At 68.9% G+C, this 52,510-nt stretch carries 49 protein-coding genes; 27 read left to right on the top strand and 22 right to left on the bottom strand.

Annotated features, from left to right (window positions below):
* The 4 genes from DK254_RS30170 to DK254_RS30155 all read right to left on the bottom strand — a co-directional run.
* On the bottom strand, positions 1 to 313 hold a 313-nt coding region (locus DK254_RS30170), incomplete at its 3' end, for a YceK/YidQ family lipoprotein (RefSeq protein ID WP_371921203.1).
* Between the two features lie 16 nt (positions 314 to 329).
* Positions 330 to 959 carry a flavin prenyltransferase UbiX gene (gene ubiX, locus DK254_RS30165; protein ID WP_109936773.1) on the bottom strand — a complete coding sequence of 210 codons (630 nt, stop codon included), beginning with the start codon at positions 957 to 959 and terminating at the stop codon, positions 330 to 332.
* A gap of 1 nt (position 960) precedes the next feature.
* A complete protein-coding gene (gene mpl / locus DK254_RS30160) occupies positions 961 to 2,313 on the bottom strand; it encodes a UDP-N-acetylmuramate:L-alanyl-gamma-D-glutamyl-meso-diaminopimelate ligase (RefSeq protein ID WP_109936772.1) in 1,353 nt (450 codons plus the stop codon).
* A 264-nt stretch (positions 2,314 to 2,577) separates the two neighbouring features.
* A complete protein-coding gene (locus DK254_RS30155; RefSeq protein ID WP_109936771.1) occupies positions 2,578 to 4,488 on the bottom strand; it encodes a sigma-54-dependent Fis family transcriptional regulator in 1,911 nt (636 codons plus the stop codon).
* A 304-nt stretch (positions 4,489 to 4,792) separates the two neighbouring features.
* Between DK254_RS30155 and DK254_RS30150 the strand changes: the two genes are divergently transcribed.
* On the top strand, positions 4,793 to 6,313 hold the full coding sequence (locus DK254_RS30150) for an aldehyde dehydrogenase family protein (RefSeq protein WP_109936770.1): 1,521 nt from the start codon (positions 4,793 to 4,795) through the stop codon (positions 6,311 to 6,313).
* A gap of 53 nt (positions 6,314 to 6,366) precedes the next feature.
* On the opposite strand, the gene DK254_RS30145 is transcribed toward DK254_RS30150, so the two are convergent.
* The 3 genes from DK254_RS30145 to DK254_RS30135 all read right to left on the bottom strand — a co-directional run bounded on the left by DK254_RS30145 (position 6,367) and on the right by DK254_RS30135 (position 8,517).
* Entirely contained in the window at positions 6,367 to 6,603 is a 237-nt protein-coding gene (locus tag DK254_RS30145; RefSeq protein ID WP_109936769.1) for an MYXO-CTERM sorting domain-containing protein, read from the bottom strand.
* Positions 6,603 to 7,088: a hypothetical protein gene (locus DK254_RS30140; protein WP_109936768.1), complete on the bottom strand. Its 486-nt coding sequence runs from the start codon at positions 7,086 to 7,088 to the stop codon at positions 6,603 to 6,605. The genes DK254_RS30145 and DK254_RS30140 overlap by 1 nt, the downstream gene beginning before the upstream one ends.
* A gap of 379 nt (positions 7,089 to 7,467) precedes the next feature.
* Complete coding sequence (locus tag DK254_RS30135) at positions 7,468 to 8,517, bottom strand: AraC family transcriptional regulator (protein WP_109936767.1); 1,050 nt, start codon at positions 8,515 to 8,517, stop codon at positions 7,468 to 7,470.
* Between the two features lie 280 nt (positions 8,518 to 8,797).
* Between DK254_RS30135 and eat the strand changes: the two genes are divergently transcribed.
* The 5 genes from eat to DK254_RS30110 all read left to right on the top strand — a co-directional run bounded on the left by eat (position 8,798) and on the right by DK254_RS30110 (position 14,165).
* A complete protein-coding gene (gene eat / locus DK254_RS30130; protein ID WP_109936766.1) occupies positions 8,798 to 10,162 on the top strand; it encodes an ethanolamine permease in 1,365 nt (454 codons plus the stop codon).
* A gap of 52 nt (positions 10,163 to 10,214) precedes the next feature.
* The gene (locus DK254_RS30125; protein ID WP_109936765.1) at positions 10,215 to 11,609 is read left to right on the top strand and encodes an ethanolamine ammonia-lyase subunit EutB; all 1,395 of its coding nucleotides are present in this window, start codon (positions 10,215 to 10,217) and stop codon (positions 11,607 to 11,609) included.
* A 10-nt stretch (positions 11,610 to 11,619) separates the two neighbouring features.
* Positions 11,620 to 12,432: an ethanolamine ammonia-lyase subunit EutC gene (gene eutC / locus DK254_RS30120; RefSeq protein ID WP_109936764.1), complete on the top strand. Its 813-nt coding sequence runs from the start codon at positions 11,620 to 11,622 to the stop codon at positions 12,430 to 12,432.
* Between the two features lie 285 nt (positions 12,433 to 12,717).
* The gene (locus DK254_RS30115) at positions 12,718 to 13,182 is read left to right on the top strand and encodes an N-acetyltransferase (RefSeq protein WP_109936763.1); all 465 of its coding nucleotides are present in this window, start codon (positions 12,718 to 12,720) and stop codon (positions 13,180 to 13,182) included.
* A gap of 92 nt (positions 13,183 to 13,274) precedes the next feature.
* Complete coding sequence (locus tag DK254_RS30110; protein WP_109936762.1) at positions 13,275 to 14,165, top strand: ABC transporter substrate-binding protein; 891 nt, start codon at positions 13,275 to 13,277, stop codon at positions 14,163 to 14,165.
* Here the strand turns inward: DK254_RS30110 and DK254_RS30105 are convergent.
* Entirely contained in the window at positions 14,061 to 15,641 is a 1,581-nt protein-coding gene (locus DK254_RS30105; RefSeq protein WP_109936761.1) for a protein kinase, read from the bottom strand. The genes DK254_RS30110 and DK254_RS30105 overlap by 105 nt on opposite strands.
* A gap of 173 nt (positions 15,642 to 15,814) precedes the next feature.
* On the opposite strand from DK254_RS30105, the gene DK254_RS30100 reads away from it, so the two are divergent.
* The 3 genes from DK254_RS30100 to ppa all read left to right on the top strand — a co-directional run bounded on the left by DK254_RS30100 (position 15,815) and on the right by ppa (position 17,913).
* Complete coding sequence (locus tag DK254_RS30100; protein WP_089389693.1) at positions 15,815 to 16,474, top strand: DedA family protein; 660 nt, start codon at positions 15,815 to 15,817, stop codon at positions 16,472 to 16,474.
* Between the two features lie 7 nt (positions 16,475 to 16,481).
* On the top strand, positions 16,482 to 17,300 hold the full coding sequence (locus tag DK254_RS30095; RefSeq protein WP_109936760.1) for a zinc-dependent peptidase: 819 nt from the start codon (positions 16,482 to 16,484) through the stop codon (positions 17,298 to 17,300).
* 82 nt (positions 17,301 to 17,382) lie between these two features.
* Positions 17,383 to 17,913 carry an inorganic diphosphatase gene (gene ppa / locus DK254_RS30090; protein ID WP_009615962.1) on the top strand — a complete coding sequence of 177 codons (531 nt, stop codon included), beginning with the start codon at positions 17,383 to 17,385 and terminating at the stop codon, positions 17,911 to 17,913.
* Positions 17,914 to 18,159: 246 nt separating this feature from the next.
* Here ppa and DK254_RS30085 read toward each other — a convergent pair whose 3' ends face one another.
* Entirely contained in the window at positions 18,160 to 18,720 is a 561-nt protein-coding gene (locus DK254_RS30085) for a hypothetical protein (RefSeq protein WP_256595988.1), read from the bottom strand.
* Between the two features lie 261 nt (positions 18,721 to 18,981).
* Between DK254_RS30085 and DK254_RS30080 the strand changes: the two genes are divergently transcribed.
* From DK254_RS30080 to DK254_RS30070, 3 genes are read left to right on the top strand one after another with little or no spacing between them, the layout of a single operon-like run.
* A complete protein-coding gene (locus DK254_RS30080) occupies positions 18,982 to 19,293 on the top strand; it encodes a helix-turn-helix transcriptional regulator (protein WP_089389696.1) in 312 nt (103 codons plus the stop codon).
* A gap of 48 nt (positions 19,294 to 19,341) precedes the next feature.
* Positions 19,342 to 20,544, top strand: a complete 1,203-nt coding sequence (locus tag DK254_RS30075; RefSeq protein ID WP_109936759.1) for an MFS transporter — start codon at positions 19,342 to 19,344, stop codon at positions 20,542 to 20,544.
* A complete protein-coding gene (locus DK254_RS30070) occupies positions 20,541 to 21,590 on the top strand; it encodes an alkene reductase (RefSeq protein ID WP_109936758.1) in 1,050 nt (349 codons plus the stop codon). The genes DK254_RS30075 and DK254_RS30070 overlap by 4 nt, the downstream gene beginning before the upstream one ends.
* Positions 21,591 to 21,967: 377 nt before the next feature.
* On the opposite strand, the gene DK254_RS30065 is transcribed toward DK254_RS30070, so the two are convergent.
* Positions 21,968 to 22,807, bottom strand: coding sequence for an ATPase (locus DK254_RS30065; protein WP_109936757.1), 840 nt, complete (start codon positions 22,805 to 22,807; stop codon positions 21,968 to 21,970).
* A gap of 263 nt (positions 22,808 to 23,070) precedes the next feature.
* Here DK254_RS30065 and DK254_RS30060 point away from each other — a divergent pair, with 263 nt between their 5' ends.
* Positions 23,071 to 23,340 carry a hypothetical protein gene (locus tag DK254_RS30060; RefSeq protein ID WP_244160886.1) on the top strand — a complete coding sequence of 90 codons (270 nt, stop codon included), beginning with the start codon at positions 23,071 to 23,073 and terminating at the stop codon, positions 23,338 to 23,340.
* A gap of 90 nt (positions 23,341 to 23,430) precedes the next feature.
* Here DK254_RS30060 and DK254_RS30055 read toward each other — a convergent pair whose 3' ends face one another.
* Positions 23,431 to 24,420 (bottom strand): NAD(P)-dependent oxidoreductase, encoded by a 990-nt coding sequence (locus DK254_RS30055; protein WP_109936756.1) that lies wholly within the window; start codon positions 24,418 to 24,420, stop codon positions 23,431 to 23,433.
* Positions 24,421 to 24,599: 179 nt separating this feature from the next.
* Here DK254_RS30055 and DK254_RS30050 point away from each other — a divergent pair, with 179 nt between their 5' ends.
* Positions 24,600 to 25,652, top strand: coding sequence for a trans-acting enoyl reductase family protein (locus tag DK254_RS30050; protein ID WP_109936755.1), 1,053 nt, complete (start codon positions 24,600 to 24,602; stop codon positions 25,650 to 25,652).
* On the opposite strand, the gene DK254_RS30045 is transcribed toward DK254_RS30050, so the two are convergent.
* Positions 25,639 to 26,538 (bottom strand): LysR family transcriptional regulator ArgP, encoded by a 900-nt coding sequence (locus DK254_RS30045; RefSeq protein ID WP_109936754.1) that lies wholly within the window; start codon positions 26,536 to 26,538, stop codon positions 25,639 to 25,641. The two genes, DK254_RS30050 and DK254_RS30045, sit on opposite strands and share 14 nt — an antisense overlap.
* 163 nt (positions 26,539 to 26,701) lie before the next feature.
* Here DK254_RS30045 and DK254_RS30040 point away from each other — a divergent pair, with 163 nt between their 5' ends.
* The 9 genes from DK254_RS30040 (at position 26,702) to DK254_RS30000 (ending at position 40,301) form a co-directional block, all read left to right on the top strand.
* Positions 26,702 to 27,304, top strand: a complete 603-nt coding sequence (locus tag DK254_RS30040; RefSeq protein ID WP_109936753.1) for a LysE/ArgO family amino acid transporter — start codon at positions 26,702 to 26,704, stop codon at positions 27,302 to 27,304.
* Between the two features lie 311 nt (positions 27,305 to 27,615).
* Positions 27,616 to 28,197, top strand: coding sequence for a superoxide dismutase [Fe] (gene sodB, locus DK254_RS30035; protein ID WP_043314054.1), 582 nt, complete (start codon positions 27,616 to 27,618; stop codon positions 28,195 to 28,197).
* 193 nt (positions 28,198 to 28,390) lie between these two features.
* Complete coding sequence (locus tag DK254_RS30030) at positions 28,391 to 30,463, top strand: bifunctional diguanylate cyclase/phosphodiesterase (RefSeq protein ID WP_109936752.1); 2,073 nt, start codon at positions 28,391 to 28,393, stop codon at positions 30,461 to 30,463.
* A 134-nt stretch (positions 30,464 to 30,597) separates the two neighbouring features.
* The gene (locus tag DK254_RS30025; protein WP_109936751.1) at positions 30,598 to 31,932 is read left to right on the top strand and encodes an imelysin family protein; all 1,335 of its coding nucleotides are present in this window, start codon (positions 30,598 to 30,600) and stop codon (positions 31,930 to 31,932) included.
* Positions 31,933 to 32,109: 177 nt separating this feature from the next.
* Positions 32,110 to 33,528 (top strand): di-heme oxidoredictase family protein, encoded by a 1,419-nt coding sequence (locus DK254_RS30020; protein WP_109936750.1) that lies wholly within the window; start codon positions 32,110 to 32,112, stop codon positions 33,526 to 33,528.
* A 10-nt stretch (positions 33,529 to 33,538) separates the two neighbouring features.
* Positions 33,539 to 34,600 carry an imelysin family protein gene (locus tag DK254_RS30015; protein WP_109936749.1) on the top strand — a complete coding sequence of 354 codons (1,062 nt, stop codon included), beginning with the start codon at positions 33,539 to 33,541 and terminating at the stop codon, positions 34,598 to 34,600.
* An 87-nt stretch (positions 34,601 to 34,687) separates the two neighbouring features.
* Complete coding sequence (locus tag DK254_RS30010) at positions 34,688 to 35,785, top strand: DUF1513 domain-containing protein (RefSeq protein ID WP_109937350.1); 1,098 nt, start codon at positions 34,688 to 34,690, stop codon at positions 35,783 to 35,785.
* A gap of 261 nt (positions 35,786 to 36,046) precedes the next feature.
* Positions 36,047 to 37,159 (top strand): efflux RND transporter periplasmic adaptor subunit, encoded by a 1,113-nt coding sequence (locus DK254_RS30005; RefSeq protein ID WP_109936748.1) that lies wholly within the window; start codon positions 36,047 to 36,049, stop codon positions 37,157 to 37,159.
* Positions 37,160 to 37,247: 88 nt separating this feature from the next.
* Positions 37,248 to 40,301 (top strand): multidrug efflux RND transporter permease subunit, encoded by a 3,054-nt coding sequence (locus tag DK254_RS30000; RefSeq protein WP_109936747.1) that lies wholly within the window; start codon positions 37,248 to 37,250, stop codon positions 40,299 to 40,301.
* 104 nt (positions 40,302 to 40,405) lie between these two features.
* Here the strand turns inward: DK254_RS30000 and DK254_RS29995 are convergent, their stop codons facing one another.
* The 4 genes from DK254_RS29995 to DK254_RS29980 all read right to left on the bottom strand — a co-directional run bounded on the left by DK254_RS29995 (position 40,406) and on the right by DK254_RS29980 (position 43,313).
* Entirely contained in the window at positions 40,406 to 41,776 is a 1,371-nt protein-coding gene (locus DK254_RS29995) for an MFS transporter (protein ID WP_109936746.1), read from the bottom strand.
* Between the two features lie 452 nt (positions 41,777 to 42,228).
* Positions 42,229 to 42,846, bottom strand: coding sequence for an SOS response-associated peptidase (locus DK254_RS29990; protein WP_109936745.1), 618 nt, complete (start codon positions 42,844 to 42,846; stop codon positions 42,229 to 42,231).
* A gap of 18 nt (positions 42,847 to 42,864) precedes the next feature.
* Complete coding sequence (locus DK254_RS29985; RefSeq protein WP_109936744.1) at positions 42,865 to 43,131, bottom strand: DUF2007 domain-containing protein; 267 nt, start codon at positions 43,129 to 43,131, stop codon at positions 42,865 to 42,867.
* Positions 43,131 to 43,313: a CPXCG motif-containing cysteine-rich protein gene (locus DK254_RS29980; protein WP_089389715.1), complete on the bottom strand. Its 183-nt coding sequence runs from the start codon at positions 43,311 to 43,313 to the stop codon at positions 43,131 to 43,133. The genes DK254_RS29985 and DK254_RS29980 overlap by 1 nt, the downstream gene beginning before the upstream one ends.
* A gap of 136 nt (positions 43,314 to 43,449) precedes the next feature.
* Here DK254_RS29980 and DK254_RS29975 point away from each other — a divergent pair, with 136 nt between their 5' ends.
* Positions 43,450 to 44,607 (top strand): 1-acyl-sn-glycerol-3-phosphate acyltransferase, encoded by a 1,158-nt coding sequence (locus DK254_RS29975; RefSeq protein ID WP_109936743.1) that lies wholly within the window; start codon positions 43,450 to 43,452, stop codon positions 44,605 to 44,607.
* Positions 44,608 to 44,667: 60 nt separating this feature from the next.
* Here the strand turns inward: DK254_RS29975 and DK254_RS29970 are convergent, their stop codons facing one another.
* Entirely contained in the window at positions 44,668 to 44,955 is a 288-nt protein-coding gene (locus DK254_RS29970; protein WP_109936742.1) for a hypothetical protein, read from the bottom strand.
* A 271-nt stretch (positions 44,956 to 45,226) separates the two neighbouring features.
* On the opposite strand from DK254_RS29970, the gene DK254_RS29965 reads away from it, so the two are divergent.
* Positions 45,227 to 45,436, top strand: coding sequence for a hypothetical protein (locus DK254_RS29965; protein WP_009615850.1), 210 nt, complete (start codon positions 45,227 to 45,229; stop codon positions 45,434 to 45,436).
* A gap of 64 nt (positions 45,437 to 45,500) precedes the next feature.
* Here DK254_RS29965 and DK254_RS29960 read toward each other — a convergent pair whose 3' ends face one another.
* A complete protein-coding gene (locus tag DK254_RS29960) occupies positions 45,501 to 46,088 on the bottom strand; it encodes a YajG family lipoprotein (protein WP_089389718.1) in 588 nt (195 codons plus the stop codon).
* 513 nt (positions 46,089 to 46,601) lie between these two features.
* Here DK254_RS29960 and mqo point away from each other — a divergent pair.
* Positions 46,602 to 48,086, top strand: a complete 1,485-nt coding sequence (gene mqo, locus DK254_RS29955) for a malate dehydrogenase (quinone) (protein WP_089389719.1) — start codon at positions 46,602 to 46,604, stop codon at positions 48,084 to 48,086.
* 60 nt (positions 48,087 to 48,146) lie between these two features.
* Here the strand turns inward: mqo and DK254_RS29950 are convergent, their stop codons facing one another.
* The 3 genes from DK254_RS29950 to DK254_RS29940 all read right to left on the bottom strand — a co-directional run bounded on the left by DK254_RS29950 (position 48,147) and on the right by DK254_RS29940 (position 49,612).
* Complete coding sequence (locus tag DK254_RS29950) at positions 48,147 to 48,548, bottom strand: VOC family protein (RefSeq protein ID WP_089389720.1); 402 nt, start codon at positions 48,546 to 48,548, stop codon at positions 48,147 to 48,149.
* Positions 48,549 to 48,757: 209 nt separating this feature from the next.
* Positions 48,758 to 49,045, bottom strand: coding sequence for a PA4642 family protein (locus tag DK254_RS29945; protein WP_089389721.1), 288 nt, complete (start codon positions 49,043 to 49,045; stop codon positions 48,758 to 48,760).
* An 81-nt stretch (positions 49,046 to 49,126) separates the two neighbouring features.
* The gene (locus DK254_RS29940) at positions 49,127 to 49,612 is read right to left on the bottom strand and encodes a hypothetical protein (protein ID WP_109936741.1); all 486 of its coding nucleotides are present in this window, start codon (positions 49,610 to 49,612) and stop codon (positions 49,127 to 49,129) included.
* A gap of 143 nt (positions 49,613 to 49,755) precedes the next feature.
* Here DK254_RS29940 and DK254_RS29935 point away from each other — a divergent pair, with 143 nt between their 5' ends.
* A complete protein-coding gene (locus tag DK254_RS29935) occupies positions 49,756 to 50,661 on the top strand; it encodes a LysR family transcriptional regulator (protein ID WP_109936740.1) in 906 nt (301 codons plus the stop codon).
* A gap of 257 nt (positions 50,662 to 50,918) precedes the next feature.
* On the opposite strand, the gene DK254_RS29930 is transcribed toward DK254_RS29935, so the two are convergent.
* A complete protein-coding gene (locus DK254_RS29930; RefSeq protein ID WP_109936739.1) occupies positions 50,919 to 52,343 on the bottom strand; it encodes an aldehyde dehydrogenase family protein in 1,425 nt (474 codons plus the stop codon).
* Positions 52,344 to 52,510: the final 167 nt, after the last annotated feature.

Raw genomic sequence — 52,510 nt, 5'->3', positions numbered from 1 at the left:
GCGTCCGGCTCTTCGCTCTTGCCTGCAGCCTGCCGCCTGTAGCCTGCCGCCCTAGTTCCCCCCCCCATACCTGCAGTCCGATCCCCAGCTCCGCGGCGATCGACAGCGGCAGCAGCACGGTGTCCAGCAACGCGCTGCCCGGCAGGTCCAGGCGTGGGTAGGTTGGCGCCTCGGTGCCGTAGTGGTCCCGGGGACAGCAGCCGCCGTTGATGGAGTACCAGTCCAGCCGGGTGCCGGCGTAGATCAGCGGGGCGCCGGGCTTGTTGGCGTTGAGGGTCTTCACCGTGGCGCAGCCGCCCAGTTGCAGCAGCATCAGGGCGGCGAGGAGCTTATTCGTCACTGACAAGGTGGTGTTCGCCCCAGCGCGGCAGCATGTCCTGGGGGATGCCCAGTTGGTTGAGGATGCGCGCGACCACGAAGTCGACCAGGTCGTCGATGGTCTGCGGCTGGTGGTAGAAACCCGGCGCCGCCGGCAGGATCACCGCGCCCAGGTTGGACAGCTTGAGCATGTTCTCCAGGTGGATGCTGGAGAGCGGCGCCTCGCGCGGCACCAGGATCAGCTGGCGGCGCTCCTTGAGGGCGACGTCGGCGGCACGCTCGATCAGGTTGTTGCAGGCGCCGGTGGCGATCGCCGACAGCGTGCCGGTGGAACACGGCACCACCACCATGGCGCCGGGCGCGCCGGAGCCGGAGGCCACCGGGGCCATCCAGTCCTCCTTGCCGTACACGCGGATCTGCCCGGGGGCGGCACCGGTGTATTCGCTGAGGAAGGCCTGCATCGCCTGGGGCTTGCCCGGCAGGGTCACGTCGGTCTCGGTGGCCACGACCAGTTGCGCGGCCTTGGAGATCAGGAAGTGCACCTCGCGGTCTTCCTGCACCAGGCAGTCGAGCAGGCGCAGGCCGTACTGGGCGCCGGAGGCGCCGGTCATCGCCAGGGTGACGCGTTCGGCTCCCGCCATCTCAGTCCTCCAGGGCCTTGGCCAGCTTGCCGTGCAGGCCGCCGAAGCCGCCGTTGCTCATGATCACCACCTGGGTGCCCGGGGCGGCCACGGCCTTCACCCCGTCGATGATGGCGTCCAGGGAGTCGCACACCTGGGTCGGCACGGTCGAACCGGCCACTGTGGCGGCCAGGTCCCAGCCCAGGTTCGGCGGCGCGTACCAGAACACCCGGTCGGCCTGGGCCACGCTGTCGGCCAGGCCGTCGCGGTGGGCGCCCAGCTTCATGGAGTTGGAACGCGGCTCCACCACGGCGATCACCGGGGCGTCGCCGACGCGCTTGCGCAGGCCGTCGAGGGTGGTGGCGATGGCGGTCGGGTGGTGGGCGAAGTCGTCGTAGAGGGTCACGCCCTTCACTTCGGCGACCTTCTCCATGCGCCGCTTGACGCTCTTGAACGCCGACAGCGCGGCGCAGCCCAGCTCCGGCACCACGCCGACGTGGCGGGCGGCGGCCAGGCAGGCCAGGGCATTGGCGACGTTGTGCTGGCCGGTCAGCTCCCACTCCACGGTGCCCTGCGCGGCGCCGTCGAACAGCACCTCGAAGCGCGAGCCGTCGGCGCTGAGCAGGCGCGCCTGCCACTGGCCGCCCTCGCCGGTGGTCTGCACCGGCGTCCAGCAGCCCATGCCGATCACCCGCTTGAGCGCGGTTTCGTTTTCGGGGTGGATGATCAGGCCCTCGCCGGGGATGGTCCGCACCAGGTGGTGGAACTGCCGCTCGATGGCCGCGAGGTCCGGGAAGATGTCCGCGTGGTCGAATTCCAGGTTGTTCAGGATGGCGGTGCGCGGGCGGTAGTGGACGAACTTCGAGCGCTTGTCGAAGAAGGCGCTGTCGTACTCGTCGGCCTCCACCACGAAGAACGGCGTGCCGCCCAGGCGCGCGGAGACGCCGAAGTTCTGCGGCACGCCGCCGATCAGGAAGCCCGGGCTCATGCCGGCGTGCTCCAGCACCCAGGCCAGCATGCTGCTGGTGGTGGTCTTGCCGTGGGTACCGGCCGCGGCCAGCACCCAGCGCCCCTGCAGCACGTGGTCGGCCAGCCACTGCGGGCCGGAAACGTAGGGCAGGCCCTTGTTCAGCACGTGCTCCACCGCCGGGTTGCCGCGCGACAGGGCGTTGCCGATCACCACCAGGTCCGGCGCCGGCTCCAGGTGGGCGGGCTCGTAGCCCTGCATCAGTTCGATGCCCTGGGCCTGCAGCTGGGTGCTCATGGGCGGGTAGACGTTGGCGTCGGAACCGGTGACGCGGTGCCCCAGTTCCTTGGCCAGCACGGCCAGCGAGCCCATGAAGGTGCCGCAGATGCCGAGGATGTGGATATGCATGCAGACTCCTGCAATCAAGCCTGGGAAGGCGCTTCGAATGGGCGGCAGATTAGCACAGCGCCGGGTGCCGGCGGGGTGGCTGGATGCATCAGACGGCGCCATTCGCCGGGGGTTCCGCGCACGCTGGCGGTAGGCCCGGCGTAGGGCGAATAACCGTTCGCGGTTATCCGCCGACACACCCAACCCTCACCCGCCGCCAGGGTCGAACCCGGAGCCGCCTGGGGCCAAGGTCAAACGGCGTACAGCCGCGAACGGTTGTACGCCCTACGGCACGGAGCGGCTCAGGCCGTGGCGGCGCAACTTGCGGTACAGGGTATTGCGGCTGATGCCCAGTTGCTGCGCGGTGCGGCTCATGTGCCAGCGCTGCGCCTCCAGCACCGCCAGCAGGGCGCCGCGCTCGGCGTCGAGCAGGCTGTCGGTGGGCGCCTCCGCTTCGGATACCGGCTTGGGCTGCGCGGCGCGGCGGATGTCCACCGGCAGGTCGGCCAGGTGCACGCGGCCGCCTTCGCTGAGCGCCACCAGGGTGCGCAGCACGTTGCGCAGCTGGCGCACGTTGCCCGGCCAGGGGTGGCCGAGCAGTGCCTGGCGCACGTCCTCGTCGAGCACGATGGGCCGGCCCCGGGACTCCTCGGCGAGCAGTTGCGCCAGCAACTGCGGCCTGTCCTCGCGCTCGCGCAGGGGCGGCAGTTGCAGCACCAGGCCGTTGAGGCGGTAGTAGAGATCCTCGCGGAAGCTGCCGGCGGCCACCAGTTCATCCAGGTTGCGGTGGGTGGCGCTGATCAGGCGCAGGTCCACCGGTTGCGCCACGCCGTCGCCCAGGGGCACCACCTGGCGCTCTTCCAGCACGCGCAGCAGGCGCGTCTGCAGGGCCAGGGGCATGTCGCCGATCTCGTCGAGGAACAGGGTGCCGCCGTCGGCCTGCAGCAGCTTGCCGCGCATGCCTTCCTTGCGCGCGCCGGTGAAGCTGCCGCCGCGGTAGCCGAACAGCTCGCTCTCGATCAGGCTCTCCGGGATGGCCGCGCAGTTCAGCGCGACGAAGGCCTTGCCGGCGCGCTCGCCGGACTGGTGCACGGCCTTGGCGAAGGCCTCCTTGCCCGAGCCGGTCTCGCCGTGCAGCAGCAGCGGCACGTCGTGGGCGTAGACCTTGAGGGCGCGGCGGAAGTCCGCGGCCAGGCGCTCGTCGCCCAGGCACAGCCCCGGGGCGGCCGGCGCCGGGCGCGCCGCGGGCACCACCAGCGGCCGTGGCTCGCCACGCAATTGGGCATGGAACTGGCGCCCGGCATGGCTGCGCAGCGGCCAGCTGAGGCCGGCCTGGGTGCTGGCGCGGCCGAGCAGGTCGTCCAGGCGGATGTCGAAGCAGTCCTCCACGCAGCGGCCGAGCAGGCCGTCGCGCGGGCGGTCCAGCAGGTTCAGCGCGCCCTGGTTGGCGGCGAGGATGCGCCCGGCGCCGTCGAAGGCCACCAGGCCCTCGCTGAACAACCCGACGTACTCGGCCTGCAGGTGGAAGCGCAGCAGCCACTGGCCCTCGAAGCGGCGCAGGAAGTAGCAGCTCTCGATCATCTTCGCCGAGAGGTTGACCAGCGCCATGGTGTGGAACTGGCTCTGCCGCGACAGGTCGCGGCGCGCCGAGGACACGTCGAGCACCGCCAGCAGTTCGCCGTGGGGGTCGAACACTGGGCTCGCCGAGCAGGTCAGGCCGGTGTGCAGGCTGCGGAAATGTTCGTCGCGGTGGATGGTCAGGGCCTGGCGCTCGACCAGGCAGGTGCCGATGCCGTTGGTGCCCTCGCGGGCCTCGCTCCAGTCGGCGCCCAGCCACAGCCCGGCGTGTTCGAAGGTGGCGCGCTCGGCCTCGTCGCAGACGCGGTTGAGGATCACCCCGCGGGCGTCGGTGAGCAGCACCGCGTGGCCGGCGCCGGCGAGCTGCTGGCGCAGGCTGGTCATCTCGCCGCTGGCGATCTCCAGCACCTGCTGCAGGCCCTCGCGGCGCTCCAGCATACGCCGGTGCTCCAGCACCGTGGGCGGCAGGGTCTGCGCCGGGTCGAGGTGGTATTCCTCCAGGCAGCGCAGCCAGGAACGGGCGATGGACGGATCGGCGGCGGGGCCGCTGGCCGGTTGCTGCCCGCGGGCCACTGTCATGACCTGGCGGGCGTGGCGACTCATGGCGTTCGCACTCATTGTTATGGTTCTCCACGGAAGGGACGGCAGGCAGTCCCGGGGCGACCGTCCCCGCAGCATCGTCCAGTGCGCCGCGCAATGCAATGCCCCGGTGACCTGCCGGTCAGCCGCTGTGCCGGATGCGGTACAAACTGTCACCCCGGCCTGTACCGCCGTTGCCACACCGCCCGTCGGCGGCTGCCCGCCAGCCGACCACCGGCCCAGCAACCACGCGGTTCCCGCTGGCATGGCCCGGCCCTTGCTCTACGCTTGTCAGACCACAAACGCGTCCTCCCCAACAAGCACAAGAGCCAGGAGATCCACCATGCGTTACGCCCAACCCGGTAGCCAAGGTGCTGTCGTTTCCTTCAAGTCCCGCTACGGCAACTACATCGGTGGCGAGTTCGTACCCCCGGTCAATGGCCAGTACTTCGTCAACACCTCGCCGGTGAACGGCCAGCCGATCGCCGAGTTCCCCCGCTCCGACGCCGCCGACATCGACAAGGCCCTGGATGCCGCCCACGCCGCGGCCGACGCCTGGGGCCGCACCTCGGTGCAGGAGCGTTCGAACATCCTGCTGAAGATCGCCGACCGCATCGAACAGAACCTGGAAGTGCTGGCCGTCACCGAAACCTGGGACAACGGCAAGGCCGTGCGCGAGACGCTCAACGCCGACATCCCCCTGGCCGCCGACCACTTCCGCTACTTCGCCGGCTGCATCCGCGCCCAGGAAGGCTCCGCCGCCGAGATCAACGACACCACCGTGGCCTACCACATCCACGAGCCGCTGGGCGTGGTCGGGCAGATCATCCCGTGGAACTTCCCGCTGCTGATGGCCGCCTGGAAGCTGGCCCCGGCCCTGGCCGCCGGCAACTGCGTGGTGCTCAAGCCGGCCGAGCAGACGCCGCTGGGCATCTGCGTGCTGATGGAGATCATCGGCGACCTGCTGCCGCCGGGCGTGCTCAACGTCGTCCAGGGCTTCGGCAAGGAAGCCGGCGAGGCGCTGGCCACCAGCAAGCGCATCGCCAAGATCGCCTTCACCGGCTCCACCCCGGTGGGCTCGCACATCCTCGAGTGCGCGGCGAAGAACATCATCCCGTCCACCGTGGAACTGGGCGGCAAGAGCCCGAACATCTACTTCGAAGACATCATGCAGGCCGAGCCGTCCTTCATCGAGAAGGCCGCCGAGGGCCTGGTGCTGGCCTTCTTCAACCAGGGCGAGGTGTGCACCTGCCCGTCCCGCGCCCTGGTGCAGGAATCCATCTACCCGCAGTTCATGGAAGTGGTGATGAAGAAGGTCAAGGCGATCAAGCGCGGCGACCCGCTGGACACCGACACCATGGTCGGCGCCCAGGCCTCGCAGCAGCAGTTCGACAAGATCCTCTCCTACCTCGACATCGCCCAGAAGGAAGGCGCCGAGGTGCTGACCGGCGGCGCGGTGGAGAAACTCGAAGGCAGCCTGGCCACCGGCTACTACATCCAGCCGACGCTGCTCAAGGGCAACAACAAGATGCGCGTGTTCCAGGAGGAAATCTTCGGCCCGGTGGTGGGCGTCACCACCTTCAAGGACGAAGCCGAGGCCCTGGCCATCGCCAACGACACCGAATACGGCCTGGGCGCCGGCGTCTGGACCCGCGACATCAACCGCGCCTACCGCATGGGCCGCGGCATCAAGGCCGGCCGCGTGTGGACCAACTGCTACCACCTGTACCCGGCGCACGCCGCCTTCGGCGGCTACAAGAAATCCGGAGTGGGCCGCGAGACCCACAAGATGATGCTCGACCACTACCAGCAGACCAAGAACCTGCTGGTCAGCTACGACATCAACCCGCTGGGCTTCTTCTGATCCACCCGGGCTTCCGACTCTCTTCCTGCGCGGCCTTCGGGCCGCGCTTTTTTTCAGGCCTCGGCGCGCCTGCGGCGCAGGAGCAGGGAGCCGCCCAGGGCGATCAGCGCCAGAGCGGGAATGACACTGTCACCGCCATGGGACAGCCCCGTCGGCCACTGGAGAATGACTGCCCAACCGGCCAGGAAGCACCCACCTCCCAACCACCGGCGCAGCGTCCGGCGGTGAACCAAGTGATCGACCGAGACAATCAGGACGAGTGCCACGGCGTACTGGAGCATGTCGCTCATCAGTGGGAAGCCCCCGTCTTGAGCAACATGGACTGGGTAGACCGCTGCGGACCTATGCCACCACTCACTACGGCATCGACGCCGACAATCCGGTCGCCGATATGGTAGGTCGGCAGCCGATCGAACGCGAAACGCCTGCTTGCGGCCCCCATGGCCAATCCTGCGACGGGATGTATGCGCGAGCCGGCTGCCGTGGCGATCCCGGCAACGGCATTGGCGACACTGACTCTCTGGTGGTTCAAGGCGTCGGCCTGCTCCCGGCTCAAAGGTTCGGATACCAGCACGCTAAGCATGCAGAGCCGATCCCTCGCCTGCATGTAGTCGAAAACATCCAAGACAAACTCGGCTATGTCCTGATTCCAACGGAGCGTTCGATCGTAGTTCAACGAACGTAACCGGTTCCGCTCGGCAGCAACCAGTTGAACGATCATCAACGAGAAAACGATGCCATGCGCGTTTTGCGCCTGGCGGCATTCTATCTTCATGGACGGCGACCCGGCAGGTTTGCCCCGTATTCGGCGGCAGGTCGGCCAGATTCGGATTTGCCCTCGATCCGGACTATCGGACAACGGCCTGATTGGTCGCCTGAAAAGTCTCAGTTTCAAGTGTGTAGGGCGCATAACCGTTCGCGGTTATCCGCCGATGTCTCCCGCGCAGGAACCTGTCCGCCATGGATGGGAAATTCGCAGTCAACCTGTAGGAGCGGGCCCTGCCCGCGATTCGCGCGCAGGGCGCGCTCCTACATGGGGATGACGCGGGTGGCGCAGCGTAATCCGCGCCGGAATCTCCGGTTATCGCAGTCAAGGTCCTACTTTGCAGGCGTGCACGGCTTTTCGTAGGAGCGCGCCGGCGCGGCCGGGAAGATCAGGCCTCGTCGCTACGCCACTGCCGCGGGCTCACCCCGAACCAGCGGCGGAAGGCGCGGGAGAAGGCGCTGGTCTCGGAATAGCCCAGCAGCGGCGCCAGTTCGGAGATCGGCCGCTGGCGCTGGCGCAGGTAGTGCACCGCCAGTTCGCGGCGGGTGTTCTCCACCAGTTGGCTGAAGCTCAGCCCGGCCTCGCGCAGGCGCCGTTGCAGGCCGGCGGTGGTCAGTTCCAGGCGCTCGGCGATCAGTTCCAGCACCGGCTCGCCTTCGCTCAGGGCCAGGCGGATCTGGGTGCCGGCGTCTTCCAGCAGGTCCGGCCCACGGCTCTGCTCGCCGAGGCGGCGGATCACGTCCTGCACCAGGAACAGCAGGTTGGCGTCGCGCTCGGGCATCAGCCGGCCCTTGATGTCGGCCTTGGGCACCAGCAGCGAATTGCAGCCGCGCTGGAAGTGCACCGGCGCGCCGAAGACCCGCGCGTGCTCCTGCCAGTCCTCCGGGCGGGCGTGCTCGAAGCCCACCGCGCGCGGCGTCCAGTCCTGGCCCAGGGCGTGGCGCAGCAGGTTCAGCGCCATGCCCATGGTCAATTCGGCATCCTGCCGGCGGTCGAGGATGGCGCCGTGCTGCACCTGGTAGTCGAAGCGGTAGCACTCGCCGCAGTCCACCAGGCGGATCAGCGTGCTGTGCTGGTGGAAGGGGAAGGCCGAGGCGAAGTTGCGCAGGGCGTCCTCCAGGGTTTCCGAGCACAGCCCGACGTAGCCCAGCAGGCCGAGGGCACGGGGCTGGAACTGCTGCCCGTAGCGCAGGCCGAAGTTGTCGCAGCCGGACTGCCGCGCGGCCTCCTCCAGCACCTGGCAGTAGTTGGTCAGGGCCAGGCTCAGCGTGGGGTGGCGCAGGCGTTCGGGGTCGATGCCGGCGCGGCCGAAGACGCGGTCGATGTCGCCGCCCTGGGCAGTGATGAAGCCATCCAGTCCGCTGGCGGCGGCGGACAGCACGCCGAGGTTGCTCGCCGAGGGCATGGCGACTGCGCTGGAGAACAGGGACGGGTTCATGGGCACGCTCGTTATTGATCACTTATTCGACAAAACGACGAAGCAATTACCGTGCCTCGCCTCCAGGGCCCGCCAGCCCCCATCCCCGGGGTGTTTTCCTCGAAGACTTGCGTCATTCCCGTGCAGGCCCCGCGCCATCCTGGGGCGATGGGTAACACCCTGTTGCAAGTTGACCGCAGAGGCCGCACGCCGGGCTCCAGGGTCAAGTCCTGGACGACCTGCGTCGCTACCATCGAAGCCAGGCAACCCATCCACGCCCCCAGGGGCAGAGGAGTCCACAATGAGCGCATCACAACTAAAACCGACGCTGGGAACCTTGCACCTCTGGGGCCTGGCCGTGGGCCTGGTGATTTCCGGCGAATACTTCGGCTGGAGCTACGGCTGGGGCACCGCCGGCACCCTGGGCTTCCTGGTCACCACCCTGATGGTGGCCCTGATGTACACCTGCTTCATCTTCAGCTACACCGAGCTGACCACCGCCATCCCCCATGCCGGCGGGCCCTTCGCCTACAGCCTGCGGGCCTTCGGCAAGACCGGCGCGAGCATCGCCGGCATCGCCACCCTGATCGAGTTCGTCTTCGCCCCGCCGGCCATCGCCATGGCCATCGGCGCCTACCTCAACGTGCAGTTCCCGGCGCTGGACCCGAAATGGGCGGCCACCGGCGCCTACGCCATCTTCATGACGCTGAACATCCTCGGCGTGAGCATCGCCGCCACCTTCGAACTGGTGGTCACCGTGCTGGCCGTGGCCGAGCTGCTGGTGTTCATGGGCGTGGTGGCGCCGGGCTTCAGCTTCAGCAACTTCGTGCTCAACGGCTGGGCCGGCTCCAGTACCTTCAGCAGCGCGGCCATCGGCGGCATCTTCGCGGCGATCCCCTTCGCCATCTGGTTCTTCCTCGCCATCGAGGGCGCGGCCATGGCCGCCGAGGAAGCCAAGGACCCGAAACGCACCATCCCGCGCGCCTACATCGCCGGCATCCTGACCCTGGTGACCCTGGCCATCGGCGTGATGATCTTCGCCGGCGGCGTTGGCGACTGGCGCGCACTGTCGAACATCAACGACCCGCTGCCGCAGGCCATGAAGGCGGTGGTCGGCAACAACTCCACCTGGATGCACATGCTGGTGTGGATCGGCCTGTTCGGCCTGGTGGCCAGCTTCCACGGCATCATCCTCGGCTACTCGCGGCAGTTCTTCGCCCTCGCCCGCGCCGGCTTCCTGCCCGCAGGGCTGGCCAAGCTGTCGCGCTTCCAGACCCCGCACCGGGCCATCCTCGCCGGCGGCGTGGTGGGCATCGCGGCAATCTTCAGCGACAACCTGATCAGCCTGCAGGGCATGACACTGACCGCGGCGATGATCACCATGAGCGTATTCGGCGCCATCGTCATGTACATCATGAGCATGCTCAGCCTGTTCAAGCTGCGCCGCAGCGAGCCGCACCTGGAGCGCAGCTTCCGCGCCCCCGGCTACCCGGTGGTGCCGGGCATCGCCCTGGGCCTGGCGCTGGTCTGCCTGGCGGCCATGCTGTGGTACAACCAGGTGATCGCCATGGTATTCCTGGCGCTGATGCTGGCCGGCTACATCGGCTGCAACCTGGTCATCGCCGCGCGCCGTGGCGTGCCGGCGAGCTTCGCCAGCGAAGGCTGATCCACCCGCGCCGGGCCGCGAGGTCCGGCGCCGTTGAGCACAAGGAGTTCCCATGCCCGGATACGCCCACAGCGTCGGTGGCCAGACCTGGCGCTTCGACAGCCTCAAGGAGCTGATGGCCAAGGCCAGCCCGGCGCGCTCCGGCGACTGCCTGGCGGGCATCGCCGCGGCCAGCGACGCCGAGCGCGTGGCCGCGCAGATGGCCCTGGCCGAGGTGCCGCTCAAGCGCTTCCTCGACGAGGCGCTGGTGCCCTACGAAAGCGACGAGGTCACCCGCCTGATCATCGACGGCCACGACCGCGCCGCCTTCGCCCCGGTCAGCCACCTGACGGTGGGCGACTTCCGCGACTGGCTGCTCGGCGACGCCGCCGACGAAGCCAGCCTGCGCGCCCTGGCGCCGGGGCTGACGCCGGAAATGGCCGCGGCGGTGTCGAAGATCATGCGCGTGCAGGACCTGGTGCTGGTGGCGCAGAAGATCCGCGTGGTCACCCGCTTCCGCAACACCCTGGGCCTGCGCGGCCGGCTGTCCACCCGGCTGCAGCCCAACCACCCCACCGACGACCCCGCCGGCATCGCCGCCAGCGTCCTCGACGGCCTGCTCTACGGCAACGGCGACGCCATGCTCGGGATCAACCCGGCCACCGACAGCCTGCAATCCATCTGCACCCTGCTGGAGATGCTCGACGCCATCATCCAGCGCTACGAGATTCCCACCCAGTCCTGCGTGCTGACCCACGTCACCAGCTCCATCGAGGCGATCAACCGCGGCGCGCCGCTGGACCTGGTGTTCCAGTCCATCGCCGGCACCGAGGCGGCCAACGCCAGCTTCGGCGTGAGCCTGGCGGTGCTGCAGGAAGGCTACGAAGCGGGCCTGTCTCTCAAGCGTGGAACGCTGGGCGACAACCTCATGTACTTCGAGACCGGCCAGGGCAGCGCCCTCTCGGCCAACGCCCACCACGGCGTCGACCAGCAGACCTGCGAGGCCCGCGCCTACGCCGTGGCGCGGCACTTCAAGCCGTTCCTGGTGAACACCGTGGTCGGCTTCATCGGCCCGGAATACCTGTACAACGGCAAGCAGATCATCCGCGCCGGCCTGGAGGACCACTTCTGCGGCAAGCTGCTGGGCGTGCCCATGGGCTGCGACATCTGCTACACCAACCATGCCGAGGCCGACCAGGACGACATGGACATGCTGCTGACGCTGCTGGGCGTGGCCGGCATCAACTTCATCATGGGCATCCCCGGCTCCGACGACGTGATGCTCAACTACCAGACCACCTCCTTCCACGACGCCCTCTACGCCCGCCAGGCCCTGGGCCTGCGTCCGGCGCCGGAGTTCGAGCAGTGGCTGGAGCGGATGCACATCCTGCAACAACGCGAAGGCCGGGTGCGCCTGGCCGAGCAACTGCCGCCGGCGTTCCGCCCGGCCCTGGCGCAACTGAACTGAGGACGCGCGGATGAGCGAAGAGAAGTCCACCGCCACCCCCAACCCCTGGCAGGAACTGCGCCGCCTGACCCCCGCGCGCATCGCCCTGGGCCGCGCCGGCACCAGCCTGCCGACCCGCGCGCAACTGGATTTCCAGTTCGCCCACGCCCAGGCCCGCGACGCCGTGCACCTGCCCTTCGACCACGCCGGCCTGAGCGCCGCCCTGGCCGAACGCGGGCGCGAAAGCCTGCTGCTGCACAGCGCCGCCGCCGACCGCCACACCTACCTGCAGCGCCCGGACCTGGGCCGCCGCCTGGATGAAGACTCGGCAGCGCTGCTGCGCCGGCACACGCAGGCCAACCCGGCGGGCTACGACCTGGCCGTGGTGGTGGCCGACGGCCTCTCCGCCCTGGCCGTGCAGCGCCACGCCCTGCCCTTCCTGGAACGCCTGGAGGAAATGGCCGCGGCCGAGAACTGGAGCCTCTCGCCGGTGGCCCTGGTGCAACAGGGCCGCGTCGCGGTGGCGGACGAGGTCGGCGAACTGCTGAAGGCGAAGATGGTGGTCATCCTCATCGGCGAACGCCCCGGCCTCAGCTCGCCGGACAGCCTCGGCCTGTACTTCACCTGGGCGCCGAAGGTGGGCCTGAACGACGCCTACCGCAACTGCATCTCCAACGTCCGCCTGGAAGGCCTGAGCTATGGCATGGCCGCGCACCGCCTGCTGTACCTGATGCGCGAAGCCTGCCGCCGCCAGCTCTCGGGGGTGAACCTGAAGGACGAGGCGGAACTGCCGACGCTGGAAGGCCAGGGGCCGGGGGCCAACTTCCTGCTGGCCGGGCGCTGAGCCTCCGGGAGAGGGGCTGACTGGAACCGTAGGGCGAATAACCGTTCGCGGTTATCCGCCGCTGGCCCTGCCACCGGCGGGTCCGGCGTGGTCGGTGAGTCCAATCGCGGACGGAGTCCGCTCCTACGTCCGTGCTTCCCTGGAACCCTAAGGCGCCGCTCTCGATCAAACGCTCGCTTGGATTGCGCTTTCAACGATTTCTGGTGCAGCATCCAGGGCAGTGTTGTGCTGGCACAGCACCTGCATCGTGACAGCAGCCCATTCACCGAACGCAGAGATCCGCCCATGCGCATCGTGCAAGCCACCCTCGATCACCTCGACCTGCTCGCCCCGCTGTTCGTCAAGTACCGTGAGTTCTACGGGATGCTGCCCTACCCCGAATCCTCGCGGAAATTCCTGGAAAAGCGCCTGAAGCGCAAGGAGTCGGTGATCTACCTGGCCCTGCCGGACGATGGCGACGACCGCCTGCTGGGCTTCTGCCAGCTCTACCCGAGCTTCTCCTCGCTGTCGCTCAAGCGCGTGTGGATCCTCAACGACATCTACGTCGCCGAGGACGCCCGCCGTCAGTTGGTGGCCGACCACCTGCTGCAGCACGCCCGGCAGATGGCGCGGGAGACCAACGCCGTGCGCATGCGCGTGTCCACCAGCATCAACAACGAGGTGGCACAGAAGGTCTACGAGTCCATCGGCTTCCGCGAGGACACCGAGTTCAAGAACTATATCCTCCCGATCAGCGACGATCTCGTCTAAGCCAGGGGCGCATCACGCTAGCAATAGCGTAAAGCCAGCATTACAGTGAAGCATCGCACGTGCCGCCCGGCGTTCGGCGGCTAAGGGGCTCCATGGGCATTCCCCAGCGTCTACTGCGTCACTTCTCCGTGCTCCTGCTGTTCGGCCTGGGCACCGTCCAGGCCGATACCCTGCGCGTGGCCACCCTCGACTGGGAGCCCTACGTCGGCGCCGACCTGCCCGGCCAGGGCCTGGCCAGCCGCATCCTCGACGAGGCCCTGGCGCTCAACGGCGACCGCGCCGAACGGGTGTTCCTGCCCTGGCAACGGGCCCTCAACGAAACCCGCGAAGGCCGCTACGACGCCCTGATGCCGGCCTACCTGTCGGCCGACCGCAGCCGCGACTTCTACACCTCGATGCCGCTGCTGGATTCGCAGCTGGGCTTCTTCCACCGCCGCGACCACGCCATCGCCTACCGCGCCGGCGACCTGAACAGCCTGCGCCCCTACCGCATCGGCGTGGTGCGCGGCTACGTCAACCAGGCCGACTTCGACAACGCCGACTTCCTCACCAGGGAAGTGGTCAACAACGACTGGCAGAACCTGGAAAAGCTCCTGCGCGGGCGCCTCGACCTGGCGGTGGTGGACCGCTACACCGGCTACCACCTGCTGGCGCGCAATGCCCCGGCGCTGCGCGAACAGCTGGAATTCATCGAGCCGCCGCTGGAGATCAAGCCCCTCTACGTGCTGATTCCCAAGGCCCGCACCGGCGGCGAGGCGCTAGCCGCCAACCTCGACCGCGGCCTGCGCACGCTGCGCCAGAGCGGGCGCCTGCAGCAACTGATCGCCGACGCCCACCTGGAAACGGCCCAGGGCATCCGCGCCGTGGCCGAACACCCGCTAGCCGAGCAGGCACCAGGCGCTGGCGGCCACGACCGCGCCCGCGAAGGCGCCGACAACCGCCCAGCGGCGCCAACCCTGGACTGGCAGGCGAGCCTGCGCTAACCCGGCCTCCAGGGCCTGGACCAGTTCCGACAGCGCTTCGAAGCGGTTCTCCGGCTCCGGCGCCAGGGCCCGCGCCAGGCAGCCATCCCAGCCGGGCGGCACGGCCACCCCGAGGTCCGCCAGGGGTTGATAGCGCACCGCCGCCCCCGCCTCCGGCAGCGCCGGCTCCGGCCAGCGCCCGCTGGCCAGCCAGTAGGCGTAGGCAGCCACCACGAACTGCTCGGCGCGGCTATCCAGGGCGCCGCCCGCGCGCAGTTCCGGCGCCAGCGGCAACACGTCGGCCGGCAGCGCCTGGCGCGGGCAGCCCGGCACTGTCGCGGCCAGCTCCGGCAACAGCAGCAGGTGCCCGCGGTCGTCCACCACGATCTGCCTGGGGGAAATCCACAGCCCCTGCATGCCGCGCCGCTGCAGCGCCCGCAGGGCCTGCACCAGTTGCCGCAGCAGGCCCAGCAGCTCCGCCGGCGCCGGCTTGCGCCAGGCACCGCGCCAATCCGCCAGGCTGCGCCAGCGCCCCGCCGGCAGGGCGAACAGCTGGTAGGCATGCTGGCGCGGCGCGCGGGGCGACAGCACGTCGGGCAGGCTCGCCACCTTGCAGCCACGCAGCGCCCATTCGCGCAGCCAGAACGCCTGGTCGGCGGCCTGTGCAGCTGCCAGCAGCCAGGCCTCGCGGCCGTCCTCGTGGCGCACGCGGAACAGCCGCCCCTCGGGCCCGTAGGGGCAGGCCTCCAGCAGCCGCCAGCCCTCCAGCGCTATCCCCGGCCGCAGCACCGGCGGCGCCGGCCAGCCGGCGGGCACCGGCAGGCCCGGCTGCGCCGCCAGGCGCTCCGGCAGCACCAGCGCGGCGGCTCCCGGTGCCTGCAGGAGCGGCTCCAGCAGCGCCGGCAGCTCGACCTCGGCGGGCCGTCCAAGCCCCTCCAGCAGCGGCCGCCGATCGATCACCTCGAGCAGCGGCTGCGGCGCCATCAGCAAGGCCTCGCCCTCCTGCAGCGGCAGGTTGTGCTGGGTGAGCGGCAGCTCGGCCTGGGCGCCCAGGCTGCCATCCTCGCGGCCGGGCAGGCCCTGCAGCTCACCCGCGCGGTAACGCAGCAGGCCGATGTTTCCACAGCGCAGGAAATGCGCCTGCCCGCCCTGGACCAGCAGCACCCCCGCGGCCAGTTCGGCGCCCGGCCGGCCAGCCCGGGCGCGGCGGAAGTTCAGCATGTTCAGCGACGCCAGCACCTGGCGCACGGCCTGGGCCTCGGACCAGGTTTCGGGGGCGCAGGCGAAATCGGCGAAGAGCGCATCCAGCTGCGCCTCCAGCTCCCGCACCAGATTGGGGCAACCGCGCCCCCAGAGCATCCCCAGCATGAACACCGCCGGCCGCCCCTGGCGCCCGCCCAGCCACTCGGCGCGCACCCGCGCGGCCTGGGCCGGCAGGTCGGGCCCGGCACCAAGGGCGACACCGGGCAGGGGCGAATGGGCGGGATGCAGGGACATGGGGCGAGGTTCCGACAGGGATTTCCCCGGCGGGACTGCAGCCTTCATGCCGACGTGTAATATCCTGCAACCTGTCCTGGGCAGAGGCCCGCGACAAAGCGCCCCCCACTGCAACACGGGGGCGCCTATAATGCCGGGCTCGGCAGTTCACCACGCGGTTTTCAAGGCTCTTCATGGATTTCAACCCGATCGACCTCGTCCTGCACCTCGACACCTATCTCTCGCTGCTGGTCAACAACTACGGAGCCTGGATCTACGCCATCCTGTTCCTGGTGATCTTCTGCGAAACCGGCCTGGTGGTAACGCCCTTCCTCCCCGGCGACTCCCTGCTGTTCATCGCCGGCGCCATCTGCGCCACCGGCGGCATGGACCCGTGGCTGCTCGGCGGCCTGCTGCTGTTCGCGGCCATCAGCGGCGACAGCACCAACTACGTGATCGGCCGCACCCTGGGCAAACGGCTGTTCAGCAACCCGGACTCCAAGGTGTTCCGCCGCGACTACCTGGACCAGACCCACGCCTTCTACGAGCGCCACGGCGGCAAGACCGTGACCCTCGCGCGCTTCCTGCCGATCGTGCGCACCTTCGCGCCCTTCGTCGCCGGCATGGCCTACATGCCCTACCTGCGCTTCCTGTTCTTCAGCGTCGCCGGCAGCATCGCCTGGGTCGGCGGCCTGGTCACCCTGGGCTACTTCTTCGGCAACGTGCCCTTCATCAAGCAGAACCTGTCGGTGATGATCATCGCCATCATCGCCTTCTCCCTGGTGCCCATGCTGATCGGCGTGGTCCGCCACAAGCTGGCGCGCCCCACCAAGCCGCAGGCCTCGGAGCGCTGATACCGCGATGTGGTCGTTCAGCGCCTGGCGCCGCCGGCGCTTCCTCGCCCGCCACCCGCTGGACGCGCAACTGTGGGCCGAGGTGCTGCGGCGCCTGCCGATCCTCGACGGCCTGGGCGAAGAGGAACTGCGCCTGCTCGGCGAGCGGGCGCTGCTGTTCCTGCGCGACAAGCACCTGACCGCCCTGCCCGGCGTCGAGTTGGACGACTTCCGCTGCCTGCTGCTGGCGGCCCAGGCCCAACTGCCGCTGCTGCACCTGCCGGAGCTGAACTGGTACGGCGGCTTCCACGAACTGGTGCTCTACCCGGACGACTTCCTCAGCCCGCAGAAGCACCGCGACCCGGCCGGGGTGATCCACGAGTTCGACGACGAACGCAGCGGCGAGACCTCGCTGCAGGGCCCGGTGGTGCTGGCCTGGCCCGGGGTGGAGAACGGCGGCGGCTGGGACGCCTACAACCTGGTGATCCACGAACTGGCGCACAAGCTGGACATGCTCGACGGCGACGCCAACGGCCTGCCGCCGCTGCACCGCGACATGCGCATCAGCGACTGGTCGGCGGCCATGAAATCGGCCTACGACGAAATGAACCGCAAGCTCGACCGCCATCCCGGCGCGCACACCGCCATCGACCCCTACGCCGCGGAAAACCCGGCGGAATTCTTCGCCGTCACCAGCGAATACTTCTTCACCGCCCCGGACCTGCTGCACCAGGCCTATCCGAAGGTCTACGAGCAACTGGCGCTGTTCTACCGGCAAGATCCGCTTGCGCGCCTGCAGCGGTTGCAGCGCGAGCACCCCGACTATCAGGAAACTCCGGCGCACTGAGCGATGTCTGTGGCTTGGCCACGGCAATCTGCCTATAATCCGCCGCACTTTTTCGGCCCGACCAACCCCCTTGGAGTCGTCCATGAGCTACAGCAGCATCCCGGCTGGCAAAGACCTGCCGAACGACATCTACGTCGCCATCGAGATCCCGGCCAACCACGCGCCGATCAAGTACGAGATCGACAAGGACACCGACTGCCTGTTCGTCGACCGTTTCATGGCCACCCCGATGTTCTACCCGGCCAACTACGGCTTCATCCCCAACACCCTGGCCGACGACGGCGACCCCCTGGACGTGCTGGTCGTGACCCCCTACCCGGTGGCCCCGGGTTCGGTGATCCGCGCCCGTCCGGTCGGCGTGCTGAACATGAGCGACGAAGCCGGCGGCGACGCCAAGCTGATCGCCGTGCCGCACGACAAGCTGAGCGTGCTGTACCACGACGTGAAGGAATACACCGACCTGCCGGCCCTGCTGCTGGAGCAGATCAAGCACTTCTTCGAGAACTACAAGGACCTCGAGAAGGGCAAGTGGGTCAAGGTCGAAGGTTGGGGCAACGCCGAAGAGGCCCGCTCCTACATCACCAAGGCCGTCGCCGCCTTCCAGGCCAAGTGATGGTCGCGGGGTGACCCGCCACGAAGAAGCCCCGCCCCGCGCGGGGCTTTTTTCTGCGCGCGAAAGGCACGCCCGTCGCAACGACGGCGCCTGGCGGAAATGCCATTAGGCAAGCCCGGCCGAATTTGCTAAAGTGCGCGCCCACGACGCCGGCGCCAGCCGCGTCCACAGAATTCAAAGGCGGTCGCGGCTTACCAGAAGTAAGGACGGGCCACCCCCTGAAGAGCCGGCCACAAGCTGGCTTTTTTAATGCCCGCGGGAAACCCCGGCCTCGCGCCAGTCCTGCCCCCGGCTGCCCAGCTCGGCCCTGCCCCAGCACCAGACCGCCAGCGCCAGCACCAGGTGGAAGATGTCCACGCGGGCCACGACGGACCATTCGCCGCGCGTTCCCACCAGCAGTCCCGCCGCGGCGAACAGCACGGCCCCGGCGAGCGCCAGCGGCCAGCGCCGCGAACGTCCGCGGCGGACGATGGCCAGCAGCGCCAGCAGGTTGACCGCCAGCGACGGGCCGTCCGGCAGCAGCGACATGACGGCGCAGAGCCCGGCCACCGCCAGGTTCAGCCCCCAACCGCCCACACCGCCCAGGGCGATCAGTAACAGCCCCAAGCGCCCGGCGATGTCCGATGCCTGCTGGTGCAACGGCGCCAGCGCATCCAGCCCGGCATACTCCAAGGCTCCCAGCAATGCCGCCAGGCCGAACAGCGCGAACCCCGGCACGGCCCAGCCCTGGCGCCGCCGCAGGCTGCCCAGTGCAGCCCACAGGCAAGCGGCGAACAGCAGAAGCTCGCAGAACACGTGCAAGATCATGCCGAAGCCTTCGGCCATCGCCGCCCGGTCCATTCGCAAATGCGCGCTCCCATTTTCCCCCTCCCGTGGTTGCCGTCCGACAAGCCTATCCAGCCATCGACCGCCTCGCCCGGCCGCGGGCGACAGTTGGCCGGGCCAATGGCGCCAGCCCCGCGGCCGCCTACTATCAACCCCATCGATCATCATTATCGGCCCAAACGAATTCATATCGCTTTTCATCGATATATAGTTCGTTCCCAAGCGATACACACAAAGGCAGCGATGAGCGAAGCACTGAACCTCGACGAAATCTTCAAGGCCCTGGCCCACCCCGTGCGGCGCGACATGCTGCATTGGCTGAAGGACCCGGAGCGCTATTTCGACGAGCAGGAGCACCAGCCTTTCGCCATCGGCGTCTGCGCCGGGAAGTTCGACCAGCGCACCGGGTTGTCGCAATCCACCGTCTCGGCGCATCTGGCCACCCTCCAGCGCGCCGGGTTGGTGACCAGTCGGAAAATCGGCCAGTGGCATTTCTTCAAACGCAATGAGGAAACCATCGCGGCCTTTGTTCGCCACCTGAGCGAAGCGCTGTAGCCGCAGCGAACTGCCTAGAACATCCCACTCTTTTCCAGGAGCAGGCGCATGCCCCTTCCGCTTCTCGTCCTCGCCTTGTCCGCGTTCGCCATCGGCACCACGGAATTCGTCATCATGGGCTTGCTGCCGGACGTCGCCGGCGACCTCGCCGTCTCCATCCCCAGCGCCGGCTGGCTGGTCAGCGGCTATGCCTTCGGCGTGGCCGTGGGCGCGCCCATCATGGCGCTGCTCACCGCCAGGCTGCCGCGCAAGCGCGCGCTGCTGATGCTCATGGGCATCTTCATCCTCGGCAACTTCCTCTGCGCGGTGGCCGCCAGCTACGGCATGCTGATGCTGGCGCGGATCGTCACCGCGCTCTGCCATGGCGCCTTCTTCGGCATCGGCTCGGTGGTCGCCGCCGGCTTGGTGCCGGCCAACCGCAAGGCCTCCGCCGTGGCCCTGATGTTCACCGGGCTGACCCTCGCCAACGTGCTCGGCGTGCCGCTGGGCACCGCCCTCGGCCAGGCCGCCGGCTGGCGCTCGACCTTCTGGGTGGTGACCGTCATCGGCGTGTTCGCGCTGATCGGCCTGTGGCGCATCCTGCCCGCCGGGCATGACGAGGAAGCCGTGGACATGCGCCAGGAAGCCGCGGCCCTGCGCAGCGGCCAGCTGTGGCTGGCGCTGGGCACCACCGTGCTGTTCTCCGCCGCGGTGTTCGCCCTGTTCACCTACGTCGCCCCGCTGCTGGGCGAGGTCACCCAGGTGTCGCCGCGCGGCGTGACCTGGACCCTGGTGCTGATCGGCCTGGGCCTGACCCTCGGCAACATCCTCGGCGGCCGCCTCGCCGACTGGCGCCTGGGCACCACCCTGGCGGGGGTCTTCGCCACCATGGCGGTGGTCTCCGCGGCGCTGAGCTGGACCAGCCATTCGCTGCTGCCGGCCGAGATCACCCTGTTCCTCTGGGCCGCGGCCGCCTTCGCCGCCGTGCCGGCCCTGCAGGTCAACGTGGTGCGCGTCGGCCAGGGCGCGCCCAACCTGGTCGCCACCCTGAACATCGGCGCCTTCAACGTCGGCAACGCCGTCGGCGCCTGGGTCGGCGGCAGCGTCATCGACCACGGCCTGGGCCTGACCCGCGTGCCCCTGGCCGGCGCCCTGCTCGCAGTGCTGGCGCTGATCGCGGTGATGATCGCCTTCAGCGGCAGGCCCAACCAGACGCAACCCGTCCTCGACCGAACCCCGGATCAACCCCGTAACGGAGCACCGCAGCAATGACCACGCTCTTCGACCCCATCACCCTCGGCGACCTGCAACTGCCGAACCGCATCATCATGGCCCCGCTGACCCGCTGCCGCGCCGACGAGGGCCGCGTGCCCAACGCGCTGATGGCCGAGTACTACACCCAGCGCGCCGACGCCGGCCTGATCCTCAGCGAAGCCACCTCGGTGACGCCCATGGGCGTCGGCTACCCGGACACCCCCGGCATCTGGTCCGACGACCAGGTGCGCGGCTGGAGCAACGTGACCAAGGCCGTGCACGCCAACGGCGGGCGCATCTTCCTGCAGCTGTGGCACGTGGGCCGCATCTCCGACCCGCTGTACCTGAACGGCGAGACGCCGGTGGCGCCCAGCGCCATCAAGCCGGCCGGCCACGTCAGCCTGGTGCGCCCGCTGAAGGAATACGTCACCCCGCGCGCCCTGGAGACCGAGGAGATCGCCGACATCGTCGAGGCCTACCGCCAGGGCGCCGAGAACGCCAAGGCCGCCGGCTTCGACGGCGTGGAGATCCACGGCGCCAACGGCTACCTGCTCGACCAGTTCCTGCAGAGCAGCACCAACCAGCGTACCGACCAGTACGGCGGCTCCATCGAGAACCGCGCGCGCCTGCTGCTGGAAGTCACCGACGCCGCCATCGAAGTCTGGGGCGCCGGCCGCGTCGGCGTGCACCTGGCGCCGCGCATGGACTCCCACGACATGGGCGATGCCGACCCGCTGGCCACCTTCGGCTACGTGGCCCGCGAACTGGGCAAGCGCGGCGTGGCCTTCATCTGCACCCGCGAGAAGGAAGGCCCCGACAGCATCGGCCCGAAACTGAAGGAAATCTTCGGCGGCCCGTACATCGCCAACGAGCGCTTCACCAAGGCCAGCGCCAACGAATGGCTGGCCAGCGGCAAGGCCGACGCGGTGGCCTTCGGCGTCCCCTACATCGCCAACCCGGACCTGGTGGAGCGCCTGGCCAAGGACGCACCGCTGAACGAAGCGCATCCGGAGACCTTCTACGCCAAGGGCCCGGTCGGCTACCTGGACTACCCGCGGCTGTAAGGGCTGGCCAGGGCATGAAGAAAAGGGCGCCTCCTGGAGGCGCCCTTTTTCGTTTGTGGCGTGGCGCTTTTCGTATGCGAAGAGCCAAGAGCCAAGAGCCCCTCTCCCCAGCCCTCTCCCTGAAGGGAGAGGGAGCCGTACGGCGTGAAGCGTAATCCCAGTGCTCATTGCTACCACGGTGTTGCCGGTGAGCGCCGATATGCCCGTTGGCACGGACAGTCCCCTCTCCCTTCAGGGCGGGGCGCGCAGCCGAGGGTTAGGGAGAGGGAACGGAGCCAACCCAAAGCACGAAAGCCACCAGTGAATACCGTTCAGAAGCTATGTAGGAGCGCGCCCTGCGCGCGAATCGCGGGCAGGGCCCGCTCCTACACGGATGCTCAACGGTTGGTCAACTGCTGCTGGAGGTTCTGCACCTGCGCCTGCAGCGCATTGATGTTGCGCGTGACCTGGGCGCGGAAGGCGTCGAACTCGGCGGTGCTGCCGCCCTGCTGGCCCTGCTTGCCCTCGACTTCGCTGCGCAGGATCAGCAGGTCGTCCTGGATGCTCTTGATCGACTGGCTCTGGTCACCGCGCTTCTTCAGCGCCGCGATGTCGGCGCTCAGGTTCTGGATCTGCGCGTTGGCGCTGGCCAGGTCGCCCTGCAGGCTCTTCACCTTGGCCTGTTCGTCGGCCAGCGACTTGATCTTGCCGTCGAGCTGGGCGATCAGTTGCGCGGCGCTGTCCTGCTGGGCCTTGAGTTCGTTGCCCAGATGGTCGAGGCGCTTGGCCTGCTGGCCGTCGATCTGCGACAGCGAATCCTGCTGCTGGCGCGCCTGGTCGACTAGCCGACCCTGCAGTTGCTTGACCTGCAGCTTGAGCTGCTCGCGCTCGCTGGTGACGGAGGATTCGTTCTGGACGAACTTGCCGCGGATGTCGTCGAGGCGGCCGGCGGCTTCCTCGCTGATCTTGGCGAAGCTTTCCTGGGTGGCGATCAGTTGCTGCTCCATCAGCGCCAGTTGCTGGTGGCTCCACCAGGCCACGGCGCCCAGGGCGATGGCCATGGCCGCGACCAGCGCCCACAGCGGGCCGGTGCTGGCGCCGCCCTTGGGCTGGGGTGCCAAGCGCTTGCCGTCGGGCTCGTAGACGCGGCGCGGATGGTGGCCGAACTCGTCGCGGTCGGCGGCGTCGGTGGTCAGGCTGGGCACATCGTCGAAGTCGTCGAAACTGTCGTTACGCATGAAGGAAACCTGTGGAGGGAAAGCGGCATGGCGCCTGCGCAGGGCGCAGTATATCCGTTCGCGCCGGGACCTTGGACAGCGCGCCATCGGGGGGCGCGGCGCACCGCGGCGGCGCGCGCCGGCCCTGGCAGAGACCACGCCGGCGCGGCCGGGGTTCCCGCCAGGCCGCGGAAATAGTGGCGAGGAGACAGTATGGCATATGCCTTGCTCCGCCTCCGCACCGGCGCCGCCCTGGCGCCCACTGCGGGGGAGGGAGTTGGGTGATCGAATTCAACAAGGCCATCCTGGATTGCATGCGCGAACTGCGCCGCCGTCTGCGCGAGGAACAGGCGCTGGACATCCAGTTCCAGCAAGCCGACGCCATCGCGCTCATGCTGCACGCCTGCGAGGGCTCCAGCCGCGAGGGCACCCGCGAGCTGGGCCAGCGCCTCAGCGAACTGAGCGGCGTGCGCCTGCCGCGGGTGGTGCAGGAGCCGAGCTTCCTGCCCAGCGAATCCGGGCAACGGCATTACTCGGGACCGTTGCGCGGGTGACGCCGGGGTCGAGCGCAGCAATATCCCGGGCGATGGGTTTCGCTGCGCTCCACCCATCCTACGAAAGCGATGAAAGCCGCGACGGCGGCTTCAGAGGCCGCTGGCCTTCCACCAGTCGCAGAACTCGTCCACCGCGTCCCACAGGCTGGCGCGCGGCTCGTAGCCGAGGAACTGGCGGGCGCGGCCGATATCCAGGCTGAAGTCCTTGGCCAGCACCGCCATGCCCATGCGCGTCAGCACCGGCTCGGGGCGGCCCGGGCGCAGGTAGCACAGGCCCTCGTTCAGCGCCGCCAGCGACCAGGCCAGGGGATAGGGCATGTGCGCGGTCACCGGCGGCAGGTCGAGGCGGCGCATCACGTAGTTGACCACGTCCCACAGCGGCACCGGCTGGCCGTTGCTGATGTTGTAGGCCTGGCCGAGCGCCGTGCCGGTGACCAGCAGCGCGCTGAACAGGGCGTCGTTGAGGTTCTGCACGCTGGTGAAGTCGACCTTGTTCAGGCCCTTGCCGATGATCTTCAGCTTGCCCTTGCGCTGCGCCGCGATCATCCGCGGGAAGATGCTGGTGTCGCCGGCGCCGGTGACGAAGCGCGGGCGCAGCGCCAGCACCTCCAGGCCGAACTCGGCGGCGCCCAGGGCGACCTTTTCCGACTGGTACTTGGTGGCGCCGTAGTGGTTGGCGAAGCGCGTCGGCACCTGGTCCTCGTTCAGGCCGACGTGGGCGCGGCCATCGAAGTAGATCGACGGCGAGGACAGGTGCACCAGGCGCCGCACGCCCTGCCTCAGGCAGGCCTCGACCACGCTCTCGGTCATCACCACGTTGGCCTGGTGGAAGTGTTCGTAGGAGCCCCACACGCCCACCGCGCCGGCGCAGTGCACCACGGCATCCACGCCATCGCACAGGCGCCGCACCAGGGCCGCGTCCGCCAGGTCGCCCGGCATGAACTCCGCGCCCCGCCGCACCAGCGGCTCCAGGGCCTGGGCGCGGCGGCCGTTGACGCGCACCGCCAGGCCCTGCTCCAGGGCGAAACGGGCGAAACGCCCGCCGATGAACCCGCTGGCGCCGGTGACCAGAATCTTCATGCACGCACCTCTATAGTTGTTGTCTGCCGACTCTAGCAGGCCACCCGCCCGGCCACGCTGGCCGCGCACGCCAGAACAGCGTCCTTGCGGGCCGCCCGACTCGCGGCCGGGTGACAAGCCGCGTCGCGGCCGGTTAGAACCACGGCGATCCTTCCCCGTTCCCTGTGCGAGGCCTCCGAATGAGCAAGCCCTACTGGATGATCTACGGCGCCAACGGCTATACCGGCCGCCTGGTGGCCGAGGAGGCCCGGCGCCAGGGCCTGAGCCCGCTGCTGGGCGGGCGCGACCCCGCCACCGTGCAGGCCCTGGGCAGCGTGCTGGGCCTGGAGTGCCGGGTGTTCGGCGCCGACGGCGCAGCCGAGGCCCTGGCCGACGTGGCCGTGCTGGCCAACTGCGCCGGCCCCTTCTCCGCCACCGCCGCCCCCCTGCTGGAGGCCTGCCTGGCCAATGCCACGCACTACGTCGACATCACCGGCGAGATCGGCGTCTTCGAACACGCCCACGGCCTCGACGAGCGCGCCCGCGCCGCCGGCTGCGTGGTCTGCCCCGGCGTCGGCTTCGACGTCATCCCCACCGACTGCGTCGCCGCCTGCCTGGCCGAGGCGCTGCCCGACGCCACCCAGCTGGCGCTGGGCTTCGACACCGGCAGCGGGCTCTCGCCGGGCACCGCCAAGACCACGGTGGAAGGCCTGAAACTGGGCGGCAAGGTGCGCCGCGACGGCCGCCTGGTCGAGGTGCCGCTGGGCTACAAGCGCCGCGACATCGACTTCGGCCGCGGCCTCAAGCACGCCGTGAGCATTCCCTGGGGCGACGTCGCCACCGCCTTCTACAGCACCGGCATCCCCAACATCGAGGTGTACCTGCCGGCGCCGCCGCTGGCGGCCCTGGGCATGCGCCTGATCGACCCGCTGCGCCCGCTGCTGGGCCGCGACGGCGTCCAGCACTGGCTCAAGCAGCAGGTGCAGCGGCGCGTGAAGGGCCCCGACGAGCAGGCGCGCAGCCGGCTGCGCACCTGGGTCTGGGGCGAGGCGCGCAACGGCCGCGGCGAACGGCGCACAGCGCGCCTGGAGACCGCCAACGGCTACGACGTCACCGTGCACGGCGTGCTCCTGGCCGTGCGCCACCTGCTCGGCCACGACGGCCCCGGCGGCTATTTCACCCCGTCGCAGCTGTTCGGCCCGCGCTGCGTGGAGGCCTTGCCGGGCAGCGGGCGCATCGTCATTCGCGGCTGATCGGCACCAGGCTGGCCGCGGCCCGGCGCAGCAGGTGCGCGGTCAGCGCGGCGAGCAGCTCGCCGCCGTTGCGCCAGTGGTGCCAGTACAGCGGCACGTCGATCACCTGGCCCGGCAGCAACTCCACCAACTCGCCTCGGGCCAGCTCGCCGCGCACCTGCTGTTCCGGCACCAGGCCCCAGCCCAGGCCGCCGCAGGTCATGCGCACGAAGCCCTCGGACGAGGGGCACAGGTGGTAGATGAAGGTGCCGTCCACGCCGAGGTCGGCGAGGTAGCGGTGCTGCAACTGGTCGTCGGGGCCGTAGACGATGGCCGGCACCCGCGCCAGCGCCTCGGCCCGCACGCCCCCGGGGAAGTGCCGGGCGACGAAGGCCGGGCTGGCCAGGCCGCGGTAGCGCATCGCCCCCAGCGGCTCGCTGCGCGCGCCCGCCACCGGCCGCGGGCTGGCGCACAGGCAACCGGCCACCTCGCCGGCGCGCATGCGCTTGAGGCCCACCTCCTGGTCTTCCACCACCAGGTCCAGCAGCACCTTGCGCTCGGCGCAGAAGTCGCCGACGGCATCGGCCCACCAGGTCGCCAGGCTGTCGGCGTTGAGCGCCAGGCGCAGGCGCTCGGGCGAGCCGCCCTCGTCCAGCGCCGGCACCCACTGCTGCAGGTCGCCCTCCAGCAGGCGCACCTGCTGCACGTGGTTGAGCAGGCGGCGGCCCAGCTCAGTGGGCTGCGGCCGCGCCGCGCGCACCAGCACCGGCTGGCCGACGCGCGCCTCGAGCAGCTTGATGCGCTGCGAGATCGCCGACTGCGACAGGCCCAGGGCCTGGGCGCCGCGCTCGAAGCCGCCCTGCTCCACCACGGCGGCCAGGGCCGCGAGCAATTTGTAGTCGAACATCAGTTTTCCTAATGAGCCATCAACAGGATTCGTTTTCCTTATACAGGCACAGGCCGCAGACTCGCCAGGCATTCCCCCCCGAACCCACCCACCGGAGCCCGACCATGCCTGGCCTGATCACCCCCGTTACCTCGCTGCCCTACAGCCAAGGGAGGGCCTGAACATGTGGCAGAGCTACCTCAACGGCCTGCTGGTGGCCGCCGGCCTGATCATCGCCATCGGCGCGCAGAACGCCTTCGTCCTGGCCCAGAGCCTGCGCCGCGAGCATCACCTGTCGGTGGCCGCGCTCTGCGTGCTGTGCGACGCCATGCTGGTCAGCGCCGGGGTGTTCGGCCTGGCCAAGGTGCTGGCGGAGAACCCCACCCTGCTGGCCGTGGCCCGCTGGGGCGGAGTGATCTTCCTGGTCTGGTACGGCGCCAAGGCCCTGCGCCGCGCCATCGCCCCCCAGGCCATGGCCGACGCCGGGCAGACCGGCCCGCGCTCGCGCCGCGCGGTGCTGCTGGCGGCGCTGGCGGTGACCCTGCTCAACCCCCACGTGTACCTCGACACCGTGCTGCTGATCGGCTCCCTCGGCGCCCAGCAGGCCGCCCCCGGCGCCTACGCCATGGGCGCGGCCAGCGCCTCGCTGCTGTGGTTCTTCACCCTGGCCCTGGGCGCCGCCTGGCTCGCGCCCTGGCTGGCGCGCCCGGCCACCTGGCGCCTGGTCGACCTGATGGTGGCGGTGATGATGCTGGGCATGGCCAGCCAGCTGGCGTTCGCCGCCTGAGCCCCGGCGGCGAAACGGATCGAACCCCCGGGCCCCACGGCAGTCCACCCCAGTGCACGGGAACGCCGCGCACCGGCGCTGGCGCGCGGCTTTGCCCCTACAGTTGCTGCGTGGATATGCCGGGGGGCGGGTGCTATGATCCGACCTTCGCGGCGCCAGCCTGCCAGGCCTGCTGGACGCACCCGACGCGCGCCCCACTCTGCGGAACAGGGGCGCTACGTACGATGCCGCGACAATCACCGAACCGGCCCCGTGTACCGGTCGCGCGTTCGCCGCGCTAGCCCTGACCTGAGGAAGATAGGAGAGACACCATGGCTTTCGAATTGCCGCCGCTGCCTTACGCCAAGAACGCCCTTGAGCCGCACATTTCCGCGGAAACCCTGGAATACCACCACGACAAGCACCACAACACCTACGTCGTGAACCTGAACAACCTGATCCCCGGCACCGAGTTCGAAGGCAAGAGCCTGGAAGACATCGTCAAGACCTCTTCGGGCGGCATCTTCAACAACGCGGCCCAGGTGTGGAACCACACCTTCTACTGGGAATGCCTGGCTCCCAACGGCGGTGGCCAGCCCACCGGCGCCCTGGCCGACGCCATCAACGCCGCCTTCGGTTCCTTCGACAAGTTCAAGGAAGAGTTCACCAAGACCGCCATCGGTACCTTCGGCTCCGGCTGGGCCTGGCTGGTGAAGAAGGCCGACGGCTCCCTGGCCCTGGCCAGCACCATCGGCGCCGGCAACCCGCTGACCAGCGGCGACACCCCGCTGCTGACCTGCGACGTGTGGGAACACGCCTACTACATCGACTACCGCAACCTGCGTCCGAAGTACGTCGAGGCGTTCTGGAACCTGGTGAACTGGGACTACGTGGCGAAGAACTTCGCTGCCTGATACCCTCGGCTCACCCGCGGAAACCCGGCCTGGAGCCGGGTTTCTGCTTTCTGCGCGCCAGAAGGGCAAGGCTCGGCTAACCTGAGGGGCGGATTTGGTCGGAAAAAGGGTGATGGCCCTTTGACGTCAAAGCTCCGTTTGCCAATACTCAGACCAGTCTTTCGCCGGATGGCGATGAACAAGGAAAGCACCCTTGAAACTGGACCCCCGGCACAGGCTCTCCCTCAAGCTGCTGCGCGTCGTACTGCTCGCGGCGCTGGTGGTGGGGGTCGTCCTGAGTTGCGCGCAGATCGTCTTCGACGCCCACAAGGCGCGGCAGGCGGTGCACAACGACGCCCAGCGGATCCTCGCCATGGTCCGCGACCCGTCGACCCAGGCGGTCTACAGCCTGGACCGCGACATGGCCATGCAGGTGCTCGAAGGCCTGTTCCAGCATGAAGCGGTGCGCTACGCCGCCATCGGCCACCCCGACGAGCCCATGCTGGCGGAAAAATCCCGCCCGCTGCTGGACTCGCCCACCCGCTGGCTCACCGACCCCATCCTCGGCCCCGAGCAGCACTACTCCATCCGCCTGGTCGGCCGCGGCGAGCCCGGCGAATACTACGGCGACCTGAAGATCACCCTGGACACCGCGCCCTACGGCCAGGACTTCGTGGTCACCTCGGTGATCATCTTCCTCTCCGGCATCCTCCGCGCCCTGGCCATGGGCCTGGTGCTGTTCCTGGTCTACCACTGGCTGCTGACCAAGCCGCTGTGGCGTATCATCGACCACCTCACCAGCATCAATCCCGACCGTCCCGGCGAGCACAAGCTGCCGATGCTGGCCGGCCACGAGCACAACGAACTGGGGCTGTGGATCAACACCGCCAACCAGTTGCTCGAATCCATCGAGCGCAACGGCCACCTGCGCCGCGAGGCGGAGAACAGCCTGCTGCGCATCTCCCAGTACGACTTCCTCACCGGCCTGCCCAACCGCAAGCTGCTGCAGCAGCGCCTGGACCAGATCCTCTCCGACGCCGGCCGCGAGCAGCGCCGCGTGGCGGTGCTGTGCCTGGGCCTGGACGACTTCAAGGGCATCAACGAGCAGCACGGCTACCAGTTCGGCGACCAGCTGCTGATCGCCCTGGCCGACCGCCTGCGCGGCCACAGCGCCCAGCTCGGCGCCCTGGCGCGCCTGGGCGGCGACCAGTTCGCCCTGGTCCAGGCCGACGTCGAGCAACCCTACGAGGCGGCGGAGCTGGCCCAGCAGATCCTCGACGACCTCGAACTGCCCTTCCAGCTCGACGAGCAGCCGGTGCAACTGCGCGCCACCATCGGCATCACCCTCTACCCCGAGGATGGCGAGAGCACCGAGAAGCTGCTGCAGAAGGCCGAGCAGACCATGACCCTGGCCAAGACCCGCTCGCGCAACCGCTACCAGTTCTACATCGCCAGCGTCGACAGCGAGATGCGCCGCCGCCGCGAGCTGGAAAAGGACCTGCGCGAGGCGCTGTCGCGCAACGAGCTGCACATCGTCTACCAGCCGCAGGTGGACTACCGCGACCACCGCGTGGTCGGCGTCGAGGCCCTGCTGCGCTGGCAACACCCGACCCAGGGCTGGGTCGCGCCGGACCTGTTCATCCCCCTGGCCGAACAGAACGGCAGCATCTTCTCCATCGGCGAATGGGTGCTCGACCAGTCCTGCAAGCAGTTGCGCGAGTGGCACGACCAGGGCTTCGACGACCTGCGCCTGGCGGTCAACCTGTCCACCGTGCAGCTGCGCCACAGCGCGCTGCCGCGGGTGGTCAGCAACCTGCTGCAGATCCACCGCCTGCCGCCACGCTCGCTGGAGCTGGAAGTCACCGAGACCGGCCTGATGGAAGACATCTCCACCGCCGCCCAGCACCTGCTCAGCCTGCGCCGCGCCGGCGCCCAGATCGCCATCGACGACTTCGGCACCGGCTACTCCTCGCTCAGCTACCTGAAGAGCCTGCCGCTGGACAAGATCAAGATCGACAAGAGCTTCGTCCAGGACCTGCTGCAAGACGACGACGACGCCACCATCGTCCGGGCCATCATCCAACTGGGCAAGAGCCTGGGCATGCAGGTCATCGCCGAGGGCGTGGAGACCATCGAGCAGGAGGCGTACATCATCGCCCAGGGCTGCCACGAGGGGCAGGGCTACCTGTACAGCAAGCCGCTGCCGGCGCGCGAGCTGACCCTCTACCTGAAGCAGGCGCGGCGCCTGGCCGAGGCCGCCGGCAGCTCCAGCATCGAGCGACGCTGAGGCCGCGGTGGGGCGGCAATAGCCATTTGCTGGCTATTCGCTGCGCCGGCCTTTTCAAAAATGCAAATCTTTCGCATTATGTTGCCGCTTTCTTTGCGCATCTCTTCGCGCCACCCCATGCTAAGGAACCCGTCATGACTCGTATGCCCTGGGCCACTGCCAGCCTGCTGGCCATCGCCATCTCCCTCGCCGGCTGCGGCGACGACAAGAAAGAAGCTTCCGCCCCGGCCACCCCGGCCGCCAGCACCCAGAGCGCCGCCCCGGCGGCCGCCAAGGTCGACGAGGCCGCGGTCAAGGCCGTGGTGAAGAACTACGCGGACATGGCGGAGGCCGTCTTCAGCGACTCCCTGACCACCGCCCAGGCGCTGCAGAAGGCCGTCGACGCCTTCCTCGCCAAGCCCAGCGAAGAAACCCTCAAGGCCGCCCGCGAAGCCTGGCTGGCCGCGCGCGTGCCCTACTCGCAGAGCGAAGCCTTCCGCTTCGGCAACAAGGTGGTCGACGACTGGGAAGGCGCGGTCAACGCCTGGCCGCTGGACGAAGGCCTGATCGACTACGTCGCCAAGGACTACCAGCACGCCGAGGGCAACCCGGCCGCCAGCGCCAACATCGTCGCCAACACCGAGATCCAGGTCGGCGAAGACAAGATCGACGTCAAGGAAATCACCGGCGAGAAGCTGGCCAGCCTGAACGAAGTGGCCGGCTCCGAGGCCAACGTCGCCACCGGCTACCACGCCATCGAGTTCCTCCTCTGGGGCCAGGACCTCAACGGCACCAAGCCCGGCGCCGGCAACCGCCCCTACACCGACTACGTCCAGGGCAAGGACTGCACCAACGGCCACTGCGACCGCCGCGCGGCCTACCTGAAGGCGGTCACCGACCTGCTGGTCACCCAACTGGAGGAAATGGTCGGCAACTGGAAGGCCGGCGTCGCCGACAACTACCGCGCCAAGCTGGAAGCCGACGGCGCCGACGCCAACCTGCGCAAGATCTTCTTCGGCATGGGCAGCCTGTCCCTGGGCGAGCTGGCCGGCGAGCGCATGAAGGTGGCCCTGGAAGCCAACTCCACCGAAGACGAGCACGACTGCTTCAGCGACAACACCCACCACACCCTGTACTTCAACGCCGAAGGCATCCGCAACATCTACCTGGGCGAGTACAAGCGCGTGGACGGCAGCGTGGTCAAGGGCCCGAGCGTGGCCGACCTGGTGGCCAAGGCCGACGCCCAGGCCAACACCGACCTGAAGGCCGACCTCGACGCCACCCAGGCCAGGATGCAGGCCATCGTCGACCGCGCCGAGAAGGATGGCGTGCACTTCGACCAGATGATCGCCCCGGCCGACGAGGCCGACCACAAGATCATCAGCGACACCATCGCCTCCCTGGTCAAGCAGACCGGCGCCATCGAGAAGGCCGCCGCCGCCCTGGGCATCCAGGACCTGAAGCCGGACAACGCCGATCACCAGTTCTGATCGACGCCCGCGCTGCGGCAACCCGCCGCAGCGCATGCCGGTTGAGCCAAGGCCCCGCTAGCCGGGGCCTTGGCATTTCATCCGGGCCGACGCGGCAATAGCGAATACAAATTTTTAATATTTGCATTTGCCCAACTGCTAAGATGGCCCGCCCGTTTTCCAGCCTGGATCGCCTCGATGTACCGCCGTCCAACCGCCACCCTCGCCGCCCTGCTCGCCACCCTCGCCCTCGCCGGCTGCGGTCGCGAAGAGCCCAGGGCGGTGGCCGAACCGGGCGAGGCGCTGTCCGGCGGCGGCGCCACCGTCTACCAGGCCGACCGCAACGCCTACTCCATGCCCTCGGGCAACCTCACGCCCAGCCGCCGCCTGGACTTCAGCGTGGGCAACAGCTTCTTCCGCAACCCCTGGGTGATCGCGCCCACCACCACCACCGCGCGCGACGGCCTGGGGCCGCTGTACAACACCAACGCCTGCCAGAACTGCCACATCAAGGATGGCCGCGGCCATCCGCCGGGGCCCAAGGACATCAACGCGGTGTCCATGCTGGTGCGCCTGTCGATCCCCGCCGGGCCCGGCGACGCCCGCACCCTCAAGCGCCTGGGCGTGGTGCCCGAGCCGGTCTACGGCGGCCAGCTGCAGGACTCGGCGATCCCCGGCGTGGCGCCCGAGGCGCGGGTGCGCGTGGACTACGAGCCGGTGAAGGTGAGCTTCAGGGACGGCACCGAGGTCGAGCTGCGCAAGCCGATCCTGCGCCTGACCGAGCTGGGCTACGGCCCCATGCACCCGGACACGCAGTTCTCCGCCCGCGTCGCCCCGCCGATGATCGGCCTGGGCCTGCTGGAGGCCATCCCCGAGGCCGCCATCCTGGCCAATGCCGACCCCGGGGACCGCAACGGCGACGGCATCCGCGGCCGCGCCAACCGCGTCTGGGACGAGGCCCGCCAGCAGACCGTGCTCGGCCGCTTCGGCTGGAAGGCCGGGCAGCCCGACGTGGCGCAGCAGAACGCCCACGCCTTCTCCGGCGACATGGGCCTGACCAGCCCCCTGCTGGCCGCCGACGACTGCACCGAAGCCCAGGTCGCCTGCCGCCAGGCCGTCGACGGCGGCAAGCCCGAGGTCAGCCAGCGCATCTTCGACCAGGTCGCCTTCTACGCGCGCAACCTGGCGGTGCCGGCGCGGCGCAAGGTCGACGACCCGCAGGTGCTGGCCGGCAAGGCGCTGTTCCACCAGGCCGGCTGCGCCGGCTGCCACACCCCGAAGTTCACCACCGGGGCCGACGCCGCCGAGCCGGAACTGGCCAACCAGGTGATCCGCCCCTACAGCGACCTTCTACTACATGACATGGGCGAGGGACTCGCGGACAATCGCCCGGAATTTCTCGCCAGCGGACGCGACTGGCGCACCCCGCCGCTGTGGGGCATCGGCCTGACCGAGGTGGTCAACGGCCATACCCAGTTCCTCCACGACGGGCGCGCGCGCAACCTGCTGGAAGCCGTGCTCTGGCACGGCGGCGAGGCCGAGGCGGCCAGGCAGCGGGTACTGGCCTTCGACGCCGCGCAGCGCAGCGCCCTGCTGGACTTCCTGAATTCACTCTAAGGAGCCGAACATGTTCCGCCCCCGACTACTGCTCACCAGCCTCGCCATCGCCCTGGGCGCCTGCTCGCCGCAGGACCCGCAGGCGACCACCAGCGCCGCGCTGGCCCAGCAGGTGATCCTGCCGGCCTACGGCCGCTGGGTCGACGCCGACCGCGCGCTGGCCGCCAGCTCCCTGGCCTTCTGCCAGGGCAAGGAAGAACTGGCCCGCGCCCGCGCCGACTTCGTCGCCGCGCAGAAGGCCTGGGCCGAGCTGCAGCCGCTGCTGATCGGCCCGCTGGCCGAGGGCAACCGCGCCTGGCAGGTGCAGTTCTACCCGGACAAGAAGAACCTGGTGGCGCGCCAGGTCGAGCAGTTGCTCAGCGGCGGCGCCGAGATCACCCCCGCCACCCTGGCCAAGTCCAGCGTGGTGGTGCAGGGCCTGACCGCCTACGAGTACATCCTCTTCGACGCCAGGATCGACCTCGCCGACGCCGCTACCCGCGCGCGCTACTGCCCGCTGCTGGAAGCCATCGGCGAGCACCAGCAGGCCCTGGCCCAGGACATCCTGGCGCGCTGGAAGGCCGACAACGGCATGCTCGCGCAGATGAGCAAGTTCCCCAACGAGCGCTACGCCGACGCCCACGAGGCCATCGCCGAGATGCTCCGTGTGCAGGTCACCGCCCTGGACATGCTGAAGAAGAAGCTCGGCACCCCGCTGGGCCGCCAGAGCAAGGGCATCCCGCAGCCGTTCCAGGCCGAGAACTGGCGCAGCGACGCCTCCCTGGCCAGCCTGGAATCCAGCCTGAACGGCGCCGAGGCGCTGTGGAAGGGCTCCGACGGCAAGGGCCTGCGCGCCCTGCTGCCGGGCGAGCAGAAGGACCTGGCCGGCAAGATCGACGCCGCCTACGCCGACGTCCACGGCAAGTTCGCCGCGCTCAGGCAGCCCCTGGGCGAACTGCTCAAGGACGACGCCGGCATCAAGCAGCTCAACGAGCTGTACGACAGCCTGAACGTGGTCCACCGCCTGCACGAGGGCGAGCTGGCCAAGGCATTGGGCGTGCAGCTGGGCTTCAACGCCAACGACGGCGACTGACCGCCGAGCGTCGGCCAGGCGTCGTTGGAGAGACGCCTGGCGCTGGCTCGCCAGGTCAAGGTGAACGATGTGAAAGAGGTGAACGCCATGCTGCGACGTCACGTGATCGGCCTGGGCAGCCTGCTGCTCGGCGCCCTCTCCTTCGGCGGCTGGACGCTGTCGCGCAAGGGCCGGGAGCCCCTGCTGCTGTCCGCCCGCGACGACGCGGACGGCAAGCACTACGCGGTGGGCTACCGCCTGGACGGCCAGTGCGCGTTCGCCACCGAGGTGGGCCTGCGCTGCCACGCCATCGTCCAGCACCCGAGCCTGCCGCTGGCGCTGTTCGTGGCCCGCCGCCCGGGGCGCCAGAGCTACCTGGTGAGCCTGGAGGACGGCCGCCTGCTGCAGACCCTCGATTCACAGCCGGACCGCCACTTCTACGGCCACGGCGTGTGGCACGGGGACGGCGAGTGGCTCTACGCCACCGAGAACGACACCACCGACCCGGGCCGCGGCCTGCTCGGCATCTACCGCTTCGACGGCGAGCGCCTGGCGCACACCGGCGAGGTGCCGACCCATGGCCTGGGCCCCCACGAAGTGGCCTGGCTGCCCGACGGCGAGACCCTGGTGGTGGCCAACGGCGGCATCCGCACCGAGGCCGAGAGCCGCGTGGAAATGAACCTCGACGCCATGGAGCCGAGCCTGGTGCTGATGCACCGCGACGGCGCGCTGATCTCCAAGGAAACCCTGGCCCAGCAGATGAACAGCGTGCGCCACCTGGCCATCGCCGCCGACGGCACCATCGTCGCCTGCCAGCAGTTCATGGGCGACGCCCACGAGGCCGCCGACCTGCTCGCCATCAAGCGCCCGGGGCAGGCCTTCCAGAGCTTCCCGCTGGGCGAGGAGCAACGCCAGGCCATGGTCCAGTACACCGCCAGCGTGGCGGTGCACGACGAACTGCGCCTGGTGGCCCTGACCGCACCGCGCGGCAACCGCTTCTTCATCTGGGACCTGGACAGCGGCGCCCTGCGCCTGGACGCGCCGCTGCCCGACTGCGCCGGCGTCGGCGCGGTGAAGGACGGCTTCGTGGTCACCTCCGGCCAGGGCCGCTGCCGCCTCTACGACTGCCGTGGCGAGAAGATCGCCGCCCAGCCGCTGCAACTGCCCCCGGCGTTCTGGGACAACCACCTGCACCTGGCCTCCTGAGCCGCGCCCGGCGAGCCCTCGGCGCAGAGGGCGCGCTCGCCTTGCGGGGCAACGCTAAATCCCCCGGCGGGGGAAACGTCCTGCAATCAAGGTACTTTGACGCGGAAGCGAACTCCGTCTAATGTGCGCACTTCTGCCCCGCAACGGGGCATTCCCGACAGGCTCCGGGAAGCGAAGCAGTCCCGCGAACGCAGGGCCGGCCATGCAGGAACGGGCCCCTCGCGGCGCAGAGCCGCCAGGCACTCACCAAGGAACAGGAACATGTTGCGCCGCATGCTGATCATGCTCGGCGCGGTCGCCGTCATAGTCGCGGTGCTCGCCGGCTCCAAGTATCTCTCCATCCAGAAGCAGATCGCCCAGTTCACCGCGCCGCGCCCGCCGGTCAGCGTCACCGCGGTGAAGGCCGAGGCGCTCACCTGGCAGAGCCGCCTGCCGGCCATCGGCACCCTGCGCGCCAACCAGGGCGTGGTGCTCACCGCGGAAGCCTCGGGCACCGTGCGCCAGGTGCTGTTCGCCTCCGGCGAGAAGGTCCGCGTCGACCAGCCCATCGTGCAGCTGGAGAACGACGTCGAGGCCGCCACCCTGCGCACCGCCGAGGCCGACCTCAACCTGGCCCAGGTGGAGTTCGAGCGCGGCCGCAGCCTGGTCGGCCGCCAGGCCATCTCCAAGAGCGAGTTCGACCGCCTGGCCGCGCAGCTGCAGCGCTCCAGCGCCACGGTCGCGCAGCTCAAGGCGGCGCTGGCGAAGAAGCGCGTGCTCGCCCCCTTCGGCGGCACCATCGGCATCCGCCAGGTGGACATCGGCGACTACGTCTCGCCGGGCACGCCCATCGCCACCCTGCAGGACCTCTCCACCCTGCTGGTGGACTTCTTCCTGCCGGAACAGGACTTCCCCCGCCTGCAGGTCGGGCAGCGCGTGCTGGTCACGGTCGCGGCCTACCCGGGCCAGGTGTTCGAGGCGCGCATCCAGGCGCTGAACCCGCGGGTGGACAACGAGACGCGCAACCTGCAGGTGCGCGCGGCCATGGCCAACCCCGACGGCAAGCTGCTGCCGGGAATGTTCGCCAGCCTCGAGGTGCAGCTGCCGGAAACCGCGCAGCGCGTGGTGGTGCCGGAGACCGCCATCGCCTTCACCCTGTACGGCAACTCGGTGTACGTGGTGGTGCCCAAACAGGACAAGGACGGCAAGCCGCAGAACGACGCCAAGGGCCAGCCGCTGCTGGCCGTGGAGCGCCGCTTCGTCAAGGTCGGCGAGCGCCGCGAAGGCAAGGCGGTGATCCTCGACGGCCTGAAGGTCGGCGAGCCGGTGGTGACCAGCGGCCAGCTCAAGCTGGACAGCGGCACGCCGGTGGCCATCGTCGACGACGTGCGCTGACCCGCAACCGATGCACAGGGCGGCCCGCGCGGCCGCCGAACCCCGCGCGGCCACGGCCGCGCGGGCGCAACGACAAAGGACTGGAACCATGGCCTTTACCGATCCCTTCATCCGCCGCCCAGTGCTGGCGACGGTGGTCAGCCTGCTGATCGTCCTGCTCGGCATGCAGGCCTTCAGCCGCCTGGTGATCCGCGAATACCCGCAGATGGAGAACGCGCTCATCACCGTCACCACCTTCTACGCCGGGGCCAACGCCGAGACCATCCAGGGCTACATCACCCAGCCGCTGCAGCAGAGCCTGGCCAGCGCCGAGGGCATCGACTACATGACCTCGGTGAGCCGGCAGAACTACTCGGTGATCTCCATCTACGCGCACATCGGCGCCAACACCGACCGCCTGGTGACCGAACTGCTATCGAAGATCGGCGAGGTGAAGACGCAGCTGCCGCCCGACGCCGAGGACCCGGTGCTGGATAAGGAGGCCGCCGACGCCTCGGCGCTGATGTACATCAGCTTCTACAGCGAACACATGGACAACCCGCAGATCACCGACTACCTGTCGCGGGTGATCCAGCCCAAGCTCGCCACCCTGCCGGGCATCGCCGAGGCGGAAATCCTCGGCAACCAAGTGTTCGCCATGCGCCTGTGGCTGGACCCGGTGAAGATGGCCGCCTACGGCATCACCGCCAGCGACATCGACGACGCCGTGCGCAAGTACAACTTCCTCTCCGCCGCCGGCGAGGTGAAGGGCGAGCTGGTGGTCACCAGCGTCAACGCCGCCACCGACCTGAAGTCGCCGGAGGCCTTCGCCGCCATCCCGCTGAAGACCCTCGGCGATCGCCGCGTGCTGATGAGCGACGTGGCGCGGGTGGAACTGGGCGCGGCCAGCTACGACTCGGTCAGCTCGTTCAACGGCATTCCCTCGGTGTACATCGGCATCAAGGGCACGCCCAGCTCCAACCCGCTGGACGTGATCAAGGAAGTCCGCGCCAAGATGCCCGAGCTGGAAGAGCAACTGCCGCCAGACCTGAAGGTGTCCATCGCCTACGACGCCACGCGCTTCATCCAGGCTTCCATCGACGAGGTGGTGAAGACCCTCGGCGAGGCCATCCTCATCGTCATAGTGGTGGTCTTCCTGTTCCTCGGCGCCTTCCGCTCGGTGCTGATCCCGGTGGTGACCATCCCGCTGTCGATGATCGGCGTGCTGTTCTTCATGCAGCTGATGGGCTATTCCATCAACCTGCTGACGCTGCTGGCCATGGTGCTCGCCATCGGCCTGGTGGTGGACGACGCCATCGTGGTGGTGGAGAACATCCACCGCCACATCGAGGACGGCAAGTCGCCCTTCCAGGGCGCCATCGAAGGGGCGCGGGAAATCGCCGTGCCGGTGGTCACCATGACCATCACCCTGGCCGCGGTGTACGCCCCCATCGGCTTCCTCAGCGGCCTGACCGGCGCGCTGTTCAAGGAGTTCGCCTTCACCCTGGCCGGCGCGGTGATCATCTCCGGCATAGTGGCGCTGACGCTGTCGCCGATGATGTGCTCGCGCCTGCTGCGCCACGAGGAAAACCCCAGCGGCCTGGCGCACCGCCTGGACCTGATGTTCGAGGCCCTGAAGCGGCGCTACCAGCGCAGCCTCCACGCCACCCTGGACAACCGCCCGGTGGTGCTGACCTTCGGCGTGCTGGTGCTGGCGATCATCCCGCTGCTGCTGGTGTTCACCCACAAGGAACTGGCGCCGGAGGAAGACCAGGGCATCGTCTTCCTCATGGCCAACGCGCCGCAGACCGCCAACCTGGACTACCTGAACAAGTACACCAGCCAGTTCGAGGGCATCTTCCGCAGCTTCCCCGAGTACTACTCGGCGTTCCAGATCAACGGCTACAACGGCGTGCAGGCCGGCATCGGCGGCATGCTGCTCAAGCCCTGGGACGAGCGCCAGCGCAGCCAGATGGAACTGCTCCACGCGGTGCAGGCGGAACTGGACAAGATCCCCGGGCTGCAGATCTTCGGCTTCAACCTGCCGTCGCTGCCGGGCACCGGCGAAGGCCTGCCGTTCCAGTTCGTGATCAACACCGCCAGCGACTACGAGTCGCTGCTGCAGGTGGCCGAGCGGGTGAAGAAGCGCGCCGAGGCATCCGGCAAGTTCGCCTTCCTCGACCTCGACCTGGCCTTCGACAAGCCGGAGCTGGTGGTCGATATCGACCGCGCCAAGGCGGCGCAGATGGGCGTGTCCATGCAGGACCTGGGCGTCACCCTGGCCAGCCTGCTGGGCGAGGGCGAGATCAACCGCTTCACCATCGACGGGCGCAGCTACAAGGTGATCGCCCAGGTCGAGCGGCACTTCCGCGAGAACCCCGACTGGCTGGGCAGCTACTACGTGAAGAACGGCCGCGGCGAGCTGCTGCCGCTGTCCACCGTGGTGACCCTGCACGAGCGCGCGCGGCCGCGCCAGCTCAACCAGTTCCAGCAGCTGAACTCGGCGATCATCTCCGGCGTGCCGCTGGTGAGCATGGGCGACGCCATCGACAGCGTGAAGCAGATAGCCGAGCAAGAGTCGCCGCGCGGCTTCGCCTTCGACTATGCAGGCGCCTCGCGGCAGTTCGTCCAGGAAGGCAACGCGCTGATGCTGACCTTCGCCCTGGCCCTGGCGGTGATCTTCCTGGTGCTGGCGGCGCAGTTCGAGAGCTTCCGCGACCCGCTGGTGATCATGGTCACGGTGCCGCTGTCGATCTGCGGCGCGCTGGTGCCGCTGTTCCTCGGCCTGTCGAGCCTGAACATCTACACCCAGGTGGGCCTGGTGACGCTGATCGGGCTGATCAGCAAGCACGGCATCCTCATCGTCGAGTTCGCCAACCAGCTGCGCCACGAGCGCGGCCTGGGCGTGCGCGAGGCCATCGAGGAAGCCGCGGCCATCCGCCTGCGGCCGGTGCTGATGACCACCGCGGCCATGGTCCTGGGGGTGATCCCGCTGCTGCTGGCCACCGGCGCCGGCGCGGTGAGCCGCTTCGACATCGGCGTGGTGATCGCCACCGGCATGAGCGTGGGCACCCTCTTCACCCTGTTCGTGCTGCCCTGCGTGTACACGCTGCTGGCGAAGAAGGACCTGGCGCCCGCGGCCGAACCGACGCCAGCGCACTGAACGGACGGAGTCCGCTCCTACGGGGCAGGATAGATACCGTTGTAGGAGCGGGCCCTGCCCGCGAATCGCGCGCAGGGCGCGCTCCTACATGGGAACGATGTGGATTACGCCGGCTGCCGCTGCATCCCGCCTTTGTCCTGCCCGGCCTCGCGCTGCAGGCTCCAGTTCTGCAGGTGCTCGCGGCTCTGGCGGTAGGGCTTCAGGCCCAGGCCGAGCAGCAGCACGCCGCCCAGCAGCGCCAGGCTGGTGACGATCAGCAGCGAGTAGCGCAGGGCCATGTCGTCGTGGAACACGAAGTCGGTGACCAGCGCCACCGCCGTGGGGCCGACGCCCAGGCCGAACAGGGTGACCACGAACAGGTAGATGGCCGAGGCCTGGCCGCGCATGGAGTTGGGCATGATCTCCTGGATCGCCGCCGGCGCCACGCCGAAGGGCATGCTCAGGCAGAACACCGTGGGCGCCATCAGCATGGCCACCAGGTTGGCGTCGTCCAGCAGCGGGAAGGTCACCGACAGCGGCAGCGCCAGGCAGGCCGCCAGCAGGCCCACGCGCAGGTTGGCGTCGGTGCGCCCGCGCTTGGCCCAGCGGTCGGCCAGGCGCCCGCCGAAGACGATGCCCAGGCAGCCGAACACCGCCACTATGCTGCCGTACACCACGCCAACGTGGCCGGCGTCCCAGCCGTAGGTGCGGACGAAGAAGGTCGGCACCCAGGCGCCGCTGCCGTAGCTGGCGAAGGAGATGCAGGCGAAGCCGAAGTTGTGGCAGATCACCGTCTTGCGGTTGGCCCGCAGGTAGGCGCCGACCTCGCGCATCGGCACCTCGACGCCGGCGCCCACGCCGTGGCGCTGCGGCTCCTTCACCGCCAGCATCAGCAGGGTGAAGAGCACGCCGGCGGCGCCGAGGAGAAGGAAGATCAGCTGCCAGGGCCGCACTTCGCCCAGCAGCGGCAGGTGCACGTCGCCCTGGGCCGAGGCGAACTTGATCACCAGCCCGCCGAGCAGGAAGGCCAGCCCGGAGCCCAGGTAGATGCCCATGGAATACACGCTGATGGCAGTGGCCCGGCGCTGCGCCGGAAAGCTGTCGGCGATCAGCGAATAGGCCGCCGGCGACAGCGCCGCCTCGCCCACGCCCACACCGACGCGGAACAGCAGGAACTGCCAGTACTGCCGGGCCAGGCCGCAGGCCGCGGTCATGGCGCTCCAGATCAGCACGCCGACGGTGATCAGCCCGCGGCGGCTGCGGCTGTCGGCCATGCGCCCCAGCGGGATGCCGCAGAGGGTGTAGAAGAGCGCGAAGGACAGGCCCATGAGCAGGCTCATCTGGGTGTCGCTGATGACCAGGTCGCGACGGATCGGCCCGACCAGCAGGTTGAGGATCTGCCGGTCGATGAACGACAGGACATAGGCGACCATGAGGATCGCCACCGTGGACCAGGCCACGGCACTGGAGGGGTAGCCGTTATTGTTGTTGTGCATGCCGGACTCCTGTTCGCCGCCAACGCGGCCAGAGCGAAGGGGTGGCCTGCAGCTTAGGCAAGTGAGGGGGAAGCTGGCGCGCACTATCAGGCAGCTGAATGCGAGTGGCGGCCTCTGGATGATAAGGCGGATGGGTGGGGAGTTTCTTTGTTGGGGTGGGCTTGCTTGCGAACCGTGCCCACTGGTGGCTTCGGTGCTTTGGTTCAGCGCCTTTCCCTCTCCCTAACCCTCTCCCTGAAGGGAGAGGGGACCGTTCGGAGTGCCTGGGTATTTCTGAGTCAGCCGGCAATCACGGAAATAGCCGGCGAACGCCACGCTTCCCGTTGGCACGGACTGCCCCCTCTCCCTTCAGGGAGAGGGCTGGGGAGAGGGTGCGGAATTCCCCCGAAACACCGAGGCAACCGTTCGCGAGCAAGCTCGCTCCTACGAAAAGCCCCCTCAACGCCCCCGTACTAAGCCGGCGTCAAACACTCCGGTCCATCGCAAGCCGGATCGTTGACTATGCTCGCCAAAGCCTGCTCCCGCAGCCGCACCTGCGGCCGCGCCAGCAGGCTCAGCAGCTTGGGCACCGGCGTCTCGTCACCTAGCCAGAGCGCCCTCTCCTCCTCGCTCTCCAGCAGCAGCGGGCGGCGCATCGGGCCGGCCGCCTGGGTCACCAGGGCCAGGCTCAGCCAGGTGTGGCCGTCCACCGGGTAGGCCTCCCAGACCGCCGCGAAGTAGCTCAGGCCGCTGGCGCCGGCCAGCCAGTAGGGGCGCTTGCGCACGCCGTGCCATTCGTAGAAGCCGTTGGCCGGCACCAGGCAGCGGCGGCGGGCGAAGGCCTCGCGGAACATCGGCTGTTCGGCCAGGGTTTCGGCGCGGGCGTGGGCCGGGGTGCGCGACAGGTCGGTGAGCCAGGCCGGGGTCAGGCCCCAGCGGGCCAGGTCGGCGCGGCGCGCGCCGGCCTCCTCGCGCAGCATCAGCAACTGCGCGCCGGGGGCGAGGTTCCAGTGCGGCGGGTGGTCCTTGGGAAAGCCCGGCAGCTCGGCGAGCTCACGGGTCCAGCGGAACAGGGCAAAGCGGGCGGTCATCGGCGCTCCAGGGCGGCCTCAACAGAGCAGGACGCCGCTGGCCGGGCCGAACTCGTCGGCGGGGCCGGGCAACGGCTGCGCGGCATTGTACGCCTGGATCAGCTCCCGCGCCTGTTGCGCGGCCCCGTCGTCGACCCACAGGTGCAGCAGGCCGTGCAGCGGCAACTCGCCGATGCCGCCGAGCAGGTGGCGGCCGCCGAGGTGGCAGGCGATGCCCTCGCTGGCCAGCATGCCGGCCAGCAACTCGGCCTCGGCCAGGTCGGCCGGTTCGTAGACTCGCAGCATCAGTCGTCCTCCCGGTGAACCTCCAGCGACCACTGGGCGCCGTCGGTGTACAGCTGGAACAGGATGGGCCGGCAACACACCGGACAATCTTCATAGTAGCTCTGGTCGCCGCCGGAGAGGTCTAGCACGGCCTCGGCCGGTTCCCCGCAGTAGGGGCAGCGGTAAGCCTGGGTCTCGAGCATCTGAAGGTCCCCTGTGACTTCCGTTATACTCCCGCGGTCTTTTTATCCGGCCAGGCCCGCGGGCATGGCCGGTTTTCCGGGGGAGAGGCCCGCGCCAGACGCGTGCCGTGCCAGTTACACCCATGAACAAGAGAGCATGATGGGCGAGTTCGAAGCCATCCGACCGTACAACGACGCCGAAGTCCCGGCCGTTCTCCAGCGCCTGCTGAGCGACGACGCCTTCCTGGGTATTCTGGCGCGTTATCGTTATCCGCGCCTGTCGCGCCCCTTCGGCTGGCTGCTGCGCCCGCTGATCGCCCACCGCCTGGCCCGCGAGGTCACCGGCATCCGCAGCGTGGTGGAGCTGCAGGACAAGTGCGAGCCCTACGTCGACCGCACCATCGAGCACGCCACCGACGGCGTCACCTACTCCGGGCTGGACAATCTCAAGAGCGGCCGCGCCTACCTGTTCATCGCCAACCACCGCGACATCGTGATGGACCCGGCGTTCTGCAACTACGCCATCTACCACGCCAAGCTGCCGACGCCGCGCATCGCCATCGGTGACAACCTGCTGCAGCGGCCCTTCGTCAGCGACCTGATGCGCCTGAACAAGAGCTTCATCGTGCACCGCTCGATCAGCGGCCGGCGCGAGAAGCTGGCGGCCTACACCACCCTCTCGGCCTACATCAACCACTCGATCCGCCACGACGGCGAGTCGGTGTGGATCGCCCAGGCCGAGGGCCGCGCCAAGGACGGTGACGACCGCACCGACTCGGCGATCCTCAAGATGTTCCACATGAGCCGCAAGGACGAGCCCTTCGCCCAGGTGGCCCGCGAGCTGCACCTGATCCCGGTGTCGATCAGCTACGAGTACGACCCCTGCGACGCCGCCAAGGCCCGCGAGCTGTACACCCGCGCCAGCACCGGCGAATACCGCAAGGCGCCGGGCGAGGACGACGCCAGCATCGCCCTGGGTATCACCGGCTACAAAGGCCGCGTGCAGATCAACTTCGGCGCCGAGATGGACGGTGACTACGCCGACGCCAAGCAGCTGGCCGCCGCCCTGGACCGGCAGATCCTCGGCAACTACCGGCTGTTCCCGGTGCACTACCTGGCCTACGAGATGTCCGAGCTGCGCGACCCGGCCCTGGCCGTGCCCGGCGTCGAGAGCCTGTTCGGCTCCGAGGAGCTGCGCCGGGCCCGCGAGCAGTGGCAGCAGCGCCTGCAGGCCTGCCCGCCGGAGCACCGCCCCTACCTGGTCCTGCAGTACGCCACCCCGGTGCTGAACCAGTACCGGCTCAAGCAGGCCTGAGCCACCGCATGAACGAAAAGGGCGCCCTCGGGCGCCCTTTTGCATCGCTACGGTGCGTTTTCAGCCCGGCAGGTGGGTGCTGTACTGGCTCAGCCCCACGGCCAGGGCCAGGCAGGCGAAGCCGAAGAGGTAGAAGAAGCGGTTGATCTTCGCCGTCGAAGGCTCGGCCTCGGCCAGCGGCGCGGACGCGCCATCGCCACCGGCGACCAGGCGTTGCAGGGCCTGGCGCTCGCGCCGGCGGGTGGCCAGCAGCAGCCAGGCGCCGGCCAGGGCGAAGAACAGCGCCAGGTCGTTGAGGACCCGGGCGGGATGGGCCTGGAACAGATTCCAGAGCGCCTGCAGCGACATCACGACCTCCACACTTCAGGACTGCACGCCAGGAAGCAAGAAAGCGCCAAGGCCGAGTTCTGTACGAAGCGACGAACCGCGGCGGGTACGTCACGCAACTGAAAGAAAGACGGCCGATTGTATCCGTCAGGAGGACGGCACAGCCAGTTCGGTCGTCTTATTCACGACGAACGTCAGCCTTATCGAGAAGGGTTCTAAGCCTTTTCCACCACCTGGCACATGACTGGCTAGTCACCTTTCGCCATCCGGTATCCCGCCTAGGAGATTCGCCATGCTCGAAATCGTACCCCACGAAAGCGCCTACCTGATCGAACACCTGGATGAGATCGAAGCCGTGGTCACCGACCTCTCCTTCAACGTCCAGGACGACCACTGGCTGGTGTACTGCCAGGCCTGCGGCCACGAACACCTGGACCTGCCGGAAGCCGACGAGCGCCAGCCGGCCTACGAGACCGACCCGTTCCGCCAGGCCGCCGCCTGAATTCCCGCGACCATGAACGAAAAAGCCCGGCACTCGCCGGGCTTTTTCGTTCACGCCGAAGCGATCAGCGCTGGTTCAGCGTCTGCCCGATGGTCGGGTCCTTGAACACGCGGTCCAGGGTGTCGCTGAGCACGTCGCTGACCAGCTTGGTGTTGGTCTGCTGGTTCGGCGCCATGCCGAAGCGCTGGTTCAGCGAGGAACCGTAGCGGCCGCTGTAGCGGCGCCCGCCGGCCTGCACGTCGACGCGGAAGGTCGCGCCTATGGTGGCCTCGGTGACGTAGACGCCGTCCTTGGGCGACTGGTACTTCAGCTCGGCCAGGGTGAGGGTCAGGGTCGGGGCGTTGTAGGCGTTCGGCGAGGGGGTGAAGCCGAGCAGGCGCACCGCCGCCTCGGTCTGGGCCTGCAGCTTGGGAATCACGTCCTGGCTGCGCACGGTGACCGCGCTGGTCTCCGAGTAGAGGCCGCCACGGGTGCCCAGCTCGGTGCTCTGGCGGCCGTCGACCACCTTCACCACCACTGGCTGGCCCTGGCCGACGGCGACCGGCTGGCCCTTGAACACCGGGTCCGGGTTCAGTTGTTGCGGGCTGAGGGCACAGCCGGACAAGGCCAGGGTGCCGGCGGCGATCAGACTGAGCAACAGACGCTGCAACATGTTCGTGTCTCCATGGGTTGGGCTCGGAACGGCGGGCAGTATACCGGCCGTCGGAGCGCCCTGATAGCGCTCTGCAACTTGGACGCTGGCACTTTGTTACAGGTTCCTTGGCGGCGACGCGCGCGAGGACAAGGCGCACCAATCTGGTGCAAAAACAGGAAATCCGGTGACCGGAACTCGGAAAAAAGTCTAAGCCCGAGGGCTTTTTTTGCATTTCGTCGTTATAATCGCGCCCCGATTATAAGGACGCCTCCTGATCGGGTCCCACAGCCCGGCAGCCTCGCGCCTGCCGGCCTGTCACACCCTCCTAGAGAGTCGCCAATTGCGCCGTGGCCACCGGCCTCGCGCTTTGTACCGATCGTTGCGACGACACTTTCAGGCAAGGATTGCCGCGAGTCCCCTCCGAACCGAGTCCGGACCCGCCCGCAGCGACGACCCCCTTTGAGCTTCACGTCTCCATAAGAGCGTGATTTGAAGGTTTTTCACTACTTCACGAGAGTGTGGCGAGCGAGAATGGCGAACGAACACGAAGCTTTGGATGTGCTGCTGGTTGGCGCCGGCATCATGAGCGCAACCCTGGCGACCCTGTTGAAGGAAGTCGAACCCGACACCCGACTGGAGATCGTCGAACTGCAGGAGTCCGGAGCCATCGAGAGCTCCAACCCCTGGAACAACGCCGGTACCGGCCACGCCGGCCTCTGCGAGCTGAACTACACGCCGCAGGCCGCCGACGGCTCCATCGACATCAAGAAAGCGGTGCAGATCAACGCCCAGTTCGAGGTGTCCAAGCAGTTCTGGGCGCACCTGGTGGACAAGGAAGGCTTCGGCAATCCGCGCAACTTCATCAACCCGGTGCCGCACCTGAGCTTCGTCCGTGGCAAGGACGTGTCCTTCCTGAAGAAGCGCTTCGAAACCCTCAGCCAGCACCATGCCTTCGAGTCCATGGTCTACACCGAGGACCGCGAGCAGCTGGCCCAGTGGGCGCCGCTGACCATGCCCGGCCGCCCGGCCGACGAGCAGGTCGCCGCCACCCGCGTGGAGCATGGCACCGACGTCAACTTCGGCGCCCTGACCAACCAGCTGCTGGCCCGCCTGGGCAAGCAGGAAGGCGCGAAGATCAGCTACTTCCAGAGGGTCGTGGGCCTGGAGCGCGACGGCCAGGACTGGATCGTCGACATCAAGAACACCCAGAACGGCCAGTCGCGCAAGATCCGCACGAAGTTCGTCTTCCTCGGCGCCGGCGGCGGCGCGCTGCCGCTGCTGCAGATGTCCGGCATCCCGGAAAGCAAGGGCTTCGGCGGCTTCCCGGTGAGCGGCCAGTGGCTGCGCTGCGACAACCCCGAAGTGGTCAGGCAGCACCAGGCCAAGGTCTACAGCCAGGCCGAGGTCGGCGCCCCGCCGATGTCCGTGCCGCACCTGGACACCCGCGTGGTCGACGGCAAGAAGTCCCTGCTGTTCGGACCCTACGCCGGCTTCTCCACCAAGTTCCTGCGCCACGGCTCCTTCCTCGACCTGCCGCTGTCGGTCCGCGGCAGCAACCTGATGCCGATGCTGGCGGTCGCCCGCGACAACATGGACCTGACCCGCTACCTGGTGCGCGAAGTCATGCAGTCCATGGACCAGCGCCTGGAAAGCCTGCGCAAGTTCTACCCGCTGGCCAACCCGGCGGACTGGCGCCTGGAAACCGCCGGCCAGCGCGTGCAGATCATCAAGAAGGACACCAAGAAAGGCGGCATCCTGCAGTTCGGCACCGAGCTGGTGGCTTCCGAGGACGGCACCATCGCCGCCCTGCTGGGCGCCTCCCCGGGCGCCTCGGTGACCGTGTCGATCATGCTCGGCCTGCTCGAGCGCTGCTTCCCCGCTCAGTACAAGTCCGAAGCCTGGGGCGCCAAGCTCCGGGAGATCTTCCCGGCCCGCGAGAAGCAGCTGGAGAGCGACGCCTCGGCCTACCGCGAGATCAACGCCTACACCTGGCAGAAGCTGCAGCTGGATCAGTGATCCGGCCCTGACGCAGAAGGCCCGCCATTCGGCGGGCCTTTTCGTTTCCGGGGCGCGGCGTCAGCGGCAGCTGATCATCCAGCCGACGCCGAAGCGGTCGTGGAGCATGCCGAAGCGCTGCGCCCAGAAGGTCTTCTCCAGCGGCATGTCCACCCGCCCCTCCTCGGCCAGCGCGGCGAAGGCCTTCTCCGCCGCCACCACGCTGTGCAGTGCCAGGTGCAGGCTGAAGCCGCCGGGTGGTGCCTCGTGCTCGCCGCGGCCGTCGGACATCAGCACCTCGCTCTGGCCGACCTGCAGGCTGGCATGCATGACCTTCTCGCACCAGCCGTCGGGCACCTGCAGCGGCCCCGGCGCCTCCTCGTAGCGCATCAGCGCGTTGAGCTGCGCGCCCAGCGCCTGCTGGTAGAAGGCGATGGCCTCGTCGCACTGGCCGTGGAAGAACAGATAGGGCTGTACATGCATGTCGGCGTCCTCACCTTGTCGTTGTTCTACCTGCAAGTCTAGGCGGGGGGCGGAGGGTCTGCGCCGATGCGCTCTTCGTAGGATGGGCTGAGCTTGCGAAACCCATGCGGCCATGGCGATGGGTATCGCTTCGCTCCACCCACCCTGCGGGGCCAGGCATCAGGCACGAAAAAGCCCGCACGCGGCGGGCTTCTTCACAGCGAGGCCGATCAGCCGCGGGCAGCTTCGATCACCTCGATGTAGGGCTCGGCCTGGCGCTGGTCGCGGATCAGCGCGACGAAGTCCTGGCCCTTGGCATCCCTGGCGCCGAGGTCGTAGCCGGCCTCGACGAAGAACTTCACGAAGCGCTCGAAGTCGTCGATGCGCAGGCCGCGGTAGGCCTTGATCAGCTTGTGCAGCGACGGCGGGGTATCGTCGGCCGGCTCGACCTCGAGGAACAGCTTGATCGACTCGTCGCCGATCTCTTCGCCAATCACCTGCTTCTTGTCTTTACGCATCGCTCGCTTCTCTCTACGGCACCAGTCGACGGCCCGGCCGTCACCAAAGGCGGGCAGTGTAACCCCGCTGCGGGCGCCGGCTCAACGCAGGCGCACGGCGCCGCTGTGCAGGTCGGCCCAGACGTGGCCGTTGGGGTAGCTGAGGAACTGGCAGTACACCGGGCCGTGGCGCAGCAGGTCGAGCAGCTGGGCGTAGGACGCGGCCGGGTACGACAGGCTCAGGGTGCGGCTGGCGGCGTCGTAGGTGGGCTTCTTCAGGCTCTTGCCTTCGCTGTCGAAGCTGATCAGCACCTGGGTCACCGCGCCGCCCTTGTTCAGCGGCTTGCCCTTCAGGCGCAGCAGCGCCGGGGTGGTGATCGGGATCGGCTGCTGGTTGGACTGGCGCTGGTTGCCCAGCACCACGCTGTATTCGGTGACCTGCAATAGTTGCTGCTGCTCTGGCGCCTCGCCGCGCAGGTTGTTGTCGTCCGGCGGCAGGAACTGGGCATGGGCCACCGGCGCATCGGCGGCGAACAGCGGCCCGGAGAAGGCCAGGACGGCCAGGCAGAACAGGTGGCGCAACGTCATCGTGAACCCCGCGGGAAAACTCGTCCGGCACTCTAGCACGGGGCCGCCGGCACTCGTACAGGCACTTGGTGAGGGCTTCGATGCATTGATAAAATTCGATGCATTCGCCCATTCACATGCCACGAAGTGGATGCAGGAGCCCCATGCTGCACAACGTCTCCGACCTCGACCTGCGCCTGCTGCGCATCTTCGCCACCGTGGTGCGCTGCGGCGGCTTTTCCGCCGCCCAGGGCGAACTGGGCATGGGCCAGTCGACCATCAGCACGCACATCGCCAGCCTGGAGACGCGCCTGGGCTACCGCCTGTGCGAACGCGGCAAGAGCGGCTTCCGCCTGACCGACAAGGGCGCCCTGGTGCTGCAGCACGGCCAGGCGCTGTTCGCCGCCCTGGGCGACTTCCGCGACCAGGTGCAATCCCTGGCCGGGCGCCTGGTGGGCGAGCTGCGCATCGGCCTGGCGGACAACATCGCCACCCTGCCCGAGGCGCGCATCCACGAGGCCCTGGCACGCTTCGGCCGGCGCGACCAGGAGGTACGCCTGCAGCTGTCCATCGGCTCCTCCACCGAGCTGGAACGCCAGGTGCTGGGCGGCGAGCTGCACCTGGCCATCGCCTGCTCCAGCCGGCATCTGCCGAACCTGCGCTACCGCCCGCTGTACAGCGAACGGGTGGCGGTGTTCTGCGGCCGCGGGCATCCGCTCTTCGACCACCAGGCGCCCAGCCAGGCCGACCTGGAGGCCTGCGCCTGGGTGCAGTACGGCCACGCCCAGGCCGACGTCCAGCTGCCGGCCGACCCGCGGCGCAGCACGGCGCTGGCCGGCAACATGGAAGCGGTGGTGCACGCCGTGCGCGCCGGCACCCACCTGGGCTACCTGCCGACGCACTACGCGCAGCGCTGGGTGGACCTGGGCGAGATGCGCCCGCTGCTCGCCGAGCGGCTCGGCTACGGCATCGAGCACAGCCTGCTGCTGCGCGACGACACGGGGCACAACCAGGCCCTGCAGGCGCTGGTGGAGGACCTTTGCGCAGTGCATGGCGTGTCCCTGCCCTAGGGATCTCATCCGCGAATCGCGCCGGGGCATCCCAGCTTCCCGTAGGAGCGAGCTTGCTCGCGAACCGCATGGCACCGCGTTTGTTCGCGAGCAAGCTCGCTCCTACGAAGAGCACCTCGGCGCAATAGGAGCGGGCCCTGCCCGCGATTCGCGCGCAGGGCGCGCTCCTACAGGGGAACGATGTGGGCGGGGCAGGTAGGGCGCATGACCGTTCGCGGTTATCCGCCGTTGGCCCCGGGACCGAAATGCCTCGATCGTCAGCGCGGCGCGGTGATGTGCTTGACGCCGAGGAACGCCGACAGGCCCCAGTGCCCCAGCTCGCGGCCGATGCCGCTGGCCTTGCCGCCACCCCAGGAGGTCTGCGGGAACACCACCTGCGGCGAGTTCAGCCAGACGTGGCCGGCCTCCAGGCGCTCGGCGACGCGCTGGGCGCGCGCCAGGTCGGCGCTGACCACGGTGGCGGCCAGGGCGAAATCGCAGTCGTTGGCCTGGCGCAGGGCGTCGGCCTCGTCGCGGAAGCGGCGCACGCAGAGCACCGGGCCGAAGATTTCCTCGCGCCACAGGCGGCTGTCTTCCGGCACGTCGACGTAGACGGTCGGGCGGATGCACCAGCCCTCGCCCACCTCGCCACCGGTCAGGCAGGCCAGGCCTTCGTCGCGGGCGATGGCGAAGTAGTCCCGCACCTTGCGGAACTGCGCCTCACTGGTCATCGGCCCCATGTCGGTCTCGCCGGCCAGCGGGTCGCCGACGCGCAGCGCCTCCACCGCCACCTTCAGGCGCGCCAGCAGTTCGTCGGCGATGCCCTCCTCCACCAGCAGGCGCGAGGTGGCCGAGCACATCTGCCCGGCGTTCCAGTACACGCCGGCGATGATCCACTGCACGGCGTCGTCCAGGTCGCTGTCGGCGAACACCAGGATCGGCGACTTGCCGCCCAACTCCAGGCCCACCGGCAGGGTGCGCGCGGCGGCGGCCTGCATGACCTTGCGGCCGACGGCGTTGCTGCCGGTGAAGGACAGCTTGTCGATGCCGCCATGGCCGGAGATGGCGGCGCCGGCATCGGCCAGGCCCGGCACCAGGTTCAGCACGCCGGCGGGCAGGCCGATGGCGTCGGCGACCTCGCCCAGCACCAGCTCGACCAGCGGGGTGATCTCCGAGGGCTTGAGCACCACCGTGCAGCCGGCGGCCAGGGCCGGGGCGACCTTCCAGGCGCTGGTCACCAGGGGGAAGTTCCAAGGCACGATCAGCCCGGCCACGCCCACCGGCTCGAAGCGCGTCTGCGAGCGGAAACCGGCGTCGGGCAGCGCCACCTCGGCGTTCTGCCGGGCGTCCAGGCCATCGGCCAATTCGGCGTAATAGGCGAAGGTGGCGATGGCGTCGCCGACGTCGATCTCCGCCTCCAGGCGCGGCTTGCCGCTGGCGCGCATCTGCAACTCGACCAGCGCCTCGCGGCGGGCCTCCAACTGCTCGGCGAAACCGCGCAGGTAACGCGCACGCTCGGCGCCACGGGTCTCGCGCCAGCTGGCGAAGGCGCGGCGGGCGGCGGCCACGGCCAGGTCGACCTCGGCGGCGCCGGCGGCGGCCACGACTGGCAGCGGCTCGCGGGTGGCGGGGTTGATCGGCTGCAGGGTGGCGCCGCTGGCGGCGTCGCGCCACTGGCCGTCGATGTAGAGCTGGGTGCGCATGGTGACCTCGGGGTGGTTTCAGCGAGGCCGGCAGGATAGGCGGGGAATGGATCGGCAAAAATGCATATCGACGCATGCATGCATCGAGGTTTGTCGATGTGTAGGAGCGAGCTTGCTCGCGAACGGATTCCGCAGCGGGGGTTCGTTCGCGAGCAAGCTCGCTCCTA

It is taken from the genome of Pseudomonas sp. RW407 (genome assembly GCF_003176655.1).
Classification (GTDB): Bacteria; Pseudomonadota; Gammaproteobacteria; order Pseudomonadales; family Pseudomonadaceae; genus Pseudomonas; species Pseudomonas delhiensis.
This window is presented reverse-complemented; position numbering and strand designations above follow the sequence as displayed.

Bases quoted from the DNA above. Each gene is read 5' to 3' on its own strand.
- DK254_RS30070 (WP_109936758.1), top strand. From the start codon at position 20,541: ATGACCACGCTCTTCGACCCCATCACCCTCGGCGACCTGCAACTGCCG.
- DK254_RS30080 (WP_089389696.1), top strand. From the start codon at position 18,982: ATGAGCGAAGCACTGAACCTCGACGAAATCTTCAAGGCCCTGGCCCAC.
- DK254_RS30140 (WP_109936768.1), bottom strand. From the start codon at position 7,088: ATGAAGATAGAATGCCGCCAGGCGCAAAACGCGCATGGCATCGTTTTC.
- DK254_RS30055 (WP_109936756.1), bottom strand. From the start codon at position 24,420: ATGAAGATTCTGGTCACCGGCGCCAGCGGGTTCATCGGCGGGCGTTTC.
- sodB (WP_043314054.1), top strand. From the start codon at position 27,616: ATGGCTTTCGAATTGCCGCCGCTGCCTTACGCCAAGAACGCCCTTGAG.
- DK254_RS30000 (WP_109936747.1), top strand. From the start codon at position 37,248: ATGGCCTTTACCGATCCCTTCATCCGCCGCCCAGTGCTGGCGACGGTG.
- DK254_RS30040 (WP_109936753.1), top strand. From the start codon at position 26,702: ATGTGGCAGAGCTACCTCAACGGCCTGCTGGTGGCCGCCGGCCTGATC.
- mpl (WP_109936772.1), bottom strand. From the start codon at position 2,313: ATGCATATCCACATCCTCGGCATCTGCGGCACCTTCATGGGCTCGCTG.
- DK254_RS29960 (WP_089389718.1), bottom strand. From the start codon at position 46,088: ATGTTGCAGCGTCTGTTGCTCAGTCTGATCGCCGCCGGCACCCTGGCC.
- DK254_RS30020 (WP_109936750.1), top strand. From the start codon at position 32,110: ATGTACCGCCGTCCAACCGCCACCCTCGCCGCCCTGCTCGCCACCCTC.
- mqo (WP_089389719.1), top strand. From the start codon at position 46,602: ATGGCGAACGAACACGAAGCTTTGGATGTGCTGCTGGTTGGCGCCGGC.
- DK254_RS30065 (WP_109936757.1), bottom strand. From the start codon at position 22,807: ATGCGTAACGACAGTTTCGACGACTTCGACGATGTGCCCAGCCTGACC.
- DK254_RS30125 (WP_109936765.1), top strand. From the start codon at position 10,215: ATGCCCGGATACGCCCACAGCGTCGGTGGCCAGACCTGGCGCTTCGAC.
- ppa (WP_009615962.1), top strand. From the start codon at position 17,383: ATGAGCTACAGCAGCATCCCGGCTGGCAAAGACCTGCCGAACGACATC.
- DK254_RS29970 (WP_109936742.1), bottom strand. From the start codon at position 44,955: ATGTCGCTGCAGGCGCTCTGGAATCTGTTCCAGGCCCATCCCGCCCGG.
- DK254_RS30005 (WP_109936748.1), top strand. From the start codon at position 36,047: ATGTTGCGCCGCATGCTGATCATGCTCGGCGCGGTCGCCGTCATAGTC.
- DK254_RS29950 (WP_089389720.1), bottom strand. From the start codon at position 48,548: ATGCATGTACAGCCCTATCTGTTCTTCCACGGCCAGTGCGACGAGGCC.
- DK254_RS29995 (WP_109936746.1), bottom strand. From the start codon at position 41,776: ATGCACAACAACAATAACGGCTACCCCTCCAGTGCCGTGGCCTGGTCC.
- DK254_RS30150 (WP_109936770.1), top strand. From the start codon at position 4,793: ATGCGTTACGCCCAACCCGGTAGCCAAGGTGCTGTCGTTTCCTTCAAG.
- DK254_RS29940 (WP_109936741.1), bottom strand. From the start codon at position 49,612: ATGACGTTGCGCCACCTGTTCTGCCTGGCCGTCCTGGCCTTCTCCGGG.
- eutC (WP_109936764.1), top strand. From the start codon at position 11,620: ATGAGCGAAGAGAAGTCCACCGCCACCCCCAACCCCTGGCAGGAACTG.
- DK254_RS30010 (WP_109937350.1), top strand. From the start codon at position 34,688: ATGCTGCGACGTCACGTGATCGGCCTGGGCAGCCTGCTGCTCGGCGCC.
- DK254_RS29965 (WP_009615850.1), top strand. From the start codon at position 45,227: ATGCTCGAAATCGTACCCCACGAAAGCGCCTACCTGATCGAACACCTG.
- DK254_RS30145 (WP_109936769.1), bottom strand. From the start codon at position 6,603: ATGAGCGACATGCTCCAGTACGCCGTGGCACTCGTCCTGATTGTCTCG.
- DK254_RS30155 (WP_109936771.1), bottom strand. From the start codon at position 4,488: ATGAGTGCGAACGCCATGAGTCGCCACGCCCGCCAGGTCATGACAGTG.
- DK254_RS29975 (WP_109936743.1), top strand. From the start codon at position 43,450: ATGATGGGCGAGTTCGAAGCCATCCGACCGTACAACGACGCCGAAGTC.
- DK254_RS30095 (WP_109936760.1), top strand. From the start codon at position 16,482: ATGTGGTCGTTCAGCGCCTGGCGCCGCCGGCGCTTCCTCGCCCGCCAC.
- DK254_RS30135 (WP_109936767.1), bottom strand. From the start codon at position 8,517: ATGAACCCGTCCCTGTTCTCCAGCGCAGTCGCCATGCCCTCGGCGAGC.
- DK254_RS30105 (WP_109936761.1), bottom strand. From the start codon at position 15,641: ATGTCCCTGCATCCCGCCCATTCGCCCCTGCCCGGTGTCGCCCTTGGT.
- DK254_RS30115 (WP_109936763.1), top strand. From the start codon at position 12,718: ATGCGCATCGTGCAAGCCACCCTCGATCACCTCGACCTGCTCGCCCCG.
- DK254_RS30045 (WP_109936754.1), bottom strand. From the start codon at position 26,538: ATGTTCGACTACAAATTGCTCGCGGCCCTGGCCGCCGTGGTGGAGCAG.
- DK254_RS30015 (WP_109936749.1), top strand. From the start codon at position 33,539: ATGTTCCGCCCCCGACTACTGCTCACCAGCCTCGCCATCGCCCTGGGC.
- DK254_RS30050 (WP_109936755.1), top strand. From the start codon at position 24,600: ATGAGCAAGCCCTACTGGATGATCTACGGCGCCAACGGCTATACCGGC.
- DK254_RS29935 (WP_109936740.1), top strand. From the start codon at position 49,756: ATGCTGCACAACGTCTCCGACCTCGACCTGCGCCTGCTGCGCATCTTC.
- DK254_RS30110 (WP_109936762.1), top strand. From the start codon at position 13,275: ATGGGCATTCCCCAGCGTCTACTGCGTCACTTCTCCGTGCTCCTGCTG.
- DK254_RS29985 (WP_109936744.1), bottom strand. From the start codon at position 43,131: ATGCTGCGAGTCTACGAACCGGCCGACCTGGCCGAGGCCGAGTTGCTG.
- DK254_RS30100 (WP_089389693.1), top strand. From the start codon at position 15,815: ATGGATTTCAACCCGATCGACCTCGTCCTGCACCTCGACACCTATCTC.
- eat (WP_109936766.1), top strand. From the start codon at position 8,798: ATGAGCGCATCACAACTAAAACCGACGCTGGGAACCTTGCACCTCTGG.
- DK254_RS29980 (WP_089389715.1), bottom strand. From the start codon at position 43,313: ATGCTCGAGACCCAGGCTTACCGCTGCCCCTACTGCGGGGAACCGGCC.
- DK254_RS29990 (WP_109936745.1), bottom strand. From the start codon at position 42,846: ATGACCGCCCGCTTTGCCCTGTTCCGCTGGACCCGTGAGCTCGCCGAG.
- DK254_RS29945 (WP_089389721.1), bottom strand. From the start codon at position 49,045: ATGCGTAAAGACAAGAAGCAGGTGATTGGCGAAGAGATCGGCGACGAG.
- DK254_RS30025 (WP_109936751.1), top strand. From the start codon at position 30,598: ATGACTCGTATGCCCTGGGCCACTGCCAGCCTGCTGGCCATCGCCATC.
- DK254_RS29930 (WP_109936739.1), bottom strand. From the start codon at position 52,343: ATGCGCACCCAGCTCTACATCGACGGCCAGTGGCGCGACGCCGCCAGC.
- ubiX (WP_109936773.1), bottom strand. From the start codon at position 959: ATGGCGGGAGCCGAACGCGTCACCCTGGCGATGACCGGCGCCTCCGGC.
- DK254_RS30075 (WP_109936759.1), top strand. From the start codon at position 19,342: ATGCCCCTTCCGCTTCTCGTCCTCGCCTTGTCCGCGTTCGCCATCGGC.
- DK254_RS30085 (WP_256595988.1), bottom strand. From the start codon at position 18,720: ATGATCTTGCACGTGTTCTGCGAGCTTCTGCTGTTCGCCGCTTGCCTG.